The following is a 57671-nucleotide window of genomic DNA, read 5'->3' as shown; positions in this document are numbered from 1 at the left end:
CAGCGCTGATCGCCCGAACGCGCTCTCTGGTGAGGCGCACGCGCTCGGTGACCTGTTCGCAGAGCGTCAGGAACTCTTCTCCCGCTGGGGTCAACGACAGTGGCAGGGTCTGTCGGTTGATCAACGTCACGCCCATTTCCTCTTCCAGCAGCTTGATGCGCCGTGAAAAAGTAGGCTGTGTCACGTGCTGCTCGTCGGCGGCGCGGGAGAAGTGTCGCGTTCTGGCCAGGGCAATGAAGTCTTCTAGCCAGCGAATTTCCATGCCTTACCTCGCAAGACGGCCCCGCGTGAGGCCTGAAGAAAGCGGGCCATTACAAGCGCCCCTCCTCAACAGCGTGGCACGCCACGCGAGTGCCGTCATCCTGTGTTTGCAATGCCGGAATCTCCTGCTTGCAGCGGGCATTGGCATGGGGGCAGCGGCCATGAAAGACACAGCCGCTAGGCAGGTTGACCGGCGTCGGCACTTCACCCGAGAGGCGAATGTGCTGGGGTCGGTCATCTTCCAGCCGAGGAATCGCCGACAGCAGCGCCTGCGTATAGGGATGGCGCGGCTTGGCAAACAGCGTGGCCGTGGTGGCGACTTCACACACTGTGCCCAGGTACATCACCGCCACGCGGGTGCCGAAGTGCTCGACCACCGCCAGGTCGTGGGTGATGAACAGGTAGGTGAGGTGGCGGTCGCGCTGGGCATCCATCAGCAGGTTCAGCACCTGGGCCTGGATCGACACGTCCAGAGCCGAGATGGGCTCGTCGGCCACGATGAATTCCGGGTCCACGGCCAGCGCCCTGGCGATGGCGATGCGTTGGCGCTGCCCACCGGAAAACTCATGGCCAAAGCGCTTGCCCCAGTCCGGGTCGATGCCCACCGAGCGCATCACTTCTTCCACCTTGTCGAGAATCTGCTGACGGTTCCAGTCTGGGTGGTGCAGGCGCAGCGGCTCTTCCAGCGTCTGCTGGATCGTCATGCGCGGGTTCAGCGACGCGTAGGGGTTCTGGAAAATCATCTGCATGCGCTTGCGATAAGGCAGCAGTTGACGGGTGGAGAGATGGTCGATGCGCTCGCCGCCGTAACGAATTTCGCCTTCGGAGGGGGTAATCAGCCCCATCACCGTGCGTGCTACGGTGGATTTACCGCAGCCGGATTCGCCGACTACGCAGAGCGCTTCGCCACGCTTGATCTCCAGGTTGACCCCGTTGATGGCGTGCACGTACTCCTGATGACGAACCAGCTTGCCGCCCTTGAAGCGCAGCTGCTCGAGAAAGTCGCCCGATAGCGAAAAGCGCTTTTTCAGATCGCGTATTTCCAGCAGCGTATCGCTGGCCGTAGCGGGAGCGGTCGTTGGGCGTGTGTCGGCCTGGGCATTCATAGGCTCTCCTCCTTCAGGCGGCGATCTTCGAGCATTTCAGCCACCATATGGCAGGCAACGCGGCAGTTGCCTGACTCCACGAACGTGGGCACCTGCTGAGTACACGCCGGGCGCGGCTGACCGTCGCTGCGCAGGATAAAGTCGCAGCGGGGATGAAACGCGCAGCCGGTGGGCAAGTTGGAAAGCGACGGCATGCTGCCCCGAATCTGATTCAGTTTTTCGCCGGGGGTAGCCATCTGGGGCAGGGCGTTGATCAGCCCCTGGGTGTAGGGGTGCTGGGGGTCATTGATGATTTCACGGGTCGGCCCCTGCTCGATCACGCGGCCTGCGTACATGACCAGCATGCGCTGGGTGACCTGGCTGACGACGCCCAAGTCGTGGGTGATCAGGATCAGGCCCACGTTGTGCTGCTCGCAAAGCTCCAGCAGCAGCGCCATGATTTCCGCCTGGATGGTGACATCCAGCGCGGTGGTCGGCTCATCGGCAATGATGATGTCGGGGTCCAACAGGAGCGCAATGGCGATGATGATACGCTGGCGCATGCCGCCGGAAAGCTCGTGGGGGTATTGGTCCAGGCGCTTTTCCGGCGACGGGATCTGCACCTGTTTGAGCTTGTCCAGAGCAATGGCCCGGGCCTCGCGGGTGGAGATGCGGCGGTGCGCTTTCAGGCACTCGACCATCTGCTCACCGATCGAGAGCACCGGGTTGAGGGTCATCATCGGGTCCTGGAAGATCATCGAGATACGATTGCCGCGCACCTTGCGCAGGCCCCGCTCGGACATGGTGTTGAGGGTTTTACCCTCGAAGGTGATGCTGCCACCGGCAATGAATCCGGGCCGTGCGATCAGGTTGAGCAGTGAAAAGGCTGCCACCGATTTGCCCGCGCCGGATTCACCGACGATGCCTAGCCGTTCGCCTCGCTCCAGGGTGAAGTTGACATCCCGTAAGGCGCGGACTTCACCCTGACGCAGGGCAAAGCGAACATCCAGTTGTGAGACTTCAAGAAGTGCCATGGTGTCTTCAGCCTTTATACAGTCGTGGGTTCATGACATCGCGCAGCCAGTCGCCCAGCAGATTGATCGACAGCACCAGCACCACCAATACCGCGCCGGGCATCATGGTGATCCACCAGGAGCCGGATTGAATGTAGTCGAAGCCCGCCTTGATCAACGAACCCAGCGACGGGTGGGTTTCCGGCATGCCCAGCCCCAGAAACGACAGCGCCGCTTCGGAGATGATCGCGTTGGCGATCTGAACGGTGGAGATGACGAAGATCGGCGACAGCGTATTGGGAAGCACATGACGGAACATGATGCGTCGGCTGCGCAGCCCCATGACGCGGGCGGCGTCCACGTACTCCTGGTTCTTCTCTGCCAGTACCGATGCGCGCACGGTACGCGCATACTGCGGCCATTCGGCGAGTCCGATGATCAGAATCAGCATGAGCACGGCGTACTGGCTGTAGAAGGCGCTGCCCATGGTGGCTTTCACCACGGCACCGACCACGATGGCCACCATCAGCGTCGAGAACGACAGCTGAATGTCTGCCAGGCGCATCAGGAAGGCATCGACTCGCCCGCCCAGATAACCGGCCATCAGGCCAAAGGTCACGCCCAGCAGGGCTTGCAGTGCCACCGCGCCAAAGCCGATCAGCAGCGATACCCGCGTGCCGTACAGAATGATCGACCACAGGTCGCGCCCCTGGGCATCGGTGCCCAGGGTGTAGCGCTCGTCGGCTCCGTCGATCCAGAACGGCGGCAGTTCCGACGACATGATGTCGATCTGGCGCAGGTCGTAGGGGTCGGTAGGGGCCAGCAGTGGCGCCGCGAAGGCCGCCACCACCAGGCAGATGAACACGGCCAGGCAGAGCTGAGCGGTACGGTCGCGCTTGAAGCTGTACCACAGGAAAGAGTCGCGCAAGCGCTCCCAGCGGCTGGGGGCTGAGGGAGGAGTGGACGTTGTCATGCGGGCTTACCAGTCAGTTTAACGGTGGGATTCACGAAGCCGTAGATCAAATCCACGATGGTGTTGGTCACCACGAAAATGACCCCGACGATCATCAGATAAGTGACGATCAGCGGAATGTCGGCGTGGTTGATGGCATCCAGGAACATCAGTCCCATGCCCGGCCACTGGAACACGGTTTCGGTCAGAATGGTATAAGCCACCATGGTACCGATCTGAACGCCCCCCACGGTAATCACCGGGAGCATGGTGTTTTTCAGCGCATGCACGAAGTAGACCCGGCGCATGGAAATACCCTTGGCGCGGGCATACTTCACGTACTCCGATTGCAGTACTTCCATCATTTCGGCGCGAATCAGGCGGATGAACAGCGGCAGCATGATGGAGGCCAGCGAGACTGCAGGCAGCACCAGGTGCTTGATGCCGTCCCAGGTGACCAGGTTGGTATCCCAGTGGCCGACCACGTGGACCAAATCATAGCCACGGCCAAAGGAGGGCATGTTGCCCTGGGTAGAGAGCGCGCTGTTCAGCCAGGCGCCCCAGGCGGTGCCCTCCGGGAACAGCGAAACGGTCATGCCGATGGAGAAAATCTGGATCAGTACGATGGCGGTCAGGAACACCGGTATCGAAATGCCGATGATCGAGGCCCCCATGAAAAAGCGTGACACGGGGGAGCGCGGTTTGATGGCGCTGTATACCCCGATGGGAACAGAGAACAATACGATGATCAGCGTGGCCGCGAACACCAGCTCGAGGGTAGCAGGCAAGTGGCGAGCAATCACCTCCAGCGCCGGTTCACGGTAGAAATAGGAGTAGCCGAAATCGCCCTGAAGGGCGTTTCTGGCGAAGCGTGCGTATTGCACCAGGAAGGGGTCGTTGAGCCCCAGCCGTTCGCGAATGGCTTCACGTTCACTTTCGGGGACCGACTGTCCGACCATCTGCTGTACAGGGTCACCCAGGTTATCCTGGATGGCGAAGGCCAGTACACTGATGACAAACATCACCAATATTGCGTGCATCAGCCGCTTGATTAGAAAAGCAATCATGGCGTACGCCACCTGTGTGGAAAGTTTCACTAAACATCAGGGCAAGGCATGACGCTGCCCGGCGGGTCGCGTCATGCACGACGCTTCGCCCTCCAGAATCCTGGAGAGCGAAGCGTCCTTGCGTGGGTTATGTCGTTAAGGGGTGATTAACGCGTAATCACCAGATCGCCCAGGTAGGGGAAGTCGGTGGCGTTGACCACCGGCTCGATGTCGATGCCGTCAGCGGCGGCATAGGCCAGGTTCTGCCAATGCAGCATGATGAAACCAACGTCTTCGTACAGCATGGCTTCGGCTTCACGCAGCATTTCACCGCGTTTTTCCAGATCGGTCTCACTGTCGGCCTGGGTTACCAGCGCATCGATTTCTTCGTTGCAGTAGCTGCCGTAGTTGTACTGACCGGCACCGCTCTCGGTGTCGATGCAGAACGACAGGTACTGGAAGAAGTTGGCGGTGTCTTCGGTGTCCGAGTGCCAGCCGATCATGGCAATGTCGGATTGACGCGTGTCGTACTCCGGCCAGTACTGGGCCAGCGGCATGGTGCGCAGGTTAACGTTGATGTTGATACGCGCCAGCATGTTGGCTACGGCCTGGGCAATCTGCGCATCGTTCACGTAGCGGTTGTTCGGGGCGATCATGTCGACGCTGAAGCCCTCTTCGTAGCCCGCTTCCGCCATCAACTCCTGAGCACGCTCCAGATCGTAACGAGGTACCAGGTCCGGGTTATAGCCGGAGTAGCCTTCCGGTGAGAACTGACCCGCGGGCGTTGCAAAGCCGCGCATCAGGCGCTCGGCAATGCCTTCCTGGTTGATGGCCAGGTCGACGGCCTGACGTACGCGTGCATCCTGGAACGCCTCGACGCGCTCTTCATTCAGCTGGAAGCCGATGATACGCGTACCGGGGATTTCAACCAGATTGGCGCCTTGTGCATCGCGCACACGGTCCAGGTCGTTGGGCGGTACGGCATCGATGAAATCGACGCCACCGGACAGCAGGGCCGCCACGCGGGAGGCGTTTTCGGCAATCGGCGTCAGCACGATGCTGGTCACGTTACCTTCGCTTTCGGTGTCCCAGTAGTCTTCAAAGCGTTCGAAGTCGACGCGAACGCCCTGGCGACGGTCGGTGACCACGAAGGGCCCGGTGCCGGAAACGTTACGCGATGCAAACGAGTTGCCTGCCTTGACGATTTCCGCCTTGTCGTTGCCGTCGTCGGTCTCGCCCGTGTAGAACTCGCTGTCCATGGGGAAGATGTAGGTGGCCAGGTTCAACAGCAGCGGGTAAGGCTCGGTGGTGGTGATTTCGATGGTGTAGTCATCGACCGCTTCGGCGCTGGCGATCGGCTCGAAAATGGCGCGATAATCCGGACTCTCTTTCAGGCGCTCGATGGTCCAGACCACGTCCTTGGCAGTGAACGGGTTGCCGGAATGGAAGGTAACACCTTCACGCAGGGTCATGCGTACATGGGTGTCGTCGATTTGTTCCCACTCGGTGGCCAGACGCGGTTCGAACTGGAAGTCCTTGGTCCAGCGCACCAGGGGGTCGAATGACAAATGCGAGAAGCGCAGGACACCGCCAGAAAGCTGTTCGTGCAGGTCGAGGGTTTCAGGGTCGGCCGAGTAACCGATGCGCAGGGTTTCTGCACTGGCAGTCAGCGGCAGTAGTGCGGTGCCTGCCATGGCAGCACCCACGACAGTGGCCAGTAGTGTCTTTTTCAGCGTCATGATCGTTCCCATGTGTATTGTTTATTGTTCGTTTTGTCGACGGATGGCCCATCCACAAAACAGACACGGTCAGCTCGTAAGCTATCCTGACAACATAGAGACAGGTGGTTGTGACACACAATCGAAATAATGACAGGCCTCATTCATCTACTGAATGATCGGGGCTGGCGCGGCCGCCACGGCATCTGCTGTAAGACTAAAGTCGTGATCATGCGGTCGTGCAAAAGTGCCCGGCAGGTAAGCCACAAGGGAAAGGTAATGAAAATACAAGGTGTTAAACCGTTACTAATGACTGTTTTGCTGGCCATGACAGGCTGGGCGGCTGCCAGCGAGCTAGCTGCAGGGATCACAGGGACGCTGGATGGAGAGGACCAGCAGTGGTTTATCCTCGATCCCAGCAGCGAGCCCAGTGCCACGTTCATCGAAGAGGGAGACCGTTGGGTGGTGGAGATGACCGGCTACCGGGACCCGGAGAAATGGGTGGCCCGAGACGCGTTGCTCATTCAGTTGATTCTGGCCGACGAGCAGCTGACCAATGCCCGAGTGCTGCATCTGATCGGCGATGCCGTTCATCCGCCTTACTATACGGCCAGCGACGATGAGCTGACCGTGGTGCTTTCCCGGGTGGAGCGCGAAGGCAGCCGGTTACACCTTCAGGGCACCCTCGAGGGGCCGCTGGCGCTACAGCATAGCCCGGAAGCTGACCCTCTTGCGGAAGAGGGTGTTAGCCTGGCCGTCACGTTCGACGTGACGGCCAGCAAGGTCGAGTTTTGACGTGGCAGGTGCTAAAGCACCAAATCAGGCACCCAGTCAGGCCCCAAAGCGCTGATGCAGCCAGCGATTGATCGCATCGGACTCATAGAGCCACTCTTCACGACCGTCTTCATGGGCGATGCGCAGGCAAGGCACTTTGACCTTGCCGCCGCCTTCCTGAAGGGCCTGCTTGTGGTCTGGATCCAACTGGGCATCGCGCAGTTCGATCTTCAAACCAAGCCGCGCCATCTCCTTGCGTACCTTGATGCAGAAAGGGCAGGTACGAAACTGATACAGCGCCAATGCCTCACAGGCCGCGTCGACCTCAGCCTGCTCCTCGGCGCTGCGCTCCACCGAGCGCGGCGTGGAGAGTTTTTCCGACACTAACATTACCGGGGCCAGCAGCACGCGAAGGCCACGGAAAAAGTAACGAACGATAATGCGCATGATAAAAGCTCCTCTCGCCAGCGCAGCGGGGTGGTTTAGGTCGATAGGTGCCGCATCCTGCATCAAAAGCCACCCATTGTCACTTTCCTGCCCTGATACCGGGTGTCGCGAAGGGAACCAGATGAGCTGGCGTCCCGGGCATGATAATCTTTCCCCCAATGTATGCATTTAGGCTGATATTTCAGTCCGTTGTCAGGGTCATGGAAGGAGCGCTCGCCCATGCGTTTACATGTGATTGGTATCTGCGGCACCTTTATGGGCAGTCTTGCGCTGCTGGCCCGAGAGTTGGGGCACGAGGTGAGTGGGTCGGATGCGAACGTGTATCCGCCCATGAGCACTCAGCTCGCCGAGGCGGGCATCACGCTGATGGAGGGGTATCGCGCCGACAACCTGCAGGGCCCGTTGGACCTTGTGGTGGTGGGCAACGCTCTCTCACGCGGTAACCCGGAAGTCGAGGCGCTGCTCGATAGCGGCCTGCGCTACACCTCGGGTGCCCAGTGGCTGGCGGAGTACGTGCTGCCGGGCCGCCGGGTCATTGCCGTGGCGGGCACCCACGGCAAGACCACCACGGCCAGTCTGTTGGCCTGGCTGCTGGAGAGCGCAGGCCTGGAGCCCGGCTTTCTGATTGGCGGTGTGCCGCGCAACTTTGGCGTGTCGGCCAGGCTAGGAGGCGCAGCAGCACCGTTCGTGGTCGAGGCGGACGAGTACGATACGGCCTTTTTCGACAAGCGCTCCAAGTTCGTGCACTACCGCCCGACGATCGCCGTGATGAACAACCTCGAATTCGACCACGCCGATATCTTTCCCGATCTGGCCGCCATCGAACGCCAGTTCCACCACCTGGTGCGTACCGTGCCAGGCCAGGGGCACCTGCTGGTGGCTGACCAGCAGCCCGCGCTGGATCGTGTGCTGGCCATGGGCAGCTGGAGCCCGGTCACACGCTTTGGCAGCGAGTCCGACAGCCAGTGGCAGCTGCGTCTGGAGCATGCCGACGCCAGCCGCTTTCAGGTGCTGTATAGCCGTGAGCAGGACGAGGAGGACGGCGTGGTGGAGTGGTCGCTCACGGGGGAGCACAACGCCCGCAATGCTTTAGCCGCCCTGGCGGCCGCACGGCTGTGTGGGGTGAACCTGCCGCGTGCCTGCGCGGCGCTGGCACGCTTCCAGACGCCCCGTCGTCGCCAGGAAGTGCGTGGCGAGGTCAACGGCATTCAGGTGATCGACGACTTTGCCCACCATCCCACGGCCATTGCCGCCACGCTGCAGGGCTTGCGTGCCGCCACACCGCGGGGGCGGCTGCTGGCCGTGATCGAGCCGCGCTCCAACACCATGCGGCTGGGCGCGCTGCGTGAACGTCTGAACGACAGCGTTGCCGATGCGGATCACAGCTTCTGGTTCCAGCCTGCTGGCGTGGAGTGGTCGATGGACTCTCTGGTAGAGGCGCAAGGGTCGCGGGCGTCGCTGTATCGGGATATTGATGCATTGGTACAGGCAGTGGTCGCCCAGGCGTCACCGCTCGACCGGATCGTGGTGATGTCCAACGGTGGTTTCGATGGTGTTCATGAGCGCCTGTTGGCGGCGCTGGCAGCGGCAAACCCTGCAACGGGAGTATCCAATGAGTGAGTTCAAACCCCCTGTGACGGTGGCGCTGACAGGCGCTTCGGGGGCGCAGTATGGCCTGCGCTTGATCGACGTGCTGGTCGAGGCGGGCCATGAAGTGTGGGTCATGATCTCCAAGGCGGCCCATATGGTCATTGCCACGGAAACGGAGGTATCGCTGCCTGCTCAGCCTCAGCGACTGGAGGAGGCCCTGGTGGCGCAAAGCGGTGCCAGGCCCGGACAAATTCGCTGCTTTGGGCGTGAAGACTGGATGGCCCCCGTGGCCTCGGGCTCCGGCGCGCCTTCCGCCATGGTGATCTGCCCGTGTTCCACCGGCACTCTCTCTGCGGTGGCCACCGGGGCCAGCAACAACCTGATCGAGCGTGCCGCCGATGTGGCGATCAAGGAGCGGCGCACGCTGGTCATGGTGCCCCGGGAGAGTCCTTTTTCTCCCATTCACCTGGAGCACATGCTCACCCTGAGTCGCTTGGGTGTGGTGATCCTGCCTGCCGCGCCGGGGTTCTATCATCGCCCTCAGTCCATGGAGGATCTGATCGATTTCATCGTCGCGCGGATTCTCAACCAGCTGGGCATCGAGCACCGCTTGATGCCACGCTGGGGCGAAGGGTAATCCCGGCGGTGCCACACTTTTATGCTTACGATTCGCCATATCACTGACTTTCGCCACCGTTCACCACAAGGAAGCGTCACCATGTCCTGGGCTACTCTATCGGTCTTCGTGCCAACCTTTCTGTTCGTATCGCTGACCCCCGGCATGTGCATGACGCTGGCCATGGTGCTGGGGATGACCCAGGGGGTGAAGCGTACGCTCTGGATGATGATTGGTGAGTTGATGGGCGTGGGCCTGGTGGCCGCGGCGGCAGGCGCTGGGGTGGCGGCCCTGATGTTGCGCCAGCCTGAGCTGTTCACTGCGTTCAAGTGGATCGGTGGGGCTTACCTGGCGTATCTGGGTGTGATGATGTGGCGCTCGCGGGGGCGCATGGCCATTCCCGATACGCTGGATGCAGGCCCGCCAGCAGGCCGCTGGCAGTTGGCCATGCAGGGGCTGGTGACCGCCGTGGCCAACCCCAAGGGCTGGGCATTCTTCATGGTGCTGCTGCCGCCGTTTCTGGACAGCAGCCGCCCGCTGGCCCCTCAGCTTAGCCTGTTGATCGCGTTGATCCTGATCATCGAGTTCGGCAGCATGCTGGTGTATGCCACGGGAGGCAAGACGCTGCGTCGCGTGCTGGGCAAAAGCGGTAACGTACGACTGTTGAACCGCATTGCCGGGACGCTGATGTTTGGCGTGGGCGCGTGGCTGGCGCTGGGCTGATCACGCCAGCCCGAGCCAGCCACGCGATGGCGCCGTCAAACCGGCCCGAACAGTAGCATTCTCGCGCTCACCAGCAGCAGCGATGCCCCGGTGAGCGTCACCCAGGGGATGGCGGGTAGCGGCGCACGATAGCGCCGCTGCCAGTTGAGCTGAATCAGGGCGCAGACCACCAGCCCCATGAGCGCGCCTCCCACCAGATCACTCAGCCAGTGTACGCCCAGTGCCAAACGCGATAGCGCCATCGGCAGCGTCACGGCAATGGCCATCCAGTAGACCCAGGCGCGCCGCTGGCGGGGCAGCCGCGCAGCCATCACGGCGGCCGCCAGCCCGATCATTACCACCCAGGTAGAGGTGTGCGCGCTGGGGTAGGCGTATGAGCCGGTCAGGTGGTCCGGGGTGGTGGGGCGTGCCCGGGCGAACAGCGCCTTGCCCGCGGTGTTGATCAGGGCAATGCCGCCAAGCGCTAGCGCCCCATGCAGCAGTGCATCGAAGCGTTTGACCATCAGCAGCCAGCACGCCCAAGGGCTGACCAGGGCCACGATGCCCGCCTTATCACCGATCATGGCCAACAGCAGGCTGGCGTGGGCAAGCCAGGGGGAATCAAGCCAGTCGAATAGCCGCTGGGCTTCCAGATCGACCGTCAACGGCGTGACATGGTGCATCACGTACAGCGTCCAGGCAGAGGCTCCGGTAAGCGCGGTAATGAGCAGCAGCAGGGAACCCAGCGGCACTTCCCCCGAACGGCTCATGGCCAACCAGGGGCGACGCATGATCGGAATGCGCCGCACGATGCGTGCCAGCGCAAAATAGACGCGCCCCTGGCGGTCCACCTGGGCGCGCCCCCATGAAAACACCACGGCCAATACCACCACCGTGGCGGCAATCAGGATGACGGCCATTTCCACGTTCGTGGGCAGATTCAGCCGCTGCTGCCAGGTATGGCCGACCAGATAGCCAGGCAGTACATAGGCGGGAGCCCAGAGCGCTGCCGAGGTAATGTTTGCCCAGGCGAAGGTGCGTGCCGGCATTTGCATCATGCCGGCCACCAGCGGAATCACCGGGCGAACAGGCCCCACAAAGCGGCCAATGAAGACCGAGTAAACGCCGTAACGCTCGAAAAAGCGCGCCCCACGCCCCACCCACTCGGGGTGAAGCGACAGCGGCCAGCGGGACAACACCGCCTCGCGATGCCGATAGCCGAGATAGTAACTGACGCTGTCGCCGATGATCGCGCCAATGAACGCCGCGCCAATCAGCCAGGGCAGGTCGAGCCCTTGGTGGCCCGCCAGGGTGGCCGCCGCAGTCATCAACACGACCCCGGGTACCAGCAGGCCAATGAGTGCCAGCGACTCCACCAGGGCAATGCCCAGCACCAGAAGCAGCAGCAAGGGAGGAGACAGGGTAAGAGAGAGCAGGGTGTCGACAATCGCCAAGAGTGACTCCGTCAGCGGTTATAAATGGGTAATGGATTCTGCGCGTGCTTCCAGGCGCTGAAGGTAGCGCGCGAAGCTCTCCTTGCGCATGGGCAGGCAAGTGGCGAGCCGTGCTTCCAACTGGCCTGTTTCAACCAGTACGCGCCGTGACAGGGCGCGCTGAAGGCGCTCTTTCACGAGTAGCGCGCCGCTTTCACTGGTATCGGGCAAGACCAGCCAGAAGGTCGCACTGCCCGCACGGCCCAGAATGTCGTGATCACGGCAGCGGCTATTGACCTCGCTGCACAGCGCACCCAGCAGCGCGGTCTTGGCCCGTTGCCCAAACTGCTCCTCTGCCATGTCCAGCTGCGGCAAGTGTAACACCAGCACGGCCAACCGCTTGTTGAGCATGTCGGCGCGCTGAAACTCATTTTTCAGACGCTCTTTGAGCGTGTCGATATGGTACGCATCGCAATCGTTATCGTGGGGGTCGGTAGCCCTGAGCAGTGCCTTGCGCCGCGCGTGCTCCCAGGGGGGCAGTGCGAGCAGCAGAGTCAGGGCAGCAAAGCCCAGGGCAAACTCCTCGTTCAGCGTGGGCAGTTGCCAGATGATCACGGCCATGGCGACCAGATTGGTGGCCAGCGCTCCCCACAGTGGCAGAAGAATGAACGCGGCGGCAAGGGGCAGGCCTAACCAATACAGCGGCAGGTTGGCGTGGGTCAGTACGCCGTGCATCGCCACCAGAAACAGACTGCCCAGCAGCAAGCAGCGTGGCAGGTAGGGTTTGATGCCTCGCCCAAGGTGCATCATCAGGCTGGCCAGTATCAGGGTGGTCATGAACAGTGGAACCAACAGTTCACGGTAGCTGCCCATGGCGTACAGCCAAGCGGTGTAAGCACAGATAACGATCAGGCTGGCACTGTAAGCCAGGCTCATCAGCCGTTTGGGGGGCGCGGACGTCGTCATGTGATGACGCTCGGCCGCTGTTTACCCATCTGGGCCAGAGCCTCCAGGGTCAGCGCTTCCAGCTCAAGCTCTATCAGGGGAAGCGGTTGGCAAACGGTATGCTCCGGCAGGGCCGCACATAGCAATTGGCGACGATGGGCGGCCTCGCGGGGCGTTCTGGCCAACATGAGCGTGGCCAGCGTAGTGGCATTCAGGCGGTAAACGTTTTCGAAGCTATAAAGCAGGCTGCACAGTTTGTGGGCCGCAGGCCAGAGCTGGTGGAGTCGAAGGTGAATGATCAATACCTCGGCGTGAATGGCTTCCCGCTCGGAGCGTGTTTGCTCCTTGACCAAATCGCGCAGCAGCTGCTCCCCTGCCCAGAGGTTGAGACCGGGCACCAGCCGCAGGCGCTGGCGTATGGTGCCGCTCAAGTGCACCAGTAGGTAAGTGCGCGCCATGGCCAGCAGGCACAGAATACAAAGCGTTGCGATCAGCAGGCACCACGCTGGTAGGGTCAGCAAGGGTTTGATGATCAGGCAGGTCAGCAGGGCTGCGCACACATTGTACATGGCCACCCAGCGTGGTTGAGGAAGCATGAAGACCGCACCCCAGGCCCATATCAGCAATAGGTGACGTTCAGGGGCAACCGCAATCAGGGCCAACAGGAGGGTTCCCGCCAGCAGCTGCCAGGGCAGGCCTCGTGAGCGGCGATGGCTGAAATCCAGCAGCAGTGCAGTCACCAGTAGCCAGCCGACCGCAAGCCACAGCACAAGGGTGGCCATGAGGGGCGCGTTGGGTGTCCAGAGAGCCAGCGCGACGGCGGCGGCCAGTAGTGTCACCCTGAGCGGACTGATTTTGTATTTGCTTGGCATGGTGGCTTACTATCTGGCTGATAAACGGGGGCACCCAGCCTGAGCATAACGCATTGCTTGGCTCGAACCTGCGAATCCCCCAGTATAATGCCCTCAAGGCGTAATATAAGCCTAGCCACTTTCAGTCATGCTTAATATAGGGAGATCGCATGCGCAGCGCTGACGCATTTCAACAAGACGCCCAACACCACCTGGCGGCCGGCGATGTAGCCCGTTACATGACGGCTCTGGGGCAGGGGGCTCGCGCGGCGGCCAGCGTATTGCGCCGAGCCGATAGCCAAGCCAAGAACCAGGCGCTGTACGCCATGGCGCAGCGCCTTGAGGCGTCGCGTGGCGAGATCATGAAGGCCAATCAGGAGGATATGCAGCGGGGCCGGGAGAGCGGTTTGGACAGCGCGCTGCTGGACCGCCTGGCGCTCAACGATGCACGCATCGATGCCATGATCGAGGGGCTGCATCAAGTGGCGGCGTTGCCAGACCCGGTGGGCGCCATCGATGGGATGAGCTATCGGCCCAGCGGTATCCAGGTCGGCAAGATGCGGGTTCCGCTGGGGGTGATCGGCATCATCTACGAATCACGTCCCAACGTCACCCTGGAAGCCGCTAGCCTGTGCCTCAAATCCGGCAATGCCTGTGTCTTGCGCGGTGGTTCGGAAGCTCGCGCTTCCAATGCCGCTCTGAGCCAATGCATTCAGGCAGGCCTGGCGGATGCCGGTTTGCCCGAGGGTAGTGTTCAGGTAGTTGCCACCACGGATCGCGCGGCGGTGGGTGAGATGATCAGCATGCCTGAGTATATCGATGTGATCATCCCGCGTGGCGGCAAGTCCTTGATCGAGCGCATTTCGCGGGAAGCGCGTGTGCCGGTGATCAAGCACCTGGATGGCGTTTGCCATGTGTACATCGATACCACCGCCGACCCTGCCAAGGCGCTGGCCATCGCACTGAACGCCAAGACCCACCGCTACGGCACCTGCAACACCATGGAAACCCTGCTGGTGGATGCCCCGATTGCCGACCTTCTGCTGCCGGAGTTGGCGCGTGCCTACGCCGAGCACCAGGTAGAGCTGCGCGGCTGCGAACGTACGCGGGCGCTGTTGCCCCAGGCGCTGGAAGCAACCGAGGAGGACTGGCACGCGGAGTACCTCGCTCCGGTCCTGGCCATCAAGGTGGTCGATGGCGTGGACGAAGCGATCGAACACATCGAACGATACGGCTCCCACCACACCGATGCCATCGTCACCCAGGACTACACCCTAGCGCGTCGCTTCATGGCGGAAGTGGACTCCAGCTCGGTGATCGTCAACGCCTCGACGCGCTTTGCCGACGGGTTCGAGTACGGCCTGGGGGCGGAGATCGGTATTTCCACCGACAAGCTGCACGCCCGTGGCCCTGTCGGCCTGGAAGGCCTGACCACGCAGAAATATATCGTGTTCGGGGATGGCCAGGTTCGCCAATGAGTCAGCGTGTCGGCATGTTTGGCGGCACCTTCGACCCGGTGCACAACGGCCATTTACGCAGTGCCCTGGAAGTACGCGACGCGCTGGGACTGGAAGTGCTGCACATGGTGCCTGCGCCGCAGCCGCCGCTGCGCGGCGTACCGCAAGTGTCGCCGCAGCAACGGCTGGCCCTGCTGGAAGCAGGCATCGCGGATACCCCCGGCCTGCTGGCCGATGGCCGCGAGCTGCGCCGGGCAGGCCCGTCTTATAGTGTGGATACGCTGGCCGAGCTGCGCGCTGTCTACGGCTCCTCGGCCCGCCTGGTGATGGTCATTGGCATGGATGCCTTTTTGCGACTTCACCAGTGGGATCGCGCCGAGCGCTTGTGGGCGCTGGGGCATGTCGTGGTGATCGCTCGACCCGGTTATAACAACGATTGGCCAGCACCGCTGAAGGAACTGGTGGGCAATCGTGAAGTCTACAGCGTCGAAGCGATGATGCAGCAGGCTCAAGGGCACTTGCTGGTTCTGGCGTTGCCCTCGCTGATGGCCATCTCCGCGACCTATATTCGCCAACGGCTTCAGGCGGGCGAGAGTGTGCGCTATCTGCTACCACAGGCGGTGGAAACGACCATTTTGCAACAGGGCTGGTATCAAACCAGCGAATAGCGCTGGCAGTCGTGAAAGAAGCCGTTACAATGGCCGCCTCAAACGCCCGCTGCCAATGGCGGGCACCTATCATCGTCAGGTCAGTAATGGGGTTGTCGTCAGGAGTCATGCACATCGATACATTGAAAAACCTAGCCATCGACGCGCTAGAAGAACTTAAAGCTCGTGATATTACGCAGTTGGACGTGTCGAAATTGACCGAGGTCACCGACCTCATGTTGATTGCCAGCGGTACGTCTACCCGTCATGTGGCAGCGCTGGCGCAGAACCTCGTCGAGAAAGCCAAGGCGGCCGGTCTGCACCCTCGCGGTGTCGAAGGCGGTGAGAACGCGGATTGGGTGTTGGTCGATCTGGGTGACATCGTCGTTCATGTCATGCTTCCCGAAGCGCGCGCGCTGTATGACCTCGAGCGTCTGTGGGCAGACCTGCCCAACGATGCGGGCGCCATCGGTGATGCACTGCGTCAGGTCGAAGAGCGAGCCTCCATGTCATGAAGGTTCGGCTGTTGGCGGTGGGAACCAGAATGCCCGGGTGGGTCGAAGAGGGCGTGGAAACCTACCGCAAACGGCTACCGCGTGATTTTGCCCTGGAAATCGAAGAGATCGCGCTGGGCCAGCGCGGCAAGAACGCCGACATCGCCAAGGCGCGGGCGCAAGAAGCTCAGCGAATCCGCGACAAGCTGCGTGGCGATGAAATCGTCGTGGCGCTGGAGGTAAAGGGCAAGCCCTGGACCACGGAGCAGCTGGCTCAGGAAGCCGATGCCTGGCGAATGTCTGGCCAGGACGTGGTGCTGCTGGTCGGCGGGCCCGATGGGCTGGAGCCTTCTCTCTCGGCCATGGCCGACAAGGCCTGGTCGCTGTCACCGCTGACACTGCCGCACCCGCTGGTGCGGATCATGCTCGCCGAACAGCTCTATCGGGCATGGACCCTGCTGGTGGGTCACCCTTATCACCGTTAGAAGTTACCTGTTGTCGACCCTTGTGGCCGTTGCGTTCATCGTTTGATTGAGAGTTGTCTGTTGCCATGCCCAAGCGCCGTGACACGCTAAAGAACCCTGAGCAAGAGCTGCGTATCTTCCGTGTTCGGTCGCTGCTGGCAGTATTCGTGGTCATCGTCTTGACCGGTTTGCTGGTCGGGCGGCTGGGGTATCTGCAAATCGTTCAGCACGACCTCTACAGCACGCGCTCCGAGAAAAACCGCGTGCGGGTCGAGCCGCTGCCGCCCAATCGTGGGTTGATCTACGACCGTAACGGCGCCCTGCTGGCAGAAAATCGGCCGACCTACAACCTGACGCTGGTGCGTGAGCGTGTCGATAGCCTGGACGATACCCTGACGCTGCTGGTGGAGTTGCTGGAACTTCCTGAAGAAGAGATCGAGGCCTTCAACGCTCGTTCTCGCCAGCGCCAGCGGCCGTTTCAGCCGGCGCTACTGATGAGCGACCTGAGCGAAGAGCAGATTGCTCGCCTGGCCATCAATCGCCATCGTTTGCCCGGAGTCGAGGTAGAAGCGCAACTGCTGCGTTACTACCCGGATGCCGAAATGATGGCCCATGCGCTGGGCTATGTGGGGCGGATCAATGCCGAAGAGCTACAGACGCTGGATACCGGCCGCTATGCGGGCACCCATTTTATCGGCAAGACCGGAGTGGAGCGTTTTTACGAGTCGGAATTGCACGGCCAGGCGGGCCTTCGCAAGGTAGAAACCAACGCCCGTGGCCGCGTGCTGCGCGAGCTGGGTCGCACTGACCCGGTACCGGGGTCCAACCTGACCCTGACCCTGGACCGCTCTTTGCAGATGCTCGCTTACGAGCTGCTGGAAGGTCGCCGGGGCTCCATCGTGGCCATCGTGCCGCGCACCGGGGAAATTCTGGCTATGGTGTCGACGCCCGGCTTCGATAGCAACCAGTTCGTTACCGGTATCGATGTGGCTTCCTATCGCGCCCTGCAGGAAGACATCGACCTGCCGCTGTTTAACCGGGCCATTCGCGGCCACTACCCGCCGGGCTCCACCATCAAGCCGTTTCTGGCGCTGGCGGGGCTAGTGGAAGGGGTGATCACCCCGGACAGCACCATCAATGACCCGGGCTTCTATCAATTGCCCAATGATTCTCGCCGCTATCGTAACTGGCTGCGTTGGGGGCACGGGCGTGTCGATATGGAGCGCTCCATTGCCGTGTCGAACAACACTTATTATTACTCCTTGGCTCACGACCTCGGCATCGATCGGCTGCATGATCAGATGTCCAATTTTGGCTTTGGGCAACGGGTCGCTCACGATGTCCAGGGAGAAAGCGCTGGCCTGATGCCTTCGAGGGACTGGAAGCGCGCACGATTCAACCAGCCCTGGTACCCGGGGGAAACGCTCTCGGTCGGTATCGGTCAGGGATACTGGCAAATCACCCCGTTGCAGCTGGCCAGCGCTACGGCGGCCCTGGCCAACCGTGGCCACTGGGTCAAGCCGCGCCTGGCAATGCGTATCGGTGAAGACCCTGTTCCGGTTGAACTGCCGGACACGCTACCCGATATCGATCTGGCCAACGAGAACTGGTGGGATCGGGTGTTCAGCGGTATGGAGAAAGTGCTCACCGGCAGCGAAGGAACGGCAAGGCGTACCGGGGTAGGCCTGGAGTATCGTATGGGCGGCAAGTCCGGCACGGCCCAGGTGTTTTCGCTGGGCCAGGATCAGCGCTACAACGCCGAAGAGCTGGAAGAGCGGCTGCGCGACCACTCGCTGTTCATGGCCTTTGCCCCGCTGGAGGAGCCCGAAATTGCCGTGTCGGTGATCGTCGAGAACGCCGGGGGCGGCAGCACCCACGCCGCTCGCATGGCGCGCGCCATGACCGATGCCTGGCTACTGAAAGAAGCAGCCCCAGAGGCCGAGGAAATCAAAGAAGTGCTGGAAGGCGATAACGGCCGCGTGGAGGGTAACTAATGATGCCGCTGCAACTGCTGTCGCGCTCCTGGCGTGGCTACCCGGTTCGTCCGCCCGATAGTGGCATTGCAAGGCGCAAGAGCATTTGGGAGCGTATCCATATCGACCCCTGGCTGCTTGGCCTGCTGCTGGCGCTGATGGCAGGTGGTCTGCTGGTGCTCTACAGCGCGTCTGGGCAGCGTATCGAGGTCGTGATTGCACAGGCCGTTCGTTTTGGCCTGGCGTTGGTGGGCATGTTCGTGCTGGCACAGTTTTCCCCCACCACCTTTCTGCGCTGGGCGCCGCTGGCTTATGGCGTAGGGCTTGCCATGCTGGTGGCTGTGGAGATTGCTGGCGATATCGGCATGGGGGCCAAGCGCTGGCTGGAAATACCCGGCGTGATTCGCTTTCAGCCTTCCGAAATGATGAAGCTGGCCGTGCCGTTGATGGTGGCGGCTTACCTCAACCGTTGTCAGCTTCCCCCGAGGCTGCGGGACATTGCCGTTTGTGGCTTGATCATTGGCGCTCCGGTGGTGTTGACAGCCATTCAGCCAGATCTAGGAACGGCACTCCTGATGGCCAGCGCGGCGCTGATCGTGGTGCTGCTGGCGGGGCTCTCCTGGCGCTTGATTAGCCTGGTAGTGGCCCTGGCGGCGGCTGGCCTGCCGCTACTGTGGATGAACATGCACAATTACCAGCGCCAGCGGGTGCTGACCTTTCTGGACCCGGAGAGCGATCCGCTCGGCTCCGGCTGGAACATCATCCAGTCCACCACCGCCATCGGTAGCGGTGGCCTGTGGGGCAAGGGCTGGCTGGAGGGCACCCAGTCGCAGCTCGAGTTCCTGCCCGAGCGCCATACCGATTTCATCATCGCGGTGCTGGGAGAGGAGTTTGGCCTGGTCGGGATGCTGCTATTGCTGTTGCTCTACGTGGCCATCGTCGGGCGAGGGCTGTGGCTGGCGGCGGCGTCCCAGGATACGTTCGGGCGTTTGGTGGCGGGCAGCATTATCCTGACATTCTTTATCTACGTGTTTGTCAATGTCGGCATGGTCAGCGGTATTTTACCCGTGGTAGGGGTGCCGCTGCCGCTGGTGAGCTACGGCGGCACCTCCAGCGTGACCTTGCTGGCCGGGTTCGGTATTCTCATGTCGATACACGCCCATCGGCGGCTATTGCCGCGTTGAATGATCAAAGTGCAGTCGACGCTTTTTCACAGGAGTGGTAAGCAAATGAACAGGGCGCGAAGAAGAGCGGGCGGGTATTTACTGGCGGCGCTGATGGCATGTTCAGCCTCGGCCACCTGGGCGGCCGAGGAGGTCGATTTCGACCCCCGCGTCAACGAGCAGACGCGCCAACTGGTCAGTGAACTGGTGGAGCAGGGCGTTCCCGAGCAGTGGCTGACGCAAGCGCTGGAGCAGGCGACGTTTCGTCAGAACGTGCTGGACGCCATGGCGGGGGCGGCAGAACGGCGTCTGCGCTGGTTCGAATATCGCGATATTTTTCTGAACCAGCAGCGTATCGAAGAAGGTGCTGAGTTCATGCGCGAGCATGCCGAGACGCTGGCGCGTGCCGAAGAAGTCTTTGGTGTTGCTCCTGAGGTGATCACCGCCATCATCGGCGTGGAAACCTATTACGGGCGTCATAAAGGCACGCACAAGGTGCTCGATTCGCTGGCAACGCTGGCCTTTCATCACCCCCAGCGGGGGCGCTTCTTCCGTGGCGAGCTGGCCGCTTTCCTGGCCATTGCCTACGAGCAGGGTGTCGAGCCGGAAACGCTCTACGGCTCTTACGCCGGGGCCATGGGCTATCCGCAGTTCATTCCTACCAGTTACCAGGCCTACGCGGTGGATTTCGATGACGACGGCATTCGCGATTTGTGGAACAACCCGGTCGATGCCATCGGCAGCGTAGCCAACTACTTTGCCGAGCATGGCTGGCAGCGTGATGGCGCTATCTACCACGATGCCGACGGCCCACAGGAAGCCCCCGAAGGCATCGCCTTCAACCAGACCTCGCGCCCCACTTTGACCGCCGCCGACATGGTGGAGCAGGGCATCACTAGCGAGGCGCCGCTGGCCCCTGATGCCCCCGTGGTGCCGCTATTGCTGGATTTTTCTGAAGATGAGCAAGGCTACCGTCTAGGTGAATTCAACTTCTATGTGATTACTCGCTACAATCACAGCCACCTTTACGGCATGGCTGTGGCCGAATTGGCGGACGCGATCCAGCATCAGTTTGAGATTGAGCATGACTAACCTGTTGACCAATGTCCGTTATGTAAGCGGTTCTCTCGTGTTGGCGATGCTGGTGAGCGGCTGTGCCAGCCAAGCGCCGCTGCGTGATAGCGGCAGCGCCGCGCCGCAGCCCAGTGCCGCGCCGCAGCCCAGCGCTTCGCCCGTGGCCAGCGCCGCTCCCAGCGGCGAACGCTATGCCATGTCCGGCGATGCCTATCCAGTAGCACCGCCGGATGTCAGCCAGGTGCCCGATGCCGAGCCGCGCATCGAGGAGCCCTCACGTGCAGGCAATCGCTCCACCTACGAGGTGTGGGGCGAAACCTACCGTGTACTGCCGGACTCGCGGGGTTATGCTCGCCAGGGCACGGCCTCCTGGTACGGTGAAAAATTCCACGGCTACGCCACCTCCAACGGTGAGATCTACGACATGTACAAGATGACGGCGGCGCATCGCTCGCTGCCGTTGCCGACCTTTGCCCGTGTCACCAGCTTGGCCAATGGCCGTTCGGTGATCGTACGCGTCAATGACCGTGGCCCTTTTCACAGTGATCGCGAAATCGATCTTTCCTATGCCGCAGCGGCTCGACTAGGCATTCTGGACGATGGCACGGGGCCTGTTCGCGTCGAAGCCATCGATCCGGCGCAATGGCTGGCCGAGCGTGGTCGAGGCGGGGAGGCGGCCCGCTCGACGGCGGCGAGCTCACCTGCACCCGCCTCGTCTGCGCCGAGTGTGGTGAGTGCTCCCGCTGCGCCTTCGTCTTCTGCTTCGCCGGTATCCAGTCAGCCGAGCGGTGACGGCATCTTCCTGCAAATTGCCGCGTTAGGTACGGCAGAGGGTGCCCAGCAGTTGCAGCAACGCCTTTCTGGGGAGTTATCGCATGGTGTACATGTGAAGAGCGAGGCTGAAGTGCATCGGGTTCAGGTGGGCCCAGTGACTCCTGCCCAGGAAAACCAGGCGCGGGAAGATCTGCGCCGTGCGGGCTTTCCTCAAGTGTTTATAGTGCGATAATGCGTGCCAATTTAGTCATCCAGCAGCGCCACCGTGCTGCCATTCAATGTAAGTGAGACGTGTGTGATGAGTGTATTGATTTCGATTCGCCGGACCGCCAAGCTGTGCCTGTTTGCCGCGATGACCGTGGTGGCAATACCTGCCACGGCTCAGGTGATTCCCCAGCCGCAACCCCAGACCATCATTCCAGCGCCTCCACAGCTGGCGGCCAGCTCGTGGATTTTGATGGATGCCAATAGCGGCCGTATTCTCGCGGAGCATAATTCCGATGTCCGCCTACCACCGGCGAGCTTGACCAAGCTGATGACCGCCTATCTGGTCGAGCGTGAGCTGGACCGAGGCACCATCAACCTGACCGATATGGTCAATATCAGCGAGAACGCTTGGCGCACCGGTGGCTCCAAGATGTTCATCGAGGTGGGCGACCGCGTCTCGGTGGATGACCTGCTACACGGTATCATCATCGTGTCCGGCAATGATGCCAGTGTGGCCATGGCCGAGCATCTGGCCGGGGGGGAAGCGCCCTTTGCCGACCTGATGAACCAGCATGCCACGCGGCTGGGCATGCACAATACCAATTTCCAGAACGCCACAGGGCTGCCGGGTGACCAGCACTACTCCACGGCGCGGGACATGGCCATTCTGTCCCAGTACATCATCAACGACTACCCTGACCACTACGCTATCTACTCACAGCGTAACTTCTCCTTTGGCGGCATCGATCAGCCCAATCGTAACCGCTTGCTGTGGCGCGATCCTTCAGTGGATGGCCTGAAAACCGGCTGGACTACCGAAGCGGGTTACGGCTTGGTATCGTCTGCGCTGCGTGATGATATGCGTCTGATCTCCGTGGTCATGGGCACCAGCTCCGAAGAAGCTCGCGCCCAGGAAACCCAGAAGCTGCTCAGCTACGGCTTCCGCTTCTATGAAACCATGAAGCTCTATGAGCGCGGTGCCGTATTGGCCACGCCGCGGGTGTGGGGTGGTGACACCAATGAGCTACGCGTGGGTGTCGATGGTGAAGTCTTCATGACGCTACCGCGCAACCGCAACGAAGAGCTGCGCGCGCGTCTAAATCTGGATAGCGACCTGAGTGCGCCCGTCGCCGTTGGCGACGAAGTCGGTACTCTGGAAGTCTACCTGGGTGACGAAATGGTCGGCGAGCGCCAGTTGGTGGCGCTGGAAAACGTGGAAGAGGGTGGCCTGTTCAAGCGCTTCTTCGATCAGGTGCAGCGCTTCTTCAGCAATCTGATCGGCAACTTCAGAAGCTGACGAGCCTTGAGCACGCGGGGCAGGCCAACATGGCCTGCCTGTGGTGTTTTAGCCTCCCTGTCACAATCAGAAGCTCTGGCGTCATCGTCAGGGTTTCATTCGTTTTAGCATTCGTCATAGATAGGCAACTCATGAAAAAAGATACCAAATCTCCGCTGCGTGACCTGCGCCAGCCCGCCACGGTCAGTGAGCCGCCCAGGGTCACTTTTCCCTGCGACTACTCGCTCAAGGTGGTAGGCGATGCGGCGGATGATTTTCCCGCTTGGGTATGCCAGGTCATCGTCAAGCACGCGCCAGATTTCGACGAAACCACCCTGCAGGTGGTGGATAGTCGCAATGGCCGCTTCCAATCGGTACGGGTGACCATCGTGGCTACCGGTGAACAACAGCTGTCCAGCTTGTTCGATGAGCTGAAAGCCACGGGCCGCGTGCACATGGTGGTGTGACATGAGCCCCGCACCCATCGAGCTGCACCGCCTGGGGCGCCGGCCCTACCAGCCTGTCTGGGAAGCCATGCGTGAGCTCACCGACTGCCGTGACGAGCATACGCCCGACCAGTTCTGGCTGGTCGAGCACGACCCGGTCTTCACCCAAGGGCAGGCGGGCAAACCCGAACATTTGCTGATGCCGGGCGATATCCCGGTGGTCAATACCGACCGTGGCGGTCAGGTGACCTACCACGGGCCTGGGCAAGTGGTGCTTTACCCGTTGCTGGACGTGCGGCGTGGCAGGATCGGTGTGCGTGAGCTGGTCAGCGCCCTGGAAAATGCGGTGATCGACGTGCTGGCCCGCCTTGGTGTCGATGCCTGGGCCAAGCCGGATGCGCCGGGCGTGTATACCCGCACGGTGATGGGGGAGGCCAAGATTGCATCGCTGGGGCTGCGCATTCGTCGAGGGGCCAGCTACCACGGCGTTGCGCTAAACGTCGACGGCGACCTGTCGCCGTTTGGGCGCATCAACCCCTGTGGCTACGCAGGCATGCAGGTAACGCGCTTGGGCGATCTGGTGACGCTAGATGATGGCGCAGATATCGGGGGCGCACTGGCCCTGGCGCTGGCGGAGCAGCTAGGCCGATCGCTGGTGGATTCGGCGTCGTGATCGAGTAAGTGCTGCAAAAGACGGGCTCACCGGCATGCTGAAAGGGCATGCCGGTGACAGTCGTGCGGGGTATCAGCCGACGTTGAAGGCCGGAATACGGTTGCTGTCGGTTTCCTGGCCAGGCACTGCGGCAGGGGCGGCCAGGCCCAGGTTGTTCTTTTCGAACACGCGGTCGGCGCGGTAGCTCGAACGTACCAGCGGGCCGGAGGGAACCTCCATGAAGCCCTTTTCGAGGCCCAGCACGCGATAGCGCTCGAACTCTTCTGGCGTGACATAGCGCTCTACTGCCAGATGGTTCTTGGTGGGGCGCAGGTACTGCCCCAGCGTGACGATATCCACACCGATGGCGCGCAGGTCGTCGAACGTCTGCAGAATCTCTTTTTCCGTTTCGCCCAGCCCCAGCATCAGGCTGGTCTTGGTGATCACGTCCGGGCGGTGGCGCTTGGCGTGGGCCAGTACATCCAGCGTCTTGCGGTAACCGGCACGCGGGTCGCGTACCTTGGAGGTCAGCCGCTCCACGGTTTCCACGTTCTGGGCAAACACTTCCAGGCCGGAGTCGACCACGCGCTCGATGGCGGCCTGATCACCGTCGAAATCCGGCGTCAAAGCCTCCACCACGACCTCGGGGGTGCGTGCCTTGATGGCGCGAATGCACGAGGCGTAGTGCGTGGCACCGCCATCTTCCAGGTCATCCCGGTCGACCGAGGTCAGCACGATATAGCGCAGGCCCATCAGCTCGACGGACTTGGCGGTATTCTCGGGCTCTTCCTTGTCCAGCCATCCCTTGGGATTGCCGGTGTCCACCGCGCAGAAGCGGCAGGCGCGGGTACAGACGGAGCCCATCAGCATGATGGTCGCGGTGCCGTTGCTCCAGCACTCGCCCATGTTGGGGCAGTGGGATTCGGCGCACACCGTGCTCAGCCGGTGAGTCGATACGTTTTTCTTGACGGCTTCGAAACGCTCGCCGCCTGGAATCTGGGCGCGCAGCCATTTGGGCTTGCGTTCAAGGGCGGGCGCATCGGCCTGTGCCTTGCGCTGCTTCATGCCGTCCTTGATCACCGTCATGCCGTGTTCGTTGCGGAATTTTTCGCCGCTGGGCACGCGCTGGGAAGGGGTGTTGCTCATAGGAGAGAGCCTCGAGTCACGCTAACTGATACGTAGGTAGTAGATAATGTAACATACCTGGCAATCAACAAGACACCGTCGCGCATCACGGGGTCTGTTCGACGCTCAGGCCTGGCAAGCAGGAAACGCCGTGGCTGGGGAGGGGGCTGGGGGGCGCCTGGAAATGCGCACGCAGCTCGCTGAGGTGTTCGCGGGTGAAACGCAAGAACAGCTCCGCCACCGGCGTGGGGAAGTGGTCGCGGCGATAGACGGTGCACCAGGCGCGGCGGATCGGAAAGTGGGGCAGCGCCAGCGTGGCCAGCAGCCCCTGTTCCAGCTCCAGCTGAATGGCCATGCGCGGCAGTACCGCCACGCCCAGATGCGCCATCACGCCTTGTTTGATCGCTTCGTTGGTACCCAGCTCGATACGGTGGGGCAGCCCGACTTCCTGATCGACCGCCAGCTGCTCGAAGGCGCTGCGCACGCCTGACCCCGGCTCACGCATCAATACATAGTGGCGGGCAAAGTCCGAGAGGGTAGGGTTGGCCAGTTGGAGCAGCGGATGCTCCGGCCATACCACGGCCACCAGCTCATTTTCCAATACCGGCATGACCACCAGCCCATCGTCCTCCGGCACCATGGCCATGATGACCACGTCATCCTGCTGGTCGGCGAGGCGCTCCAGTGCCTGGCTGCGGTTGCATACTTTCAGGCGTAGCTGCACATCGGGGTAGCGGGCGCGAAAGCGTGACAGCAGATAGGGCACCACGTATTGGGCAGAAGAAACCGCTGCAATGCTCAACTTGCCGCTGATCTTGCCGTTAATATCTGAAAGGTGCATCTGCAGGCGCGAGAGCTGTCCGAAGATTTCCCGAGTGGAGAGCGCCAGCGTATCCGCCGCAGGCAGTACATGCAGGGTTTTACCGGCATAGCGAAACAGCGGCTGCCCCAGCGCCTGTTCCAGCTGGCGAATCTGGGCGCTCACGGCGGGTTGAGTCAGGCCTAGCTGTTCGGCGGCACGCGAATACGAGCGCTGGCGATGTACGGCCTGAAACACCTGCAGTTGGCGAAACGTCAAGCGGTTGAGCAGCGACGGGGATGACATAACCACCTCGAGGTAAACGTGCTCGGTCAGCGTCAGCGACTCCCAAGCGCGTGGGTCCATGTCGAAATGCTACCACCCTTTGCCCGCTAACGCCTTGAATCGCTGTCGCTCGATGGTTCATACATAGGTTGTTACACAGGTTCATGTATGGGTAATGATCGACGTCTGGCAAGGAGTGGCCTAAACTATATTGCATTGCAGCATCAGGCTTCGGGCTTGGTGCCCCGCATCAACCCCACGGGAGACTCTATGAACTTTCTCGCTAATCCCCTGCTTTCCCCCACTCTGGGCAACAGCGCGCTGACGAGCATGATGGACCCGTTCGGGTTTGGGCGTGCTGCCTTGAGCTACTGGCGCGACAGCGTCGAGCGCAACGTGCTGTACTGGGATGTGATGCGCGAACGGGGCAACCAGTATCTGGCCCACATGGAGCAGACCAAGCCCAACGTGCTGGGGTTCGATACCGAAGGGCTGATGGACGGACGGACGCTGCCCAACCCGACCAATTACGAACTGCTGCGTGTATTGCCCAAGGGCGATACGGTCACCGACCCCAGCAAGCGCCCGTTCGTGGTGGTCGACCCTCGGGCCGGGCATGGCCCAGGCATCGGCGGCTTCAAGCCCGACAGCGAACTGGGCGTGGCGCTCAAGGCAGGCCATCCCTGCTACTTCATTGGCTTTCTGCCCTTTCCCGAGCCCGGCCAAACGGTCGAGGATGTGGTCGAAGCCGAAATCGCTTTCCTGCGTCATGTCATCGAGCTGCATCCAGAAACCACTGAAAAGCCGATGGTGGTAGGCAACTGTCAGGCGGGCTGGCAGATCATGATGGCGGCGGCACTGGAGCCCGACGTGTTCGGACCCATCCTGATTGCCGGTGCGCCGCTCTCTTACTGGGCGGGCGAGCACGGCAAGGCGCCGATGCGCTATACCGGCGGCATGGTGGGCGGTAGCTGGATCACGGCGCTGACCAGTGACATGGGCAATGGCCTGTTCGATGGCGCCTGGCTGGTGCAGAACTTCGAGCGCCTGAATCCGGCCAACACCTACTGGAAAAAGCAGTACCACCTGTATGCCAATATCGACACCGAAACCTCGCGTTATCTTGAGTTCGAACGCTGGTGGGGGGGGCACGTGGTGCTGGGTGGAGAAGAAATCCAGTACATCGTCGATAATCTGTTCGTGGGCAACCGGCTCTCCACGGCCCAGCTGGTGACCCGCGACGGACGACGCATCGATCTGCGCAACGTGCGCTCGCCGGTGGTGGTGTTCTGCTCCCGTGGCGACGACATCACGCCGCCGCCGCAGGCGCTGGGATGGATTCGTGACCTGTACGAAGGCGAAGAGGACATCATCGCCAACGACCAGACCATCATCTACTGCCTGCATGACACCACGGGCCATCTGGGGATCTTCGTTTCCGGCAGCGTTTCCCGCAAGGAACACTCCGAATTCACGGCCAATATGGATTACATCGACGTGATGCCGCCAGGGCTTTACGAAACGACGATTTCTCATGCCAGTGAACGAGCCGATGCCGAGCTGATCGAGCGTGACTACCTGCTCGAATTCAATCAGCGCAACTTCGAGGAGTTGGATCGGGAAGTCATGCACAAGCCCGAAGATGACCGCCGTTTCGCCACCGTTGCACGCATCTCGGAGATCAATCTGGGGCTGTATCGGATTTATATGCAGCCCTGGTTGCAGGCGGTGATGACGCCAGAAGCCGCGCGCTGGATCCGGCGCATGCACCCCATTCGGCTGGGCTACAAGCTGCTGTCGGACCGCAACCCGCTGAGCGTGCCGTTGCCGGTGATGGCTGATTACGTGCGCAAGCACCGTGAGCCGGTAGGGCAGGACAACGTGTTCAAGGCCTTCGAAACCATGGCCTCGGACCAGATCGTCGCCAGCCTCAATGCCTGGCGCGATTTCAGGGACAGCAGCACCGAGCGGCTGTTCATGGATATCTATGGCCAGCCACTGCTGCAGGCGGCCGTTGGTTTGTATGGCGATGCCCATGTGTATCGCCGCCGTCCGGGTGCCGAGCCGGAGCATCGTCGCTTCATCCAGCATCAGCAGGACAAACTGCGCAAGAAAATCGCCCAGGGAGGCCCGCACGAAGCCGTTATGCGGGCAGTCATATACGTACTGGGCGGTGCACCTGCCACCGACGAGCGGAACTTCAAGCGTCTGCGGGCCTCCCGCGCGGAGCTCAAGCCCAGCAGCTCGCTGAGCGAGTTCAAGCGTATGGTGCGCGAGCAGTTTTTCATTCTCAAGCTGGATCGTGAACAGGCCCTGAGCACGCTGCCCGTGCTGCTGGAAGGTGAGGACAATGTGGCCATCGATGGGTATATCAAGCATCTGGAGCATGTGTTCTCGGCCAGCGGTGAGCTGACCGAGCACGCCGCCGAGCGTTTCGAGCAGGTCAAGGCGCTGTTTGGCCAAGCGCGCCCTGCGCTGCCTGCGACTGCCGCCAGCGCTGAGCCCGAATCTGAGACCAAGGCCGAGGCCGCCACTGGCACCGAGGTTGCAACCACCACGGATGCCGAGCCCACGGCGGCATCACCCGCTTCTGCAGCGGCGGCTAAAAAGCCAGCGGCCAGGCCAGCCAATGGGCGGCGCGGAACGTCTCGCAAGCGCTAGCCGCCTCGCGCTACCGCCGATCACGCCCCCGCTTTTTAGCGGGGGCGATTGGTTAGTGGGTGTGGCTTTGGGTTGCCGAGTGTCAAGCGGCAGTCTAGTGTCTAGCTACTCGATATAAAAAAACGCTAGGCGTCATACCGACACCTTCCCGAGCGGGATGTGCCTCGCCATGGGGTGCAGCCTGATGCAGGTTGCTACTAGCGCTTGGGCAAGGGCTGGGGTAGGGTAGGCGCATTTTTCTCATGGTCGCCAAGGCATAATGTGGGGCGACAACGTACTTAGCGCCGTGGCGATCACGCCTCGGCATCAGGAAAGTGGAGCACTATGGGCAAGTCACTGGTCATCGTCGAATCGCCTGCGAAAGCGAAGACGATTAATAAGTATCTCGGCAACGATTTCATCGTGAAGTCGAGCGTGGGTCACATCCGTGACCTGCCGACCAGCGGCTCGGGCAAGGTGGCCTCCGACCCAAAGGAGCGCGCTCGCCAGGCCGCGGCTACGCGCAAGATGTCAGCGGAAGAGAAAGCCGAGTACAAGCAGCGCAAGGCCCACACCCAGCTGATTCGCCGTATGGGCATCGACCCGGACAATGGCTGGGCAGCCAACTATGACATTTTGCCCGGCAAGGAGAAGGTCGTTGCCGAGCTGAAGAAGCTGGCCGAAAAAGCCGATGCCGTCTACCTCGCCACGGATTTGGACCGCGAGGGGGAGGCCATTGCCTGGCACCTGCGGGAAACCATTGGTGGTGACGACAGCCGCTATAAACGCGTGGTGTTCAACGAAATCACCAAGAATGCCATTCAGGATGCCTTCAAGACCCCCGGCGTACTGAACATTCCTCGCGTGGAAGCCCAGCAGGCGCGCCGTTTCCTCGACCGGGTCGTGGGCTTCATGCTCTCGCCGCTGCTGTGGGCCAAGATTGCCCGTGGCCTGTCTGCCGGCCGTGTACAGTCGGTGGCCGTGCGTTTGATCGTCGAACGTGAGCGGGAAATTCGCGCCTTCATTCCCGAAGAGTTCTGGGACGTGCATGCGGATCTGGTCTCGCCGGAGGGCGAGCTGGTGCGTTTTGCTTTGGCGCGGCAGGATGGTCAGGCCTTCCGCCCCACCTCGGAAAAAGAGACCCTGGAGCGAATTGCCAAGCTGCGCAAAGCCAAACTGTCGATCACGTCTCGCGAAGACAAACCGACACGCTCCAAGCCTACCGCTCCCTTCATTACCTCGACGCTGCAGCAGGCTGCCAGCGGGCGGCTAGGGTTCTCGGTCAAGAAGACCATGACCATGGCCCAGCGGCTCTACGAAGCTGGCTACATCACTTATATGCGTACCGACTCGACCAATTTGTCCAAGGATGCGGTCGAGAGCGTGCGTTCGTTTATTGGTGATGAGTATGGGGAGCGCTACCTGCCCGAAGCGCCCAACCGCTACAGCAGCAAAGAGAGCGCACAGGAAGCCCACGAGGCGATTCGCCCCTCCAGCGTGGAGCGCAAGTCCACGGATCTGGTGGGCATGGAGCGTGACGCCGAGCGCCTGTATGAGCTGATCTGGCGGCAGTTCGTGGCGTGCCAGATGACCCCGGCGGAATATCTTTCCAGCACCCTCAATGTCGAAGTCGATGGCTACGAACTGCGTGCCAAAGGGCGCGTGCTCAAGTTCGATGGTTACACCCGGGTGATGAAGCCGACCGGCAAGAACGAGGATCAGACCCTCCCCGACCTGCCCACCGGCACGCCCATGAGACTTGAAGTGCTCGACCCTCAGCAGCACTTCACCAAGCCGCCTGCGCGTTACACCGAAGCCAGCCTGGTCAAGGAGCTGGAGAAGCAGGGCATCGGGCGACCTTCTACCTATGCCTCGATCATCTCCACGATTCAGGATCGGGGTTATGTGAAGCTGGAAAACCGCCGCTTCTATGCCGAAAAGCTGGGCGATATCGTCACCGAGCGCCTCAAGGAGTCGTTCCCGGACCTGATGGATTACTCCTTCACGGCGCGGATGGAAGACAGCCTGGACGAAGTCGCCGAGGGTGAGCGCAACTGGCGGGCGCTGCTGGATGCCTTCTACGAAGAGTTTCGTCATGAGCTGGCCAAGGCCGAGAGCGACGAGGGAATGCGCCCCAACCAGCCGGTACCGACCAACATCGACTGCCCCAGCTGTGGCCGTCAGATGCAGATTCGAACCGCTTCCACTGGTGTGTTCCTGGGGTGCAGTGGCTACAACCTGCCGCCCAAGGAGCGTTGCAAGACCACCATCGATCTCATTCCCGGTGAAGAAGCCGTGGCTGAAGATGCCGGTGAAGAGGCAGAAACCGATGCGCTACGCGCCAAGCGCCGCTGCCCGAAGTGTGGCACGGCCATGGACAACTACCTGATCGACGAAACCCGCAAGCTGCATATCTGCGGCAACAGCCCGGATTGCGATGGCTACGAAGTCGAGAGCGGTAAATTCAAGATCAAGGGCTATGACGGCCCATTGATCGAATGCGACAAGTGTGGTTCGGACATGCAGCTCAAGTCCGGGCGCTTCGGCAAGTATTTCGGATGTACCAACAGCGAGTGCAAGAACACCCGCAAGCTGCTGCGCAGTGGCGAAGTGGCACCGCCCAAGATGGACCCGATTCCCATGCCGGAGCTGGCCTGTCAGAAGGTGGAAGACCATTACGTGCTGCGTGATGGCGCTAGTGGCCTGTTCCTGGCAGCCAGCAAGTTCCCCAAGAACCGTGAAACTCGCCCGCCGCTGGTGCAAGAGCTGAAGGCCCATGCCGATGAGCTGCCCGAGAAGTACCACTTCCTGCTCAAGGCGCCCAGCGAAGACCCGGATGGCCGTCCGGCGCAGATTCGCTATTCGCGCAAGAATAAAGAGCAGTACGTGATGACCGACGAAGAGGGCAAGGCCACGGGCTGGAAAGCCACCTACGAAGGCGGTAAATGGCACGTGGAGGACAAGCGCAAGTGAGTGCCCGTTCGCGTACTAACCAGCTCCTTTATCAAGCCGAGCTGATGGTTGGGCTTCCGGTGGGCGACGATGAGCATGCCCCCGCCCGTCAGGGGGCGCTGGAGGAGGGCGCGCTGGCGCTGTTCGAGCTGGCGCTGGCGTCGCTGCTGAAAGAGGTTACCGAGCACGCTCGTCTGCCAAGCCATGACTGGCAGCGCCTGCTGGCCAGCGACGGCCCTGCGCTGGCCGAGCTGCAGCGCTTGCGCGACGAGCTGCAACGCTCGGATAGCTGGCTGGCATGGCTGGTTGGTCAGCTCGAAAAACTGCATGGCGACGAGGGCGCAGCCCGTCGTCAGGTGCATAACCCGGCCATGATTGCGGTAGGTGCCCAGGCGTCGCTGGGTGAGCAGTTGCTAGAGCATTTGCAAGCGGCGAAGCGTGAAATCGCCATGCTCAGGGAGACCAGCGTCGAGTGGTAGGCTTGAAAAATTGCCGATCATGACCATGCTATGGAGTACGTTACTCAACAGGAGGCAAGGATGCGATACAACCAGGTGAAGGATCTCATGGAGTGGGCCGCCGGTTACCACGCGCGCATGGCGCGCCAGTACAGTGCCGCGGCCGATGCCGCCGAGCACGAGCGTCTTGCCATGGCGCTCAACTACCTCGCCAGCAGCGAGTTGACCATGAAGTCTGGGCTCGAAGCGCTGTTTCATGATGGGTCGGATCAGCGTGAAGTGCTGGAGCTATGGTTCGACGAATCGGGTGACTTCCCTCAGCCTCCGCTGCTGGAGGCGCTGGCCGAGCAGGACGTGGCCGGATCGCTGGACGAGCTGACCGCCACGGCGGTGGAGTCACATCATCAGCTTCAGCGTCTCTATGAACATCGTGCATCGCGGGCCAAGGTGGCGCCAGAAGAGACGTTCTTCACGACCCTGGCCCAAGGGCATGCCGCCGAAGCGCGCAAGCTGGTGGCCAGCCTGCAGGAGCTGGAAGGCGTCTGACAGGGTGTTACGTTGAAGCACAGTTGGCGGTTGAGATAGCAGGCATTTTGGGCGTTTATTGAAGAGTCGATACGCTGACAAAAGCCGCATGAATAGGGTATAACAGTACCCATCCATGCGTTATTGGCCAGCCGTGCCTTGCCTTTCGCGCTGACCCATTTTCGAGAGCAACAATGATGCCTGTAAACCGTCGCCGATTTTTGGCGCTGGCACTGGGCTGGCCTGTAGTGGCCAGTGCAGCGGCTACCAGTGCCCTGCCTGATTACGAGCCTACCGATCTGGTCGCCACCTTGCTGGCCAGAGCAGACGTGCCCCGTCACAGCAACGAGGTGTGGGTGCTGGTAGACGACAAGGAAGCGACGCTTAGCGTGTTTCGCGGCCATGCCCTGGTAGAGCGATTTGCGCCGGTATCGCTCGGCCGTGGCGGCGCCAGGACCCACCGTATACGCGGCGGTAACGTGACGCCGCTGGGTGAGTTTAGAATTAATCGATTTAATTTCGAAAGCCAGTGGCATATCTTCATTGGTATCGATTATCCTACGCCACCTCACGCGCGCATGGCGCTCGAAAAAGGCATCTACTCCCAGGCGGACTACGAGGCCTATTTCGACCACTATCGCCGTTACGGCTCCCCACCGCAGGATACCGCGCTGGGGGGAGCCATTGGGATTCACGGCATTGGCCGAGGAGACCCCGATATCCATGGCAACTTCCACTGGACCCAAGGGTGTGTGGCAGTGACCAATGAGCAAATCGAGCGGGTTGCCGAGCTAGTAGGAGTTGGCACACGCGTGGTGATCCGCTAGGCTTATGTTGTTGAAGGAAGTTCCAGGTTTTTGGACACGCGACTATAGACAACCGCTGTGGTCTATTATAAAACAGCGTTTGACTTGCGTACCCTACGGGTAACCCTGGTACAAGTCGGTGAAAAGAACCTGCATCGCAGGTAGACAAATCTAAGCTAATAATTTAGCTTTATTTTTTGTCATACCCTTAAACGTAGTACCCAAGGAAGACTCAAGGAGAACATCATGACTCTTAAGACTGCTCTGAAAATGACCGCCGCTGCCGCTTCTCTGGCAATCCTGGCTGGCTGTGCTTCTACCAGCGCTCTGGAAGAAGTTCGCATGACTGCTGAATCTGCACAGGCTGACGCTGCAGAAGCTCGCAGCATGGCTTCACAGGCTCTGAACACTGCAAACCAGGCTCAGCGCGACGCGCAAGCTGCCCTGCAGATGTCTGAGCAGAACCGTGAAGAAATGAACCGCATGTTCCAGCGTTCCATGCAGAAGTAATTCTGCCTGGGCCGTCAGGTTCGTCAAGAACCCAACGGCTGCTGTTGGATGTGAAAAAACCCCGCCATCTGGCGGGGTTTTTTTGCGTGATCAGCAGAGGGCTGGGCCGTCAGAGACGGCCCGTGAGGCGTTAAGCGTCGCCTTCGATGCGAACCACGGTAGACAGCTCGATATCCCCCAGGATGCCTTCCAGCTGAGGCTGCTGGGCTTCGGGCTGTGGCTCTTCAGCGGCGGCTTGCGGGCCGTAGAGCGCAACGAAGCGACCGTCAGGCTCGGCGATGGCACGCTGGATCTGGGCTTCGTCGATATCCACCTGGTCTTCCACCAGGGCGTTCAAACGCTCCATGGCCTCGCGCAGGGGCTCGGAGCCTTCGACGTTCTCCTCCAGCTGTGGGTACGACTGCACGAACAGCGTGCCGTCAGCCGCCCAGCCTGCCTTGAAGGGAGCATCCATCAGGTTGACCTGAGTGCCGCTGGGCAGACGCTCGTAGAGCGACTCGATATCTTCCGGGTACATGCGAATGCAGCCACGGCTGGCACGCATGCCGACGCCGTCAGGGCGATTGGTGCCGTGGATCAGGTAGCTCGGCATGGCCAGCAGGATGGCGTGTCGACCCAGCGGGTTATCAGGGCCAGGCGGCACGATGGCCGGGGCGGGCTCGCCACGGGCGGCGGCTTCACGGCGCATGGAGGCGGGTGGTGCCCAAGCGGGGTCCTTGACCTTGACGGTGGTGCGGGTAATGCCGACCGGGGTGGCGAAACCGTCACGACCGACGCTGACCGGGTAGGTCTCTACGATGCCGGGGTTGTTGGCCGGATAGTAGTACAGGCGCAGTTCCGACAGGTTCACCACCACTCCTTCACGCGGCGCGGGGGGCAGGATGTACTGGGCGGGAATGACGATTTCCGTGCCTTCGCCGGGTACCCACATGCTGACGCCAGGGTTCGCCATGCGGATCTCTTCGTAGCCTATGTTGTGGCGACGAGCGATGTCGATCAGGGTGTCTTCGGGGTTGTCCACCGTTACCGTGTAGTACTCACCGATGATGTCACCCTGCTCGGGCAGGCGAAAATGCCCGCGTGGCAGTTCCTGGCGTGCCTCGGCGACCTGTTCGGCACCGGCAGTGGCTTCACTGCTGACCGCAGCCTGCTCTGAAGCAGGCTGGGCATAAGCAGGGCCGGTCAAGCTGGCGGCCAGCAGGACCGCCAGACTGGTGGGGCCCCAACGGTTGATGATCTTGCGAGTCTTCATGGTCGTTCCTAATCAAGTATGCACTGCAGAGACGCCTGGCGGTGGTTGGCCATGCGTTGGCAGGGTTGTCTGCTTAATGACAAGTTTGCCCCAAGGTTCACGCCTTCGCTACTTTTTGATTAAGGGTGTTTAACAGTGTTTCAACCTTCTCAAAGCGTTGTTCGGCGGTTTCCATCGTAAATTCAAATCGTAAGGTATCGGAGCCGTCCAGGCGGTAGTGCTGCGGGGAGGTCTGGATCAGCGTCACCAGGGTCAATGGGTCGACCTGGGTAGAGCCGTCGAACAGTACTCGGCCCCGGGATTCACCGGCCTCGATGCGGGCAATGCCGAGCTGTTCGGCGCGCTGGCGCAGCCGCGTCTGGCGAATCAGGTTCTTCAGCGGCTGGGGCAGTAGGCCGAAGCGGTCGATCAGCTCCACCTGCAGCTCTTTGAGTTCACCATCCGATTGGGTATTGGCAATGCGCTTGTACATCACCAGGCGCTGCTGCACGTCGTGCAGATAGTCGTCGGGGATCAGCGCGGGCAAGTTGAGGCTGATTTCCACGCCGGTGTTGAAGGGGGCGTCGATGTTGGGCGTCTTGCCTGCCCGAATGGCCTTCACGGCGCGGTCGAGCATCTCCATATAGAGTGAGTAGCCGATGGTTTCCATCTGGCCGCTCTGCTCGTCGCCCAGCAGCTCCCCGGCACCGCGAATTTCCATGTCGTGGCTGGCCAGGGTGAAGCCCGCGCCCAGGTCGTCGGAGGCGCTGATGGCTTCCAGGCGCTTGACCGCATCCCGGGTCATTGCCTTCGGCGAGGGCGTGAGCAGATAGGCGTAGGCCTGGTGGTGGCTGCGGCCCACGCGCCCCCGCAGCTGGTGCAGCTGGGCCAGGCCGAACTTGTCGGCCCGCTCGATCAGAATGGTGTTGGCGCTCGGCACGTCGATGCCGGTTTCGATGATGGTCGAACATACCAGCACGTTGAAGCGCCGATGATAAAAGTCGGACATCACGCGTTCCAGGCTACGCTCCGGCAGCTGGCCGTGGGCCACCGCCACTCGCGCTTCCGGCACCAGCTCGCGAATCTGTTCGGCGGCGTTTTCGATGGTCTTGACTTCGTTGTGCAGGAAGTAGACCTGGCCGCCGCGCAGAATTTCCCGCAGCAGGGCCTCCTTGATCACGCTGTCGTCGCGCTGCTGGACGAAGGTTTTGACCGACAGGCGCCGGGCGGGTGGCGTCGCGATGATGGAGAGGTCGCGAATGCCGCTCATCGCCATGTTCAACGTTCTCGGGATGGGCGTGGCGGTCAGCGTGAGAATGTCGATCTCGGCCCGCAGGGTCTTGAGCTTCTCCTTTTGGGCGACGCCAAAACGGTGCTCTTCATCGATGATCAGTAGCCCCATTTTGGGCAGCTCGACGCTCTTGGACAGCAGCTTGTGGGTGCCGATAACGATATCGGTCTGCCCGCTCTTGATGCTCTCCAGGGTCTGGGTCATCTCTTTGCCGCCGGTAAAGCGCGAGATCAGGCTGATGTTCACCGCCGTGTCGGCAAAGCGGTCACGGAAGTTTTCGAAATGCTGGCGTGCCAGCAGGGTAGTGGGCACCAGGACCACCACCTGCCTGCCCGACTGCACAGCCAGGAACGCTGCGCGCATGGCGACTTCGGTCTTGCCGAAGCCCACGTCGCCGCACACCACGCGGTCCATGGGCTGGGGCGATACCATGTCGCTGATCACCGCTTCGATGGCGGCCTGCTGGTCGGGTGTCTCCTCGAAGGGGAAGCTGGCCGCGAAGCGCACGTACTCTTCGCCGGGGGCTTCGTAGACCACCCCTTGCTGGGCCTCGCGCCGGGCGTAGATGTCGAGCAGTTCGGCGGCGGTGTCGCGAATCTTTTCGGCGGCCTTGCGGCGGGCCTTCTCCCACTGGTCGGAGCCCAGCTTGTGCAGCGGTGCCAGCTCGTCGTCGGCACCGCTGTAGCGAGAAATCAGGTGCAGGCTGTCCACCGGCACGTACAGCTTGGCGCCATCGGCATAGGAGAGCGCCAGAAACTCGTTGGCCTGGCCCCCGGCTTCCAGGGTTTCCAGGCCCAGATAGCGGCCCACCCCGTGGGCCTGGTGGACCACCGGCGCCCCCTCGCGGAGTTCTGACAGATGACGCACGGCCAGTTCGTTGTCATCGGTGGCTTTCTCGCGGCGGCGGCTCTGTCGTACCACGTCGCCGAACAGCTCGGTTTCACTGATCACCGCCAGGTCGGGCGTTTCCAGCCACAGGCCGCTGGCCACCAGGCTTTCGGTGATGGCCAGCGGCTGGTCACCTTTCAGGAAGGCGTGGAAGTTCTCCACGCGGGGTAGCGAGAGCTTGAGCGGCGCCAGCACTTCCTCCAGTGCTTCTCGGCGACCACGAGATTCCGCCACGAACAGCAGGCGCGTACCGGGTTGCGCCGCCATGAAGCTTGCCAGCTCGGCCAGCGGCTGTTTGGCTCGCGCATTGATGGCCAGCGAGGGCAGGGCACGGGCCTGGGGTGCCAGCGCATGGCGCTGCTGCTCGTCCTCGGTGAACTCCACTCTGGGCCGTGCCTTGATGGCGGCAAACACGTCGCTGACCGGAAAGAACGCACGATGGGGCGGCAGTAGGGGGCGTGTCGGGTCGACGCCCAGATTGACGTAGCGCGCTTCGATGGCCTGCCAGTGCTGTTCGGCGGCAGCGAAGACGCCCGGCAGCAGGGCGATCCGGGTGTCATCTGTCACGTGGTCGAACAGCGACGCGGTTTCGTCGAAGAACAGCGGCAGGTACTGCTCCAGTCCCGGTGAAGGAATGGCCTTCAGAGCGTCGTTGTAGAGCGGGCACTGGCGCGGGTCGACGTCGAACAGGGTCTCGAACTGCTCGCGGAAGCAGGCAATGGCGCTGCGGCTCAGCGAGTACTCGTGGGCGGGCAGCAGTTCGATGCCGTCGATTTTGTCGGTAGAGCGCTGGCTGCCTGGGTCGAAGTGGCGCAGGGTGTCGATCTCGTCATCGAACAGGTCGATACGAATCGGCTCGTCCATGCCCATGGCGAACAGGTCGATGATGGCTCCGCGCATGGCGTATTCGCCCGGCTCGTAGACCGTTTCCACCGCGCGATAGCCCGCCCGTGAAAGCGATTCGCGGAAGGTTTCCCGGTCGAGCCTGGCGCCGGACTGCAGGGTCATGACGCGGCCTGCAATGTAAGACACCGGTGGCAAGCGCTGCATCAGCGTATTGATGGGCACCAGCACGATGCCGCGCGCGCCGTCCTGCAGCTGCCTCAGCGTGCGCAGGCGGGCGGAGATAATATCCTGGTGCGGTGAAAAACTGTCGTAAGGCAATGTTTCCCAGTCGGGGAACGGCAGCACCGGCACGCTGCTGTAAAAGGCCAGATCCTGCTCCAGGCGCTGGGCGCTGGCGGTATTGGGTGTAATGACCAGCAGTGGTGCGCTGGCCGCCACCTGGGCCAGTGCCAGCGCAGTGGCGCTGCCCGGCGGCGCTTTCAGGTAGAGCGTATCGCGTATCCCTTGCGGCTGAGGCGGTTCGAGCAGAGAAAAAGAGGTCATGGAGTCGGCTTCGTTTTGCGCTGGAACGGAACCAGAATCATACACGAACGACACTTTTACGCAGCGCCTTTCGGCCCGTGGGTCGGGCGGGGTCGTCATCGCGCGTTGCATCATTGGTGTTTGTAGTCAATGCCCTATTTCTGTAATACCCCTACATCCTGTGCGACTATCCACTCATTGCGGCCACGCCGCTGGCTCCGGATAATGCCCCCTGAAAATCCCCTTCACTACCCATGAGGCCGCCCGTGAGTCAGCAAACTCTCGACAACGTTTTTCAGGATTGGCAGAACAACGAAGCTCTGGCCGAGCAAATGATCCCGCTGGTCGGGAAGCTGTATCGCCAGAACAACGTTGTCGCCACCATGTTCGGACGTTCTCTGATCAAGCGGTCGGTTATTCGGATTCTTAAAGACCATCGTTTCGTGCGCAAGATCGAGGGCACCGAGCTGTCCGTGGAAGACACCTTCCCGATCGTTCAGGCCATGAGCGAGATGAACCTGGGTCCGGCCCACGTCGATGTGGGCAAGCTGGCGGTGATGTTCAAGCGCCAGGGCGGCGGTGACCTGAACGCTTTCCTGCGCGGCGAGCTGAGCGATATCATCGATGGCTACCAGCCGGGTGCCAGCACCGGTGAGCCCCAGGACGTGGTGCTTTACGGGTTTGGCCGTATCGGTCGCCTGCTGGCCCGTGTCATGGTCGAAAAAGCCGGTGGCGGCAACCTGTTGCGTTTGCGTGCCATCGTGGTGCGTGGCCGTGGCGACGTGGGCAAGGACCTCGAGAAGCGCGCCAGCCTGCTGCGTCGTGATTCTGTCCATGGGCCCTTCGATGGCACCATCACGGTAGACGCCGAAGCGCGTACGCTGACCATCAATGGTAACGTGGTTCAGGTGATCTACGCCGATTCGCCCAGCGAGATCGACTATACCGCTTACGATATCCATAACGCCGTGGTGGTGGACAATACCGGGATCTGGCGTGACGAAGCAGGCCTGGGCCAGCACCTGGAGTGCAAGGGCGCGGCCAAGGCGCTGCTCACGGCGCCGGGCAAAGGCGATATCAAGAACGTCGTGTTTGGCATCAACCACGAAACCATCGGCGAAAGCGACCGCATCGTGTCGGCGGCGTCGTGCACTACCAACGCCATCGTGCCGGTGTTGAAAGTGCTCAACGATGAGTTCGGTGTGGTGACCGGCCATGTGGAAACCGTGCATGCCTACACCAATGACCAGAACCTGATCGACAACTACCACAAGGGCGATCGTCGCGGACGCAGCGCTGCCCTGAACATGGTATTGACCGAAACCGGTGCGGCCAAGGCCGTCGCCAAGGCGCTGCCCGAGCTGGAAGGCAAGCTGACCGGCAATGCCATCCGCGTGCCTACGCCCAACGTCTCCATGGCGATTCTGAATCTGACCCTGGAGAAGGGCACCGATGCAGTGGCGCTTAACGACTACCTGCGTCGTATGTCCATCGATTCGTCCTATCAGAAGCAGATCGACTTCGTCGACTCTGCGGAGGTGGTCTCGTCGGATTTCGTCGGCAACCGTCATGCCGGTATCGTGGACGCCAAGGCGACCATCGCCAACGGCACCCATGCCGTGGTCTACGTTTGGTACGACAACGAATTCGGCTACAGCTGCCAGGTCATCCGCATTCTTCAGCACATGTCCAACGTGCAGTTCCTGAAACTGCCGCGTCAGGCCAGCTGAGCGATCGGGGAGGGTGTTCGACTAATGCAGCATTATTAGATGAAACACCATGCCTTTCAAGCGCCACCTTCGGGTGGCGTTTTTGTATATAGCACTTTCGGAGGCGGTCAGGGATGTGGTCATTGGCCGCGCTTATCTTTATAATACGATGGATTTTTTCGGGGTGGTTCAAGCTTGCTTGGGCCGGACTGGTAACAATCTGAACAGAAAACAAGAATTCGCTGAGCAGAAATTAAGCAATCGAACCCCTTACCTTCGTATATCCGATCCATCAACTGGGCGAGACTATGATCGAAGTCAAAAAAGGCCTGGATCTCCCCATCACGGGAGCGCCTGAGCAGCGTATTGAAGATGCGCAGCTTGTGCGCCATGTGGCAATCCTGGGCACCGACTACGTTGGCATGAAGCCAACGATGGAAGTTCAGGCAGGGGATAAGGTCAAACTAGGCCAGCTGCTCTTCACCGACAAGAAAGTCGACGGCGTGCGCTTCACCGCACCCGCCGCTGGTGAAGTGGTCGCTATCAACCGTGGCGAAAAACGTCGTTTGCTGTCTGTGGTCATAAAAGTCGATGAAAATGAAGAAGCGATGACATTCGCTTCTCATGATCGTGGTACTTTAGGACAGCTGGATCGTCAGACCGTTGTCGACCAACTGGTCGAGTCGGGTCTCTGGACTGCCTTGCGCACCCGTCCCTTCTCGCGCACGCCTGCCATCGACAGCGTTCCTGCCGATATCTTTGTCACCGCCGTGGATACTCATCCGCTCAGCGCTGACCCGGCACTCATCATCAATGAGAACTCCCAGGCATTCGAAGACGGCCTCAAGGTGCTAACCCGCCTGACCGAGGGCAACGTTTTTCTGTGCACGGGTGCCAACGCATCACTGCCCGGCAGCGATGTCAGCGGCGTCAAGACCGAAAGCTTTGCCGGGCCGCACCCTGCGGGTCTGGTCGGCACGCACATTCACTACCTGTCGCCTGTCGCGCTGCACAAGAAAGTGTGGCACATCGGTTATCAGGACGTGATCGCGTTCGGCAAACTGTTCGTGGAAGGCAAGCTGGACGTCTCCCGCATCGTCGCGGTGGGCGGCCCACGCGCTGAGAAACCTCGTCTGCTGCGCACCCGTGTGGGCGCCAGTACCCAGGAACTCCTGGCAGGCGAAGTGATTCAGCCCGAGGACACTCGCGTCATCTCCGGTTCGGTATTTTCAGGCTTTGCCGCCGAGGGCAATATCACTTATCTGGGTCGCTTCCATAATCAGATCAGCTTGTTGGAAGAGGGTAACAAGCGCACCTTCATGGGATGGCTCTCGCTGGGTGCGAACCGTCACTCCATCATGGGCATCTATCTGTCCAGGTTCAAAGGCCTGAGCAACTACGCGCCGACCACTTCCACCAATGGCTCCGAGCGTGCCATGGTGCCGGTGGGCAACTACGAGCGCGTCATGCCGTTGGATATCATGCCGACGCAGCTGCTGCGTTCGCTGATTGTGGGCGACATTGAGGTTGCCATGCAGCTCGGGTGTCTGGAGCTGGACGAAGAGGACCTGGCGCTGTGTACCTATGTTTGCCCCGGCAAATACGAGTACGGCCCCATCCTGCGTGACAATCTCACCATGATCGAGAAAGAGGCCTGATGATGGGTATTCGACAAACACTCGATAATCTCGAGCCGCATTTCCACAAGGGTGGCAAGTACGAGAAGTTCTATCCGCTGTACGAAGCGGTAGACACCATCTTCTACACCCCCCCGAGTGTCGCCAAGACCACTGCCCACGTTCGTGACGGCGTCGACCTGAAACGCATCATGATCACCGTGTGGATGTGTACTTTCCCGGCCATGTTCTTCGGTATGTGGAGCGCTGGCTGGCAAGCCAATACCGCCATCGAAGCAGGCTATGCTTCCATGGGCGGCTGGCGCGAAGCGATCATGATGACCCTGGCGGGTGGCCATGATCCGGGTAGTCTGTGGGCCAACTTTGTCCTCGGTGCCACCTACTTCCTGCCCATCTATCTGGTGACCTTCGCGGTCGGCGGTTTCTGGGAAGTCCTGTTCGCGGTCAAGCGTGGCCACGAAGTCAACGAAGGCTTCTTCGTCACTTCCGTACTGTTCGCACTGATCCTCCCGGCGACCATCCCGCTCTGGCAGGTGGCCCTGGGTATCACCTTCGGTGTGGTGATCGGCAAGGAAATCTTCGGCGGTACTGGCAAGAACTTCCTGAACCCCGCGTTGACTGGTCGTGCCTTCCTCTACTTTGCTTACCCGGCGCAGATTTCCGGCGACGCAGTATGGGTGGCCGCCGATGGCTACTCGGGAGCCACCGCGCTTTCTGTGGCCTTCCAGGACGGTATGACGGCATTGACCAACTCCCTTAGCTGGTGGGACGCATTCCTGGGCTTTATGCCCGGCTCGGTAGGTGAGGTCTCGGCGCTGGCCATCTTTATCGGTGGTGCGGTATTACTGTGGACCGGTGTTGCATCGTGGCGAATCATGCTTGGGGTGTTCCTGGGTATGGTAGTGACCAGCACACTGTTCAACCTGATTGGCTCCGAGACTAACCCGATGTTCGCCATGCCGTGGTACTGGCACCTTGTGATTGGCGGCTTCGCGTTTGGTATGGTGTTTATGGCAACGGACCCTGTGTCTGCTTCCATGACCAACCAGGGGCGTTTGGTGTTTGGCGCGCTAATCGGTGTGATGACGGTGCTGATCCGCGTGGTGAACCCGGCATTCCCGGAAGGCATCATGCTGGCCATCCTGTTTGCCAACCTGTTCGCACCGCTGATTGACCACATGTTCGTCCAGGCCAATGTCAAGCGCCGTCTCAAGCGTACTGGCACACCGGCCGAGGAGACTGCCTAATGGCACAAGGTAACAACTCCATCAAGAAAGTACTGATCGTAGCGTTTTCGCTGTGCATCGTGTGCTCGGTCATCGTTTCGACGGCGGCCGTGGCACTGCGCCCTGCGCAGCAGCTCAATCAGGAACTCGACCGTAAGACCAATATCCTGCGCGTTGCCAATCTTTACGAAAGGGGCATGGACGTCGAAGCCGCTTTCCGTGAAGTAACACCACGCGTGGTCAACCTCGAAACGGGCGAGTACTCGGATCAGCACGATCCCGAGACCTTCGACGGCTTCGAAGCTCGTCGTGATCCGGCGGCCTCGCGCACTCTGTCAGGTCAGCGTGACCCGGCAGGCTTGTCGCGGGTCGAAAATTACGCCACCGTTTACCTGGTGGGCGACCCGGACAGCCCCGAGCAGATCATTCTGCCCATCCGTGGCCAGGGCCTGTGGGGCCTGATGCGCGGCTTCCTGTCGGTCGAAGGTGACGGTAATACCATCGTCGGTATCACCTACTTCGAGCACAGTGAAACGCCAGGGCTGGGTGCCGAGGTCAACAACCCCCGTTGGCAGGCTCAGTGGGAAGGCAAGCAGATCTTCGACGAAGAGGGTGATATGGTACCGGCTATCCGTGTCGTGAAGGGTAGTGGTAGCGGTGACCATGAAGTCGACGGCCTGTCGGGTGCCACCCTGACCGCTAACGGTGTTAACAACATGCTGCAGTTCTGGCTGAGCCCGGAAGGCTTCGGTGAATACCTGGCCAAGTTCCGCAGCGGCGTTGACCAGGAAGACGTTCAGGACGCTGACGTCGAACTCGAAGCGGAAGGAGCTTGATCATGGCGGACGTAAATGCAAAAAGCGTCTTGACGGCGCCGATCTTCAAGAATAACCCGATTGCCCTGCAGATCCTCGGTATCTGTTCTGCGCTGGCGGTGACCACCAGCATGAGCGTATCGCTGGTCATGGCCCTGGCGGTAATCTTCGTAACGGCTTTCTCGAACCTGTTCGTATCGTTGATTCGGAACCACATTCCGTCCTCGATCCGTATCATCGTTCAGATGACGATCATCGCCTCGTTGGTTATCGTGGTCGATCAGATTCTGAAAGCCTACGCCTACGAAATGTCCAAGCAGCTGTCGGTCTTCGTCGGTCTGATCATCACCAACTGTATCGTCATGGGACGTGCAGAAGGTTTTGCCATGACCAACTCTCCCGGCATGTCCTTCCTGGACGGTATCGGTAACGGCCTGGGCTACGGTTTCGTTCTGATGGTCGTTGGCTTCTTCCGTGAACTGCTGGGTGCGGGCAGCATCTTTGGCTTCACCGTACTGCCCACCGTGCAAAACGGCGGCTGGTACGTGCCGAACGGTCTGCTGCTGTTGCCGCCGTCTGCCTTCTTCATCATCGGTCTGTTGATCTGGGCAATTCGTGCCTACAACCCCGAGCAGGTAGAAGAGAACGAGTTCAAGATGAAGCACAACACCAAGCCGAAGGAGGCTGTGTAACATGGAACACTATCTAAGCCTTTTCGTTGCTTCGGTTTTCGTCGAGAACCTGGCGCTGGCTTTCTTCCTCGGTATGTGTACCTTCCTGGCGGTTTCCAAGAAGGTCTCGGCGGCATTCGGTCTGGGCATCGCGGTCATCGTGGTACTGACCATTGCCGTACCGGTGAACAACCTGGTATTCAACCTGCTGCTGGCAGAGGGCGCACTGACCTGGACGGGTATCAGCGGTGCAGAGAACATCGATCTCTCGTTCCTTGGCCTGCTGAGCTACATCGGCGTTATTGCTGCGCTGGTGCAGATCCTGGAGATGTTCCTGGATAAATACGTACCTGCGCTGTACAACGCGCTGGGCGTATTCCTGCCGCTGATCACCGTAAACTGCGCCATTCTTGGTGGCGTACTGTTCATGGTGGAGCGTAACTACAACTTCGGCGAATCCGTCATGTACGGCTTCGGTTCGGGAGTAGGCTGGGCGCTGGCCATTACCGCGCTGGCCGGTATCCGCGAGAAGCTGAAGTATAGCGACGTGCCTGGCGGTCTGCAGGGTCTAGGCATCACGTTCATCACCGTTGGCTTGATGTCACTGGGCTTCATGTCCTTCTCGGGCATCCAGCTGTAATCGGAGCCGGTTTTCTCGGCAGCCCTGGGCTGCCGAGGTACAGAAAACCTTCAGCAATAGGAAACCGACATGGTTGATACATCTGTCATCTTGCTCGGTGTTGTCATGTTCACGATCATCGTCATCAGCTTGACGGCGATCATTCTGGCAGCGCGAAGCAAGCTAGTGAGTAGCGGGGACGTGACGATCGAAGTCAACGGCGACCCCGAGCACACCCTGAGAACCCAGGCTGGCGGCAAGCTGCTGAACACCCTGGCGGCCAACGGCATCTTCCTGTCGTCTGCCTGTGGTGGCGGCGGTTCTTGCGCCCAGTGCAAATGCCGAGTGGAAGAGGGCGGCGGCTCTATCCTGCCCACCGAAGAATCTCACTTCACCATGCGTGAGAAGAAAGAAGGCTGGCGTCTTTCCTGTCAGGTACCTGTGAAGCAGGACATGAAAGTGGAAGTGCCGGAAGAAGTCTTCGGCGTGAAGAAGTGGGAAACCGAAGTCACCGCCAACCCCAACGTGGCGACCTTCATCAAGGAGCTGAACCTGAAGCTGCCTGAAGGTGAAGAAGTGGCCTTCCGTGCGGGTGGTTACGTGCAGCTGGTGGCACCGCCTTACGATATCAAGTTCTCCGATTTCGACATCGAAGAAGAGTATCGTGGCGACTGGGAAAAATTCGGCCTGTTCGATATTACCCACAAGAACAACGAGGAAGTCATCCGCGCCTACTCCATGGCGAACTATCCGGAAGAGAAAGGCCTCCTCAAGTTCAACATCCGTATCGCCACGCCGCCTCCGGGCAGCAGCCATCCGCCTGGCCTGATGTCTACTTACGTCTTCAACCTGAAGCCGGGTGACAAGGTAACGGTCATGGGTCCGTTTGGTGAGTTCTTCGCCAAGGACACCGACGCGGAAATGGTCTTCATCGGTGGTGGTGCCGGTATGGCCCCGATGCGTAGCCATATCTTCGACCAGCTCAAGCGACTGAAGTCGGACCGCAAGATTTCGTTCTGGTACGGTGCGCGCTCCTGGCGCGAGACCTTCTACAACGAAGAGTACGACCAGTTGGCCGAAGAGTTCCCGAACTTCGAGTGGCATCTGGCGCTGTCCGATCCGCAGCCGGAAGACAACTGGGAAGGCCCGACGGGCTTCATCCACAACGTGCTGTACGAAAACTATCTGAAGGACCACCCGGCGCCTGAAGATTGCGAGTACTACATGTGTGGGCCGCCCATGATGAACGCTTCCGTCATCAAGCTGCTGCTTGATATGGGAGTCGAGCCGGAAAATATCCTGCTGGATGACTTCGGCGGCTAAGGTAGCGCTGACGCGCTCCACAACGGGGCTGACCTTCGGGTCAGCCCCGTTGGCGTTTATGCCTGATCATTTTGTGTTGGCTGAGGTACAATAGGGCCAACTTTCAAGGCACTTATTGGCCCAACCGTGGTCGGCAGGTGTGACCATTCAACGATGCTAGCAACACTGCTGGGAGAACATCATGGCAATCTGGCTACTGGTATTTGGCTTCATGGCGCTGGTAATGACCGCAATGGCGGTGGGCGTACTGATGGGACGCAAGCCCATTGCAGGCTCCTGTGGCGGGCTCAACCAGCTCGGTTTGAAGGATGGCTGCGATATCTGCGGCGGCAAGGACGAAGTATGCGAGGAAGAGAACCGCAAGCGTAGCAGTGCGCGCCGTCGCAGCGACGAGAGCCGCGGTGCCGACCTGGGCTACGATGCCACGCGTCGCTAAGCTCCCGTTTATTTTCAAGGAGAACGAAACCCTATGGCGGTTCATAATTATGATGTCGTGGTCATCGGTACTGGCCCGGCGGGCGAGAGCGCTGCCATCAACGCAGCCAAACATGGCATGCGCGTGGCCATCATCGAAAAGCAAGCGCAGGTAGGGGGCAACTGTACCCACTGGGGCACGATTCCTTCCAAGGCGTTGCGCCATCAGGTCAAGCAGATCATGGCCTTCAACACCAACCGCATGTTCCGCGACATCGGTGAACCCCGCTGGTTCTCGTTTCCCAAAGTGATGGAGCGCTCTCGCGGCACTATCGACAAACAGGTCGAAATGCGCACCACCTTCTATGCGCGTAACCGCATCGACCTGTTCCATGGCGTTGCCCGCTTCAAAGACGAACACACCGTGGTGGTGCGTGACCGTCAGGAAGGCATGGAAGAGCTGGTGGCCAAGAAGATCGTTATTGCCACGGGCTCTCGGCCTTACCGTCCTGCAGACATCAACTTCCGCCACCCGCGCATCTACTGCTCGGATACCATTCTCAGCCTGTCGCATACACCGCGTACCCTGGTGATTTTTGGTGCCGGGGTCATCGGCTGTGAATACGCCTCGATCTTTTCCGGCCTGGGCGTCAAGGTGGACTTGATCAACAACCGCGATAGCCTGCTGTCGTTCCTGGACGACGAGATCAGCGATGCGCTGTCGTATCATCTGCGTAAGCACGGCGTGCTGATTCGTCACAACGAAGAGTACGCCAGCGTCGAAGGCGACGAAGCCGGGGTGGTGGTGCGCCTCAAATCCGGCAAGAAAATCCGCGCCGATGCCTTCCTATGGGCCAACGGCCGCACCGGCAACACCGATAGCCTGGGGCTGGAAAACATCGGCCTGGAGGCCAACGGTCGCGGCCAGCTGAGCGTGGATGAACACTACCGCACGGGGATTCCGCATATATATGCCGCAGGCGACGTGATTGGTTGGCCAAGCCTGGCCAGTGCCGCCTACGATCAGGGGCTCAACTCGTGCAACGAGCTGCTGGAGAAGGAGTACCGTTTCGTCAGCGACGTGCCGACCGGTATCTATACCATTCCTGAAATCAGCTCCTTTGGCCCCAACGAGCGCGAGCTGACCGAAGCGAAAGTGCCTTACGAAGTCGGCAAGGCGTTTTTCAAGGATACCGCCCGTGCCCAGATCACCGGCGATACGGTCGGCATGCTGAAGATCCTGTTCCACCAGGACACCCTGGAAATTCTCGGCATCCACTGCTTTGGCGACCAGGCATCGGAGATCCTGCACATCGGCATGGCCATCATGCAGCAGGAGGGCAAGGCCAATACGCTCAAGTACTTCGTCAACACCACCTTCAATTACCCCACCATGGCAGAAGCCTACCGAGTGGCGGCACAAAACGGTCTGAACCGGGTGTTCTAAGCGGTCAGGGCGGGCCTTCCTGAAAAGGGTGGCCCCACCGATCAGCTTCGGTAGGAGGCCGCTTTAGCGGGCGAATGGCGCCGTCAGGCGCCCTGGCCAGGCCCCCATCGCGAGCTGAAGCTCCCTCCCACGGGTGCGTTTCAGGCTTCACCGTCGCGAGCTGAAGCTCCCTCCCACGAGTGCATTTCAGGCTTCACGCTTCTGTGGGAGGCCGCTTCAGCGGGCGAATGGCGCCGTCAGGCGCCCTGGTCAAGCCACTGTCGCGAGCTGAAGCTCCCTCCCACAAGTGCATTTCAGCACCGTCGCGAGTTGAAGCTTCCTCTCACGGCTCTTCAGGGCGACGCTATAGCGTTTCCAAAAGCTGTCTAGCCCGGGGCTGCCATTCGCCTTCAAGGGAAGCGGCTTGGGTAAGCGATGCTCGGGCGTCTGCAAGGCGCGCTTGTTGGAATTGTAAAATGGCCAGGTTAAGCCATGCTGCACCCATCTCCGGGTCGAGGCTCGTGGCCGTCTCGAAGGCGGCCAGGGCGGCTTCGGGCTGGCCATCGGCATACAGCGCATTGCCCAGCGCAAATTGCCCTGTAGGGTTTTGCGGGAAGCGTTCACTGAATGCCTGCCAACTGCTCAGCGTTTTCTCTGATCCGTGCTGCTCTTCAAAGGCACTAATGGCCTCTAACGCATTGCGCGCCGTGACACCTTCGGGCAGCGTGCCGGGCTGGCTGACTACGAACCCCCAGCGCTGGCTGCGCGCCCAGGTGGCATCGAAGCGGCTGAACGACAGGCGGTGGCGCTCGATCTCGCCGCTACGCAGCAACAGCGTTTCATCGGGCAGGTCGTAGCCAATGGCCACCGCGTAGTGCCACATGGGGAAGGCGGGCAGCGCCAGGTTCTGCATGACCACCACCGGGTCACCCGCCGCCAGGTGGCCCAGCAGGGCATCCATGGTGGCGCGAATGGGGATCGCCAGCCGTTCCTGGCGACGCACCGTGGCCAGCATTTCCGGTTGCACGCTGCCATCCCGCCCCGGAATGAACACCTGGGGGATCAGTTCGTCGACGCTGGTGTCCACCCCTTCATGGGTCAGCACCATGGCCAGGGTGGCGGGGCCACACTGGTACTCGGTCTGGGCGAAGAACGGCACGTCTTGCAGCTCGGTTTGCGGCGGCAGGTCGCGCTGGGTGCTTTCCAGCAGCACGGGGGCGCGGGCACAGCCACCGAGCAGCAGTACCAACGCTAAAACGCCCGCAGTGCGGGCGTTGAACAAGCGGTGGAGCAGGCCGAGGCGCTTAGCGGGTAAACGGATAGACATCGGTCAACCCGAGAATGTCGGTGATCAGCAGAATGATGAAGACCGCAAACAGGGCTCCGATCACGCCCGCACCGGCCGGCAGTTCTTCCAGCTGTTGGGCCATCTGTTGGGCTTCTGCATCACTCAGCGCCGCCACACGGGCTTCCACGTCGGCGGGGTTCACACCCTGCTTTAGCAGTTGATCCTGCACATCGGCACGGGCGAGGATTTCATTGATACGCTCGCGGTCCGCACCGGCACGGTCGCCTGCTAAAACAGACTGCGTCGATACCAGATCCATACCTTGAGGGGCGGTGGGGGCCGCCACGACGGGCAGGCTGGCCAGCACTAACGCAGCAATCAAAAGGGTCGCGAGGTAAGCACGCACTGTTTTCATCGTCTTCTTCCTTAGACTGGTCGGGGAGCAAGCGTTTTTAGCGCTTGAATCAATAGTATAGAAACAAACATCATGAGATTTAAGGCAAAATGGCAAAGTGCTAATTATTTGCACTAATCCGGTAGGTCCAGGGGGTTTCCGAGAGAATGCCCCGGGCGCCTGCCATGCTCATGGCCAGATCGTGAAGCCCCGCCCAAAGCGGCACCGGCGAGGCGCCTTTCACGGCCAGGTCGAGCCGCTGGGCCATCAGCAACAGCTTGTGCAGCCGCTTCATGGGCAGCCGCTGAATGGCTTTCTGGTACGCCGGGCGGCGCTTGTCGAAAATCATCGGCTTCTGGCTTTTGCAGGCGTGCTCGAAGCTCTGCCCTTGATCCAGATGCTGATGCAGCGAGAGCAGGGTGCGCAGCTCGCGGGTCAGTGCCCACAGCACGATAGGCGCTTCCACGCCTTCGCTTTTCAGGCCGTTGACGATGCGCGAGGCGCGGCTGGGCTCCCCCTTCAGGCAGGCATCCGCCAGGTTGAAGACATCGAAACGCGAGCTGTCTTCCACGCCCTGGGCGATGCTTTCGACCCCCAGGCGGGCCTGGGGCGGGTGCATCAGCGCCAGTTTCTGCAACTCCTGATCGGCGGCCAGCAGGTTGCCTTCGGTACGTTCGCCCAGCAGCCTGGCGGCGTCCAGGTCGAGCTGCAGGCCATGCAGGGCCGCCCGGTCACGCAACCAGTACCCCAGCCGCGAGGCATCGACCGGCCAGACCGGCACGAACAGGCCGTGCTTGTCCAGCGCCTTGAACCAGGCCGACTTCTGCTGTTTGGCATCGACCTTGCCCATGCTGATCAACAGCAGGTCATCGCTGCCCTCCATCAGTTCGGCGTACTGGGCCAGCGCCTTGCTGCCATCCTGCCCTAGTTTGTGGCTGCCCAGGCGCAGCTCCAGCAACTTGTTGGATGCGAACAGCGAGAGGTTGCTGGCCGTTTCCAGCAGCCGCCCCCAGGCAAAATTGGGCTCCACATCGAGCACTTCGCGCTCTTCGATACCGGCCTGGCGCGCCGCTGCACGCACCGCATCGCAGGCATCGCGATGCTGCAACGGCTCGTCTCCCGCCACGATCACCGCCTTGGGCAGCTTCTTGGCCAGGGCCGCAGGCAGCTGGTCGGCAAATACCTTCACCGCAGCGCCTCGAGGTTGGCCAACCGCTCGACGATGCGCTGGGCCAGCTGGCGAGTCAGGGTCTGCTCGGCTTCCTGGAACAGCGACTCGCGGTTCAGCAGGTCGTCATCGCTGACGCGAATCCGCGTGCTGGTACTCAGCGTGGCGTTGTTCAGAGCGTAGGCATTGGTTTCCCGCTGCTGCACCGACAGCGATGTGCTCAGCGTCAGCTCATGCTCACGGCTAGCACGGCCATCGGTCCCGATGCGCCGCTCCTGAAGGGAAGGGGTGCCCAGGGTGACGCGCCAGGGCGCGCCGTTTTCCACCTCAGTGCCCAGCTGCTGCAGGCGGGTGCGCAGCTGTTGGGCGAGGGTGCTGTTGGCATCCCCCTCCAGGGCCAGCGGCGGCAGGCTGGGCATGGAGTCGGTGCCGCGCAGGCGGAACCCGCAGCCGCCCAGCAGCGCCACCGCACAGGCGGCGCTGCCAAGGGTCAGGAAGTGACGTCGATTCATCCGCTCACCACGATGTTGACCAGCTTGCCCGGCACCACGATCACTTTACGCACCGTCTTGCCTTCCAGATGGCGCTGGACGTTGTCGCTCTCCATCGCCAGTTTCTCGATGGCGGCTTTGTCGGCGCTGGCCGGGGCTTCCAGGCGAGCGCGCAGTTTACCGTTCACCTGCACCACCAGCTCGATGCTGTCGCGGGTGAGGGCGGCTTCATCCACCGCTGGCCACGGCGCTTCGATGGCAGGCTGGGTGTGGCCCAGCTGCTGCCACAACGTGTGGCACAGGTGCGGGGTGATCGGGGCCAGCAGCAGTACGCAGGCTTCCAGCGCTTCACGGCTCACCGCCAGGCCCAGCTCAGAGCTGTCGTCGAACTTGGCAACCGCGTTGGAAAGCTCCATCACGGCGGCAATGGCAGTGTTGAAGGTGGTGCGGCGGCCAATGTCGTCGCTGGCTTTCTTGATGGTCTCGTGGGTCTTGCGACGCAGCGCTTTCTGGTCGTCGTTCAGCGCGTCCACGTTCAAGGTGCCGGGGGTGCCCGCCGCCAGATGCTCGGTAACCTGACGCCAGATCCGCTTCAGGAAGCGGTGCGCGCCTTCCACGCCGGAATCGGACCACTCCAGCGACTGCTCGGGCGGGGCGGCAAACATCATGAACAGGCGCACGGTGTCGGCCCCGAACTTGTCGATCATCGACTGAGGATCGACGCCGTTGTTCTTCGACTTGGACATCTTCTCGATGCCGCCCATCTCCACCGGCTGGCCATCGCTCATCAGCACGGCGCTCAGCGGGCGGCCTTTCTCGTCGCGCTGCACTTCCACATCGGCAGGGTTGAACCACTCCTTGCCGCCGTTATCCTTGATGCGGTAGAAGGTTTCGGCGATCACCATGCCCTGGGTAAGCAGCTGCTGGAACGGCTCGTCGGAATCGACCATGCCGAAATCGCGCAGCAGCTTGTGGAAGAAGCGGGCGTAGAGCAGGTGCAGAATGGCGTGCTCGATGCCGCCAATGTAGAGATCCACCGGCAGCCAGTAGTTGGCGCGCTCGTCCAGCATGGCCTCGTGGTTATCCGCACAGCAGAAGCGGGCGAAGTACCAGGAAGACTCCATGAAGGTGTCGAAGGTGTCGGTTTCACGTACCCAGCCGTCGCCCAGCTCGGAGAACTCGGGCATCTTCTTCAGCGGCGAGCCGGAGGCATCCACGGTGACTTCCATGGGCAGGGCCACCGGCAGCTCATCATCGGAGAGCGGCACGGTCTGGCCTTCCGGGCCGTACTTCACCGGAATCGGCGCGCCCCAGTAGCGCTGGCGGGCAATACCCCAGTCGCGCAGGCGGTAGTTGGTTTTCACCTCGCCACGGCCCAGCTCGGCCAGTTTGGCGGCAATGGCATCGAACGCCGCCTGGAACTCCAGGCCGTCGAACTCGCCGGAATTGATCAGCGTGCCGTGCTCGGTGTAAGCGCCTTCGGAGATGTCCGGCGTGTTGCCGTGCTCGTTGGCGACCACCGGCTTCAGCTCGATGCCGTACTTGGTGGCAAACTCCCAGTCGCGCTGGTCGTGGGCGGGAACGGCCATCACCGCGCCGGTGCCGAACTCCATGAGCACGAAGTTGGCCACGAACACCGGCACCTCTTCACCGCTCAGCGGGTGAATGGCTTTATGGCCCGTGGCCATGCCCAGCTTCTCTTTGGTGGCCATTTCCGCTTCGGAGGTACCGCCCTTGGCGCACTCTTCGCAGAACGCGGCGATCTCGCTGCTCTGCTCGGCGGCTTGCTTGGCCAGCGGATGCCCGGCAGCCACGGCCACGTAGGTCACGCCCAGCAGCGTATCGGGGCGGGTGGTGTACACCGCCAGCGGCTCGCAGGCGCTGCCATCGGCGGCTTTGATGTCGAAGCTCAACTCGACGCCGTGGGATTTGCCGATCCAGTTGCGCTGCATGGTCTTGACCTGCTCGGGCCACTCGACGTTATCCAAATCGGCGAGCAGTTCCTCGGCGTAGTCGGTGATCTTCAAGAACCACAGCGGAATCTCTTTACGCTCCACCGGCGCGCCGGAGCGCCAGCCGCAGCCGTCGATGACCTGTTCGTTGGCCAGCACGGTTTGGTCCACCGGGTCCCAGTTCACCGTGGACATCTTCTTGTAGACCAGCCCCTTCTCCACCAGCTTGGTGAAGAACCACTGCTCCCAGCGGTAGTAGCTGGTGTCGCAGGTGGCGAATTCGCGGCTCCAGTCGTAGGCAAACCCCAGTGCTTTCAACTGGTTGCGCATGTAATCGATGTTTTGGTAGGTCCACTTGGCAGGCGGCACCTGATTTTGGATCGCGGCATTTTCCGCCGGCATGCCGAAGGCATCCCACCCCATGGGCTGCATGACATTTTTGCCCTGCATGCGCTGGAAACGTGAGACAACGTCGCCGATAGTGTAATTACGCACGTGGCCCATGTGCAGCTTGCCGCTGGGGTAGGGGAACATGGATAGGCAGTAGAACTTCTCGCGGTTGGCGTCTTCTACGGCTTTGAAGCACTGGTGCTTTTCCCAGTACTGCTGAGCATCACGTTCGATATCACGGGGGCTGTAGTGTGCGTCCATCGGTGTTTTCAAGGCCTTGGGGTCATTCGCCCAAAAAAGGGCGCAAAGTGAATAGTGGATGACGACTGTCAGATAAGTAACGTCGATTGTATCCTATGCCGGTGTATCCTTGAACGGCTAGCCGATGATAGGCAGCACTTGTGGCAACAAAAGGAGAGGACCCATGGAAAAACATAACGATCATCGCCTTCGTGAAGGCTACGAGCGCCTGCTGGAACGCATGCAGGATGGCGCCAACGAACTCACCTGGGAAAACCTGCAAAAGGATTTGGACGACGCCGTTGCCTTTGAAGCCGAACTGGAAGAGTACACCAAAGACGAGCTGGCCCTGCTGCGCGCCTGGGTAGAGCGCGACCTGAAAGACATGCGCTACTACATGGCCGATACCGGCAAGCAGGTAGCCAGCTGGCTGGGCATCGACCTGGACCGGCTTTCCCGCCGCGTGGCAGAGTCGCTGCTTTCTATTGCCGACCGTAGCATTGTCGAGCGGGAGCGCTTCGAAGACGACCTGGAAGCCGCCCGTGCCGACTACTGCGAAGGCGAAATCGCCGCCCCCGGCCTGATGGCCTGCACCCACTGCGACGCCCAGGTGATGCTCAACGAAGTCGCCCGGCTGGAGCCCTGCCACCAGTGTGGCCACCGCTACTTCTACCGCTTCCCCAACAAGATCATCGAAACCTGAGCTACAGGCCCAGCCAGGCGCTCAAGCCTGCTATCGCGCCCAGCGACAGCAGGCTCATGAGCGCCGCATAAGGCAGGTTGTTCTTCATCATCTGGTAGCCACTGACCCCATAACGCCCCTGTAACGAGAGGTTGATACCGGACAGCGGCCCCACGCTGGTACCCACCGCCCAGGCGCTCAACCCCACGAACGCAAACAGGGTTTGCTCCGCACCGCTGAGGTTGAGCACCGAGGCCAGCACCGATACGCCAATGATCGGGTGCAACCCCACCAGCGCGCTCAGGGCAATGGCTGCAAAGCTGACCATGGCCTGGGGCGCTCCAAACCGCGCAAACAGCGTCCAGGCATCGCCTGCCGCTGCGGCCACCAGCGTGGAAAGCCCCACGGTCAGCAAGCCCGCCGCCAGAAACAGCGAAATCTCCCCGCGCATGGCCGGTAACCGTGTGACGGTGTGCTGACGCAAACGGCGCAGGGTAAAGCGCGGCCCCGCAGGCAGGTTGCTCAGCAGCGCCACGCCAGGAATCAGAAAGGTAATGATGCTGACGATGCTCAGCGCAGGCGTCAGCCAAACATGGAACAGCATGACCAGCGCCGCCATGCCCGCAGGCATGAACAGGCTACGCGGCGACAGCGAAAAGCCATCCACCTCGCGCAAATCGAACCGCCGCCGTAGCTCCCAGGTGGTAAACAGCCCCGCCAGCATGGCCAACGGAAACCCCACCACGGCAATCTGCGCGTACTGCACCTCCGGCGCCAGAGCGATGACCACCGCCATGGAGGCAAAAAACGGCGACCACAGCGCCGCGCTACTCAACCCCCGGTTCAACGCCAACAGCTGCGGCGTGGTCAACGGCCCGCGCCGAGCCAGCCGGTCGCCCACCATGAGCACCGTGGAAAGGTTCAGAATGGTGCCCAGAAAATGCACCCCCAGCCAGGTACGCAGCACGCCCGCCGCCCCCGTCAACCGCCTGCCCGGCGCCCGCTTGTTGCCCTGAGTGCCGATCAGGGAAATAAAGCTCACCCCCACCAGCATGGTGGCCACGAACACATTGCCCTGCAGCATGGCAGGCCAACTCACCGCCGCCCCATACACCGTGTGCGCCACCACCAGCATCGCCGCCCCCAGCGCACTCAACACCCCCGCCTGACGCCGCGAACGCCGAGGAATATCCCGCCACAACAACGCCACCGCCGCCCACAGCAGATAGCTCACCGCCTGCGCGGTAGCTACCGCCCCGGTAAAGCCCAAAATCTGCGCCAAAAGCCCCAGCAGCACCAACACCCCCGCCAAGCGCTGCCGCCTCGTCGTCTCTTGCATCGCACACCCTTACTGGTTGAGTTAGCAGGCTAAGCTGCTTTACAAAAGAAGGCCAGCAGCAAGAGCGCGGGAAGAGGTGAGACAGCAAATGCTGGGGATGCACCATGTGAGAGATGAAAGATGAGGGAGATAACAGGTGTGAGAAATGACAGCGGTGCGAGCTGACATATGTGAGAGATCACAGTTGTCAGAGTTGGACGGTGTGGGGAAAAGGCAGGCGTGTCAGATGAGAGATGTGGGAGGACGCTTCAGCGCGCGACGATCAAGCCACCAACCCAACGATAACGCGACCAACAACGATAATTCCACCAACCCCGTAGCGCGGCGTAACGAGCAAAGCGAGGCACCCGCGAAGCACCGCAACACGGTGCCGATCCAGCCACCCAAGCCAATCACAAAGCAAGAGTCCACTTCAGCCGCAAAGATCAACCCACCTAGCCAGCCAACCCCGTAGCGCGGCGTAACGAGCAAAGCGAGGCACCCGCGAAGCACTGCAACGCAGTGCCGATCCAGCCACCCAAGCTGAGAAAAATTTTCGCCAGATAGGTGACCTAAGCAGATTTTATGCATAGAGTATGATTTAACAGGCAAAACGAGCGGGCACGATAATAGGGGATATGTAGCCTGATCTAATGGAGTGTTTTTTAAAATCAATAGGTTAGGTGGTTTTTTGGGGCTGTATAACATCAATGACTGTGATCGCTCAGTTATTGGGGTTATGTAGCGGGCTATATAACCACTGTTATGTGTTTTCAGGGAGGTAACATAGTGGCATTTTCAGAACACGAAAAGCAGGTTTTGCTTCAACCTGAATCCGTGAGACCGGCCCTCGGAAGCACTTCTAACCCACTGACCTGCATGGCAATATAGCCATTATCGCCATTCACCCAGACAGTGCCATGCCCAACATAAAGTTCCGCGCCAGTCGCCGCACCCTCACCAGCCACGC

The 57671-nt window shown here is 61.0% G+C and carries 51 protein-coding genes (1 of these 51 running past the window's edge); 31 read left to right on the top strand and 20 right to left on the bottom strand.

All coding sequences use genetic code 11. The annotated features are described in order from the left end of the window. The 6 genes from CWI66_RS07815 to CWI66_RS07790 form a co-directional block, all read right to left on the bottom strand. Positions 1–262, bottom strand: the 5' end (the start) of a protein-coding gene (locus CWI66_RS07815; RefSeq protein WP_100731378.1) for a LysR family transcriptional regulator. It extends 650 nt beyond the left edge of the window; the window shows 262 of its 912 coding nt (coding positions 1–262); its start codon is at positions 260–262; its stop codon lies beyond the left edge, outside the window. A gap of 49 nt (positions 263–311) precedes the next feature. After that, on the bottom strand, positions 312–1367 hold the full coding sequence (locus CWI66_RS07810; protein WP_016914118.1) for an ABC transporter ATP-binding protein: 1056 nt from the start codon (positions 1365–1367) through the stop codon (positions 312–314). After that, positions 1364–2380 (bottom strand): ABC transporter ATP-binding protein, encoded by a 1017-nt coding sequence (locus tag CWI66_RS07805; protein ID WP_016914117.1) that lies wholly within the window; start codon positions 2378–2380, stop codon positions 1364–1366. Before CWI66_RS07805 ends, CWI66_RS07810 begins: the two co-directional genes overlap by 4 nt. Before the next feature lie 7 nt (positions 2381–2387). Then, positions 2388–3332 carry an ABC transporter permease gene (locus tag CWI66_RS07800; protein WP_100731377.1) on the bottom strand — a complete coding sequence of 315 codons (945 nt, stop codon included), beginning with the start codon at positions 3330–3332 and terminating at the stop codon, positions 2388–2390. Next, a complete protein-coding gene (locus CWI66_RS07795) occupies positions 3329–4378 on the bottom strand; it encodes an ABC transporter permease (protein ID WP_100731376.1) in 1050 nt (349 codons plus the stop codon). Before CWI66_RS07795 ends, CWI66_RS07800 begins: the two co-directional genes overlap by 4 nt. Positions 4379–4524: 146 nt before the next feature. Next, complete coding sequence (locus CWI66_RS07790) at positions 4525–6096, bottom strand: ABC transporter substrate-binding protein (RefSeq protein WP_100731393.1); 1572 nt, start codon at positions 6094–6096, stop codon at positions 4525–4527. A gap of 288 nt (positions 6097–6384) precedes the next feature. On the opposite strand from CWI66_RS07790, the gene CWI66_RS07785 reads away from it, so the two are divergent. Beyond that, on the top strand, positions 6385–6870 hold the full coding sequence (locus CWI66_RS07785) for a hypothetical protein (protein WP_100731375.1): 486 nt from the start codon (positions 6385–6387) through the stop codon (positions 6868–6870). Between the two features lie 36 nt (positions 6871–6906). On the opposite strand, the gene CWI66_RS07780 is transcribed toward CWI66_RS07785, so the two are convergent. Then, complete coding sequence (locus CWI66_RS07780) at positions 6907–7296, bottom strand: glutaredoxin family protein (protein WP_100731374.1); 390 nt, start codon at positions 7294–7296, stop codon at positions 6907–6909. A 219-nt stretch (positions 7297–7515) separates the two neighbouring features. Here CWI66_RS07780 and mpl point away from each other — a divergent pair, with 219 nt between their 5' ends. The 3 genes from mpl (at position 7516) to CWI66_RS07765 (ending at position 10225) form a co-directional block, all read left to right on the top strand. Next, positions 7516–8916, top strand: coding sequence for a UDP-N-acetylmuramate:L-alanyl-gamma-D-glutamyl-meso-diaminopimelate ligase (gene mpl, locus CWI66_RS07775; protein WP_100731373.1), 1401 nt, complete (start codon positions 7516–7518; stop codon positions 8914–8916). Continuing rightward, a complete protein-coding gene (locus CWI66_RS07770; RefSeq protein WP_100731372.1) occupies positions 8909–9523 on the top strand; it encodes a flavin prenyltransferase UbiX in 615 nt (204 codons plus the stop codon). The genes mpl and CWI66_RS07770 overlap by 8 nt, the downstream gene beginning before the upstream one ends. A gap of 81 nt (positions 9524–9604) precedes the next feature. After that, positions 9605–10225: a LysE family translocator gene (locus CWI66_RS07765; protein ID WP_100731371.1), complete on the top strand. Its 621-nt coding sequence runs from the start codon at positions 9605–9607 to the stop codon at positions 10223–10225. 35 nt (positions 10226–10260) lie between these two features. Here CWI66_RS07765 and CWI66_RS07760 read toward each other — a convergent pair whose 3' ends face one another. From CWI66_RS07760 to CWI66_RS07750, 3 genes are read right to left on the bottom strand one after another with little or no spacing between them, the layout of a single operon-like run. Beyond that, positions 10261–11658, bottom strand: a complete 1398-nt coding sequence (locus tag CWI66_RS07760) for a bifunctional DedA family/phosphatase PAP2 family protein (RefSeq protein WP_100731370.1) — start codon at positions 11656–11658, stop codon at positions 10261–10263. Positions 11659–11676: 18 nt separating this feature from the next. Beyond that, positions 11677–12603: a diguanylate cyclase domain-containing protein gene (locus tag CWI66_RS07755; RefSeq protein WP_100731369.1), complete on the bottom strand. Its 927-nt coding sequence runs from the start codon at positions 12601–12603 to the stop codon at positions 11677–11679. Then, complete coding sequence (locus CWI66_RS07750) at positions 12600–13364, bottom strand: hypothetical protein (protein WP_332868235.1); 765 nt, start codon at positions 13362–13364, stop codon at positions 12600–12602. Before CWI66_RS07750 ends, CWI66_RS07755 begins: the two co-directional genes overlap by 4 nt. 239 nt (positions 13365–13603) lie before the next feature. On the opposite strand from CWI66_RS07750, the gene CWI66_RS07745 reads away from it, so the two are divergent. The 11 genes from CWI66_RS07745 (at position 13604) to lipB (ending at position 24081) form a co-directional block, all read left to right on the top strand. After that, positions 13604–14911 carry a glutamate-5-semialdehyde dehydrogenase gene (locus CWI66_RS07745; protein ID WP_081192901.1) on the top strand — a complete coding sequence of 436 codons (1308 nt, stop codon included), beginning with the start codon at positions 13604–13606 and terminating at the stop codon, positions 14909–14911. Continuing rightward, complete coding sequence (gene nadD / locus CWI66_RS07740; protein ID WP_016914104.1) at positions 14908–15558, top strand: nicotinate-nucleotide adenylyltransferase; 651 nt, start codon at positions 14908–14910, stop codon at positions 15556–15558. The genes CWI66_RS07745 and nadD overlap by 4 nt, the downstream gene beginning before the upstream one ends. Positions 15559–15665: 107 nt before the next feature. Next, a complete protein-coding gene (gene rsfS / locus CWI66_RS07735) occupies positions 15666–16052 on the top strand; it encodes a ribosome silencing factor (protein WP_016914103.1) in 387 nt (128 codons plus the stop codon). Next, a complete protein-coding gene (gene rlmH / locus CWI66_RS07730) occupies positions 16049–16516 on the top strand; it encodes a 23S rRNA (pseudouridine(1915)-N(3))-methyltransferase RlmH (RefSeq protein WP_100731367.1) in 468 nt (155 codons plus the stop codon). Before rsfS ends, rlmH begins: the two co-directional genes overlap by 4 nt. A 65-nt stretch (positions 16517–16581) precedes the next feature. After that, positions 16582–18489: a penicillin-binding protein 2 gene (gene mrdA, locus CWI66_RS07725; RefSeq protein WP_100731366.1), complete on the top strand. Its 1908-nt coding sequence runs from the start codon at positions 16582–16584 to the stop codon at positions 18487–18489. Next, positions 18489–19652 (top strand): rod shape-determining protein RodA, encoded by a 1164-nt coding sequence (gene rodA / locus CWI66_RS07720; RefSeq protein WP_016914100.1) that lies wholly within the window; start codon positions 18489–18491, stop codon positions 19650–19652. The genes mrdA and rodA overlap by 1 nt, the downstream gene beginning before the upstream one ends. Before the next feature lie 93 nt (positions 19653–19745). Then, entirely contained in the window at positions 19746–20723 is a 978-nt protein-coding gene (gene mltB, locus CWI66_RS07715; RefSeq protein WP_081192909.1) for a lytic murein transglycosylase B, read from the top strand. Continuing rightward, positions 20716–21711 (top strand): septal ring lytic transglycosylase RlpA family protein, encoded by a 996-nt coding sequence (locus tag CWI66_RS07710; protein ID WP_100731365.1) that lies wholly within the window; start codon positions 20716–20718, stop codon positions 21709–21711. Before mltB ends, CWI66_RS07710 begins: the two co-directional genes overlap by 8 nt. Before the next feature lie 66 nt (positions 21712–21777). Next, positions 21778–22983 (top strand): D-alanyl-D-alanine carboxypeptidase family protein, encoded by a 1206-nt coding sequence (locus CWI66_RS07705; protein ID WP_100731364.1) that lies wholly within the window; start codon positions 21778–21780, stop codon positions 22981–22983. Positions 22984–23114: 131 nt separating this feature from the next. Beyond that, on the top strand, positions 23115–23429 hold the full coding sequence (locus CWI66_RS07700; RefSeq protein WP_081192913.1) for an HP0495 family protein: 315 nt from the start codon (positions 23115–23117) through the stop codon (positions 23427–23429). A 1-nt stretch (position 23430) separates the two neighbouring features. Further along, the gene (gene lipB, locus CWI66_RS07695; protein WP_081192915.1) at positions 23431–24081 is read left to right on the top strand and encodes a lipoyl(octanoyl) transferase LipB; all 651 of its coding nucleotides are present in this window, start codon (positions 23431–23433) and stop codon (positions 24079–24081) included. A 72-nt stretch (positions 24082–24153) separates the two neighbouring features. Here lipB and lipA read toward each other — a convergent pair whose 3' ends face one another. Next, positions 24154–25206 carry a lipoyl synthase gene (gene lipA / locus CWI66_RS07690; protein ID WP_081138933.1) on the bottom strand — a complete coding sequence of 351 codons (1053 nt, stop codon included), beginning with the start codon at positions 25204–25206 and terminating at the stop codon, positions 24154–24156. A gap of 85 nt (positions 25207–25291) precedes the next feature. Further along, positions 25292–26290 (bottom strand): LysR family transcriptional regulator, encoded by a 999-nt coding sequence (locus tag CWI66_RS07685; RefSeq protein WP_039179984.1) that lies wholly within the window; start codon positions 26288–26290, stop codon positions 25292–25294. Positions 26291–26539: 249 nt separating this feature from the next. Between CWI66_RS07685 and CWI66_RS07680 the strand changes: the two genes are divergently transcribed. From CWI66_RS07680 to CWI66_RS07655, 6 genes are all read left to right on the top strand, one after another. Continuing rightward, a complete protein-coding gene (locus CWI66_RS07680; protein ID WP_100731363.1) occupies positions 26540–28930 on the top strand; it encodes a DUF3141 domain-containing protein in 2391 nt (796 codons plus the stop codon). A 324-nt stretch (positions 28931–29254) separates the two neighbouring features. Continuing rightward, on the top strand, positions 29255–31882 hold the full coding sequence (gene topA, locus CWI66_RS07675; RefSeq protein WP_016914091.1) for a type I DNA topoisomerase: 2628 nt from the start codon (positions 29255–29257) through the stop codon (positions 31880–31882). Further along, positions 31879–32340 (top strand): DUF6586 family protein, encoded by a 462-nt coding sequence (locus CWI66_RS07670; protein ID WP_100731362.1) that lies wholly within the window; start codon positions 31879–31881, stop codon positions 32338–32340. The genes topA and CWI66_RS07670 overlap by 4 nt, the downstream gene beginning before the upstream one ends. A gap of 60 nt (positions 32341–32400) precedes the next feature. Further along, on the top strand, positions 32401–32865 hold the full coding sequence (locus tag CWI66_RS07665) for a hypothetical protein (protein ID WP_016914089.1): 465 nt from the start codon (positions 32401–32403) through the stop codon (positions 32863–32865). A gap of 173 nt (positions 32866–33038) precedes the next feature. Continuing rightward, positions 33039–33671 (top strand): L,D-transpeptidase family protein, encoded by a 633-nt coding sequence (locus CWI66_RS07660; RefSeq protein WP_016914088.1) that lies wholly within the window; start codon positions 33039–33041, stop codon positions 33669–33671. Between the two features lie 225 nt (positions 33672–33896). Further along, positions 33897–34160, top strand: a complete 264-nt coding sequence (locus tag CWI66_RS07655) for an Lpp/OprI family alanine-zipper lipoprotein (protein WP_016914087.1) — start codon at positions 33897–33899, stop codon at positions 34158–34160. Positions 34161–34290: 130 nt separating this feature from the next. Here CWI66_RS07655 and CWI66_RS07650 read toward each other — a convergent pair whose 3' ends face one another. Next, positions 34291–35412 carry a L,D-transpeptidase family protein gene (locus CWI66_RS07650; protein WP_100731361.1) on the bottom strand — a complete coding sequence of 374 codons (1122 nt, stop codon included), beginning with the start codon at positions 35410–35412 and terminating at the stop codon, positions 34291–34293. 97 nt (positions 35413–35509) lie between these two features. Beyond that, positions 35510–38959 carry a transcription-repair coupling factor gene (gene mfd, locus CWI66_RS07645; RefSeq protein ID WP_198517479.1) on the bottom strand — a complete coding sequence of 1150 codons (3450 nt, stop codon included), beginning with the start codon at positions 38957–38959 and terminating at the stop codon, positions 35510–35512. A gap of 245 nt (positions 38960–39204) precedes the next feature. Here mfd and CWI66_RS07640 point away from each other — a divergent pair, with 245 nt between their 5' ends. From CWI66_RS07640 to sthA, 9 genes are all read left to right on the top strand, one after another. Next, the gene (locus CWI66_RS07640) at positions 39205–40668 is read left to right on the top strand and encodes a glyceraldehyde-3-phosphate dehydrogenase (RefSeq protein ID WP_100731360.1); all 1464 of its coding nucleotides are present in this window, start codon (positions 39205–39207) and stop codon (positions 40666–40668) included. A 287-nt stretch (positions 40669–40955) separates the two neighbouring features. Next, on the top strand, positions 40956–42305 hold the full coding sequence (locus CWI66_RS07635) for a Na(+)-translocating NADH-quinone reductase subunit A (RefSeq protein ID WP_081138942.1): 1350 nt from the start codon (positions 40956–40958) through the stop codon (positions 42303–42305). Continuing rightward, complete coding sequence (locus CWI66_RS07630) at positions 42305–43531, top strand: NADH:ubiquinone reductase (Na(+)-transporting) subunit B (protein WP_081192925.1); 1227 nt, start codon at positions 42305–42307, stop codon at positions 43529–43531. The genes CWI66_RS07635 and CWI66_RS07630 overlap by 1 nt, the downstream gene beginning before the upstream one ends. Continuing rightward, positions 43531–44346: a Na(+)-translocating NADH-quinone reductase subunit C gene (locus CWI66_RS07625; protein ID WP_081192927.1), complete on the top strand. Its 816-nt coding sequence runs from the start codon at positions 43531–43533 to the stop codon at positions 44344–44346. Before CWI66_RS07630 ends, CWI66_RS07625 begins: the two co-directional genes overlap by 1 nt. A gap of 2 nt (positions 44347–44348) precedes the next feature. Beyond that, positions 44349–45017 carry an NADH:ubiquinone reductase (Na(+)-transporting) subunit D gene (locus CWI66_RS07620; protein WP_081192929.1) on the top strand — a complete coding sequence of 223 codons (669 nt, stop codon included), beginning with the start codon at positions 44349–44351 and terminating at the stop codon, positions 45015–45017. Position 45018: 1 nt separating this feature from the next. Next, on the top strand, positions 45019–45636 hold the full coding sequence (gene nqrE / locus CWI66_RS07615; RefSeq protein ID WP_039179812.1) for an NADH:ubiquinone reductase (Na(+)-transporting) subunit E: 618 nt from the start codon (positions 45019–45021) through the stop codon (positions 45634–45636). Between the two features lie 69 nt (positions 45637–45705). Continuing rightward, positions 45706–46938, top strand: coding sequence for an NADH:ubiquinone reductase (Na(+)-transporting) subunit F (gene nqrF / locus CWI66_RS07610; RefSeq protein ID WP_096922836.1), 1233 nt, complete (start codon positions 45706–45708; stop codon positions 46936–46938). Between the two features lie 181 nt (positions 46939–47119). Next, the gene (gene nqrM / locus CWI66_RS07605; protein ID WP_081138950.1) at positions 47120–47374 is read left to right on the top strand and encodes a (Na+)-NQR maturation NqrM; all 255 of its coding nucleotides are present in this window, start codon (positions 47120–47122) and stop codon (positions 47372–47374) included. A gap of 33 nt (positions 47375–47407) precedes the next feature. After that, complete coding sequence (gene sthA / locus CWI66_RS07600; RefSeq protein ID WP_016914076.1) at positions 47408–48799, top strand: Si-specific NAD(P)(+) transhydrogenase; 1392 nt, start codon at positions 47408–47410, stop codon at positions 48797–48799. 343 nt (positions 48800–49142) lie between these two features. On the opposite strand, the gene CWI66_RS07595 is transcribed toward sthA, so the two are convergent. The 5 genes from CWI66_RS07595 to leuS all read right to left on the bottom strand — a co-directional run bounded on the left by CWI66_RS07595 (position 49143) and on the right by leuS (position 54722). Next, positions 49143–50105: a PA2778 family cysteine peptidase gene (locus CWI66_RS07595; RefSeq protein ID WP_100731359.1), complete on the bottom strand. Its 963-nt coding sequence runs from the start codon at positions 50103–50105 to the stop codon at positions 49143–49145. Then, the gene (locus tag CWI66_RS07590) at positions 50083–50481 is read right to left on the bottom strand and encodes a PA2779 family protein (protein ID WP_016914074.1); all 399 of its coding nucleotides are present in this window, start codon (positions 50479–50481) and stop codon (positions 50083–50085) included. The genes CWI66_RS07595 and CWI66_RS07590 overlap by 23 nt, the downstream gene beginning before the upstream one ends. A 100-nt stretch (positions 50482–50581) precedes the next feature. Then, positions 50582–51649: a DNA polymerase III subunit delta gene (gene holA, locus CWI66_RS07585; protein WP_100731358.1), complete on the bottom strand. Its 1068-nt coding sequence runs from the start codon at positions 51647–51649 to the stop codon at positions 50582–50584. Continuing rightward, on the bottom strand, positions 51646–52140 hold the full coding sequence (locus CWI66_RS07580) for an LPS-assembly lipoprotein LptE (RefSeq protein ID WP_100731357.1): 495 nt from the start codon (positions 52138–52140) through the stop codon (positions 51646–51648). The genes holA and CWI66_RS07580 overlap by 4 nt, the downstream gene beginning before the upstream one ends. Then, a complete protein-coding gene (leuS, locus tag CWI66_RS07575; RefSeq protein ID WP_100731356.1) occupies positions 52137–54722 on the bottom strand; it encodes a leucine--tRNA ligase in 2586 nt (861 codons plus the stop codon). The genes CWI66_RS07580 and leuS overlap by 4 nt, the downstream gene beginning before the upstream one ends. Before the next feature lie 163 nt (positions 54723–54885). Between leuS and CWI66_RS07570 the strand changes: the two genes are divergently transcribed. Then, positions 54886–55404 (top strand): zinc ribbon-containing protein, encoded by a 519-nt coding sequence (locus CWI66_RS07570; RefSeq protein ID WP_039179834.1) that lies wholly within the window; start codon positions 54886–54888, stop codon positions 55402–55404. 1 nt (position 55405) lies between these two features. Here the strand turns inward: CWI66_RS07570 and CWI66_RS07565 are convergent, their stop codons facing one another. Continuing rightward, positions 55406–56722 (bottom strand): hypothetical protein, encoded by a 1317-nt coding sequence (locus tag CWI66_RS07565; RefSeq protein ID WP_100731355.1) that lies wholly within the window; start codon positions 56720–56722, stop codon positions 55406–55408. Positions 56723–57671 lie beyond the last annotated feature (949 nt).

It is taken from the genome of Halomonas sp. 141 (assembly GCF_002810305.1).
In the GTDB taxonomy this organism is placed as follows: Bacteria; Pseudomonadota; Gammaproteobacteria; order Pseudomonadales; family Halomonadaceae; genus Vreelandella; species Vreelandella stevensii.
The sequence above is the reverse complement of the archived record's forward strand: the minus strand, read 5'-3'. Positions and strand labels throughout refer to the sequence as shown.

Bases quoted from the DNA above. Each gene is read 5' to 3' on its own strand.
- CWI66_RS07810 (WP_016914118.1), bottom strand. From the start codon at position 1,367: ATGAATGCCCAGGCCGACACACGCCCAACGACCGCTCCCGCTACGGCC.
- CWI66_RS07700 (WP_081192913.1), top strand. From the start codon at position 23,115: ATGAAAAAAGATACCAAATCTCCGCTGCGTGACCTGCGCCAGCCCGCC.
- CWI66_RS07565 (WP_100731355.1), bottom strand. From the start codon at position 56,722: ATGCAAGAGACGACGAGGCGGCAGCGCTTGGCGGGGGTGTTGGTGCTG.
- rsfS (WP_016914103.1), top strand. From the start codon at position 15,666: ATGCACATCGATACATTGAAAAACCTAGCCATCGACGCGCTAGAAGAA.
- CWI66_RS07765 (WP_100731371.1), top strand. From the start codon at position 9,605: ATGTCCTGGGCTACTCTATCGGTCTTCGTGCCAACCTTTCTGTTCGTA.
- CWI66_RS07770 (WP_100731372.1), top strand. From the start codon at position 8,909: ATGAGTGAGTTCAAACCCCCTGTGACGGTGGCGCTGACAGGCGCTTCG.
- CWI66_RS07590 (WP_016914074.1), bottom strand. From the start codon at position 50,481: ATGAAAACAGTGCGTGCTTACCTCGCGACCCTTTTGATTGCTGCGTTA.
- CWI66_RS07655 (WP_016914087.1), top strand. From the start codon at position 33,897: ATGACTCTTAAGACTGCTCTGAAAATGACCGCCGCTGCCGCTTCTCTG.
- nadD (WP_016914104.1), top strand. From the start codon at position 14,908: ATGAGTCAGCGTGTCGGCATGTTTGGCGGCACCTTCGACCCGGTGCAC.
- CWI66_RS07795 (WP_100731376.1), bottom strand. From the start codon at position 4,378: ATGATTGCTTTTCTAATCAAGCGGCTGATGCACGCAATATTGGTGATG.
- CWI66_RS07785 (WP_100731375.1), top strand. From the start codon at position 6,385: ATGACTGTTTTGCTGGCCATGACAGGCTGGGCGGCTGCCAGCGAGCTA.
- CWI66_RS07745 (WP_081192901.1), top strand. From the start codon at position 13,604: ATGCGCAGCGCTGACGCATTTCAACAAGACGCCCAACACCACCTGGCG.
- CWI66_RS07620 (WP_081192929.1), top strand. From the start codon at position 44,349: ATGGCGGACGTAAATGCAAAAAGCGTCTTGACGGCGCCGATCTTCAAG.
- CWI66_RS07665 (WP_016914089.1), top strand. From the start codon at position 32,401: ATGCGATACAACCAGGTGAAGGATCTCATGGAGTGGGCCGCCGGTTAC.
- mltB (WP_081192909.1), top strand. From the start codon at position 19,746: ATGGCATGTTCAGCCTCGGCCACCTGGGCGGCCGAGGAGGTCGATTTC.
- CWI66_RS07635 (WP_081138942.1), top strand. From the start codon at position 40,956: ATGATCGAAGTCAAAAAAGGCCTGGATCTCCCCATCACGGGAGCGCCT.
- lipA (WP_081138933.1), bottom strand. From the start codon at position 25,206: ATGAGCAACACCCCTTCCCAGCGCGTGCCCAGCGGCGAAAAATTCCGC.
- CWI66_RS07650 (WP_100731361.1), bottom strand. From the start codon at position 35,412: ATGAAGACTCGCAAGATCATCAACCGTTGGGGCCCCACCAGTCTGGCG.
- CWI66_RS07680 (WP_100731363.1), top strand. From the start codon at position 26,540: ATGAACTTTCTCGCTAATCCCCTGCTTTCCCCCACTCTGGGCAACAGC.
- rodA (WP_016914100.1), top strand. From the start codon at position 18,489: ATGATGCCGCTGCAACTGCTGTCGCGCTCCTGGCGTGGCTACCCGGTT.
- leuS (WP_100731356.1), bottom strand. From the start codon at position 54,722: ATGGACGCACACTACAGCCCCCGTGATATCGAACGTGATGCTCAGCAG.
- CWI66_RS07805 (WP_016914117.1), bottom strand. From the start codon at position 2,380: ATGGCACTTCTTGAAGTCTCACAACTGGATGTTCGCTTTGCCCTGCGT.
- CWI66_RS07710 (WP_100731365.1), top strand. From the start codon at position 20,716: ATGACTAACCTGTTGACCAATGTCCGTTATGTAAGCGGTTCTCTCGTG.
- CWI66_RS07755 (WP_100731369.1), bottom strand. From the start codon at position 12,603: ATGACGACGTCCGCGCCCCCCAAACGGCTGATGAGCCTGGCTTACAGT.
- nqrM (WP_081138950.1), top strand. From the start codon at position 47,120: ATGGCAATCTGGCTACTGGTATTTGGCTTCATGGCGCTGGTAATGACC.
- CWI66_RS07780 (WP_100731374.1), bottom strand. From the start codon at position 7,296: ATGCGCATTATCGTTCGTTACTTTTTCCGTGGCCTTCGCGTGCTGCTG.
- lipB (WP_081192915.1), top strand. From the start codon at position 23,431: ATGAGCCCCGCACCCATCGAGCTGCACCGCCTGGGGCGCCGGCCCTAC.
- CWI66_RS07685 (WP_039179984.1), bottom strand. From the start codon at position 26,290: ATGTCATCCCCGTCGCTGCTCAACCGCTTGACGTTTCGCCAACTGCAG.
- CWI66_RS07580 (WP_100731357.1), bottom strand. From the start codon at position 52,140: ATGAATCGACGTCACTTCCTGACCCTTGGCAGCGCCGCCTGTGCGGTG.
- CWI66_RS07660 (WP_016914088.1), top strand. From the start codon at position 33,039: ATGATGCCTGTAAACCGTCGCCGATTTTTGGCGCTGGCACTGGGCTGG.
- topA (WP_016914091.1), top strand. From the start codon at position 29,255: ATGGGCAAGTCACTGGTCATCGTCGAATCGCCTGCGAAAGCGAAGACG.
- CWI66_RS07705 (WP_100731364.1), top strand. From the start codon at position 21,778: ATGAGTGTATTGATTTCGATTCGCCGGACCGCCAAGCTGTGCCTGTTT.
- mpl (WP_100731373.1), top strand. From the start codon at position 7,516: ATGCGTTTACATGTGATTGGTATCTGCGGCACCTTTATGGGCAGTCTT.
- CWI66_RS07630 (WP_081192925.1), top strand. From the start codon at position 42,305: ATGATGGGTATTCGACAAACACTCGATAATCTCGAGCCGCATTTCCAC.
- rlmH (WP_100731367.1), top strand. From the start codon at position 16,049: ATGAAGGTTCGGCTGTTGGCGGTGGGAACCAGAATGCCCGGGTGGGTC.
- CWI66_RS07595 (WP_100731359.1), bottom strand. From the start codon at position 50,105: ATGTCTATCCGTTTACCCGCTAAGCGCCTCGGCCTGCTCCACCGCTTG.
- CWI66_RS07800 (WP_100731377.1), bottom strand. From the start codon at position 3,332: ATGACAACGTCCACTCCTCCCTCAGCCCCCAGCCGCTGGGAGCGCTTG.
- mrdA (WP_100731366.1), top strand. From the start codon at position 16,582: ATGCCCAAGCGCCGTGACACGCTAAAGAACCCTGAGCAAGAGCTGCGT.
- CWI66_RS07625 (WP_081192927.1), top strand. From the start codon at position 43,531: ATGGCACAAGGTAACAACTCCATCAAGAAAGTACTGATCGTAGCGTTT.
- mfd (WP_198517479.1), bottom strand. From the start codon at position 38,959: ATGACCTCTTTTTCTCTGCTCGAACCGCCTCAGCCGCAAGGGATACGC.
- nqrE (WP_039179812.1), top strand. From the start codon at position 45,019: ATGGAACACTATCTAAGCCTTTTCGTTGCTTCGGTTTTCGTCGAGAAC.
- CWI66_RS07570 (WP_039179834.1), top strand. From the start codon at position 54,886: ATGGAAAAACATAACGATCATCGCCTTCGTGAAGGCTACGAGCGCCTG.
- nqrF (WP_096922836.1), top strand. From the start codon at position 45,706: ATGGTTGATACATCTGTCATCTTGCTCGGTGTTGTCATGTTCACGATC.
- sthA (WP_016914076.1), top strand. From the start codon at position 47,408: ATGGCGGTTCATAATTATGATGTCGTGGTCATCGGTACTGGCCCGGCG.
- CWI66_RS07790 (WP_100731393.1), bottom strand. From the start codon at position 6,096: ATGACGCTGAAAAAGACACTACTGGCCACTGTCGTGGGTGCTGCCATG.
- CWI66_RS07750 (WP_332868235.1), bottom strand. From the start codon at position 13,364: ATGGCCACCCTTGTGCTGTGGCTTGCGGTCGGCTGGCTACTGGTGACT.